Origin of the sequence: Pseudomonas sp. IT-P253, assembly GCF_949768125.1 — a bacterium.
Taxonomy (GTDB): Bacteria; Pseudomonadota; Gammaproteobacteria; order Pseudomonadales; family Pseudomonadaceae; genus Aquipseudomonas.
In genome coordinates this window covers 1-57168 of the sequence record NZ_CATKPT010000025.1, presented here as the reverse complement: position 1 = coordinate 57168, position 57168 = coordinate 1, and the positions used below count along the sequence as shown (strand labels likewise).

Below are 57168 nucleotides of genomic sequence, written 5' to 3'. Positions count from 1 at the left end.
AGCCTCTACCCCGCTCTGCTCGGAACCGGCAATCGGGTGTCCAGGCACGAAACGCGACGGCATGCCGCCAAACGCTTCGGTGGCCGCACGCACCACATTGCCTTTGGCGCTGCCGACGTCGGTAAGAATGGCTTGCCCCAGGTCCATGCTGGCCAAGCGGCCGAGCATTTTTTCCATGGCGAGGATCGGGACGGCGAGCTGAATTACATCAGCCCCCTGGCAAGCAACGGCCAGGTCTTCTTCGCAGCGATCCACCACGCCCAACTCTACGGCGAGCTTGCGCGACTGTGGATCGAGATCAACCCCGACCACCTCACGGCACAGGCCACTTTCACGCAAGCCTTTGGCAAACGAACCGCCGATCAACCCCAGACCGACCACCACGAGGCGGCCGATCCCAGGCTCAGCAGAAGGTACAGTCACATCAACCACGAGCCAGAACCTTGGTCAGTGCCTCAAGGAAGCGGCTGTTTTCAGCCGGCAAACCGATGGTGATGCGCAGGTGGTTCGGCAGGCCGTAGTTGGCCACCGGACGCACGATTACGCCTTCACGCAGCAAGCCCTGGAAAACCGGAGCCGCAACGCGCTCCACATCCACACAGATGAAGTTGCCCTTGGACGGAATCCAGCCCAACCCCAGCTCGCGCAAACCCGCTTCCAGTTGCTGCATGCCGGATTCGTTCAGCCGACGACTTTCAGCCAGGTACTCGGCGTCTTGCAATGCCGCGCACGCGGCCGCCAGGGCCAGGCTGTTAACGTTGAACGGCTGACGCACACGGTTCAGAACATCCGCAACCACCGGAGTGGACAAGGCATAGCCGACGCGCAATGCCGCCAGCCCGTAAGCCTTGGAAAAGGTACGCGAGACCAGCAGGTTCGGGTACGCCGCCAGGAAATCCAGACCATCGGGCAGGTCACTGCCTTCGGCGTACTCGATGTACGCTTCATCCAGCACCACCAGCACATGTTCCGGCACGTCCTGCAGGAATTCGTCCAGCGCTTCGGCGCCAAACCAGGTCCCGGTCGGATTGTTCGGGTTGGCGATGAACACCACACGCGTGTCGGCATCGATCGCGGCCAGCATGGCCGGCAGGTCATGGCCCCAGTCTTTGGCCGGGATCACTTTGGCCTGGGCGCCAACGGCCTGGGTCGCGATCGGGTAGACCGCGAACGCGTGCTCGCTGAACACGGCGTTCAGGCCTGGCGCCAGATAGGCGCGCGCGACCAGCTCCAGGATGTCGTTGGAACCGTTGCCCAATGTCACCTGATTCAGCTCGACACGGCACTGTTCGGCCAGCAGGGTTTTGAGTGCAAAACCGTTGCCGTCTGGATAACGGGTCAATTCGGCCAACGCCTCATGAATGGCCGCCAATGCCTTGGGGCTCGCGCCCAACGGGTTTTCGTTGCTCGCCAGTTTGACGATGCTGGCCGGATCGATGTTCAGCTCGCGAGCCAGTTCATCCACGGGTTTGCCCGGAACGTAAGGCGAAAGTTGTTGCACGCCCGGCTGTGCCAGAGCGAGGAAGTTGCCACTCATTTGCTACCGCCCTTAGAGAACTGCTTTCGGGTAGGAGCCCAGCACTTTGAGTGCTACCGCTTCCTGACTGATCTTTTCCAACACACCTTTGACCAATGGGTCGCGGTGATGACCGACGAAGTCGATGAAGAACACGTAGGTCCACTTACCGCTACGCGAAGGACGCGTCTCGATGCGCGTCAGATCAATACCGTTGTCGTGGAACGGCACCAGCAACTCATGCAGCGCGCCGGGTTTGTTGCTCATCGAGACAATGATCGACGTTTTATCATCACCGGTCGGCGGCACTTCCTGGCTGCCGATCATCAGGAATCGCGTGGAGTTGTCCGGACGGTCCTCGATTTTCTCGGCCAGACGGGTCAGCCCATACAAACCTGCCGCCATGTCGCCGGCAATCGCCGCCGAGTTCCACTCACCCTTGACCCGCTTCGCCGCTTCGGCGTTGCTGGACACCGCCACGCGCTCGACATTCGGGTAATGGGCGTCCAGCCACTTGCGGCACTGGGCCAGGGACTGGGCATGGGAATAAATGCGGCTGATGCTGTCGGTCTTGGTGTTTTCACCCACCAACAAGTGGTGGTGAATCCGCAACTCGACTTCGCCACAGATGACCATGTCGTGTTCGAGAAAGCTGTCGAGGGTGTGGTTGACCGCGCCCTCGGTGGAGTTTTCCACCGGGACCACGCCAAAGTTCACCGCACCGGCAGCCACTTCACGGAACACTTCATCGATCGCCGCCATTGGCTTGCTGATCACGGCGTGGCCGAAGTGTTTCATGGCCGCCGCCTGGGTGAAGGTGCCTTCAGGGCCGAGGTAAGCCACTTTCAACGGCTGCTCGAGGGCCAGACACGAAGACATGATTTCGCGGAACAACCGCGCCATTTCTTCGTTGCCCAGCGGCCCCTGGTTTCGCTCCATCACGCGCTTGAGCACCTGAGCTTCACGCTCAGGACGATAGAACACCGGCACTTCGCCTTCGGCCAGCGAGGCCATTTTTACTCGCGCAACTTCCTGGGCGCAGCGTGCGCGCTCACTGATCAGCTCCAGGACTTTTTCGTCCAGGGCATCAATGCGCAGGCGCAGTGCCTTGAGTTCTTGCTCAGACATTAGCCGTGTTCCTTCTCGAACTCTGCCATGTACGAAATCAGTGCGTTGACCGCAACGATGTCGACGGCGTTATAGATGGAGGCGCGCATGCCGCCCACGGAACGGTGACCCTTGAGATTCAACAGGCCACGCTCGTCGGCACCGACCAGGAATGGCTTGTCCAGACGATCGTCCGCCAGGCGGAACGGCACGTTCATCCACGAGCGATCCGACTTGTTGATCGGATTGCTGTAGAGGCCACTGGCGTCGATGAAGTCATACAGCGTGCGCTGTTTCACTTCATTGAGTTTGCCGATGGCTGCAACACCACCCTGCTCTTTCAGCCACTCGAATACCAGACCCGACAGGTACCAGGCCAGGGTTGGCGGTGTGTTGTACATCGAGCCGTTATCGGCCGCGATCTTGTAGTTGAGCATGGTCGGGCACAGCGAACGGGCTTTGCCCAACAAGTCTTCGCGAACAATGTTCACAACGATGCCGCTCGGGCCGATGTTTTTCTGGGCACCGGCGTAGATCATGCCGAAGCGCGAAACATCGATAGGACGCGACAGGATGTCCGAAGACATGTCGGCGACCAGCGGAACGTCACCGGTTTCCGGAATCCACTGGAATTCCAGACCGCCAATGGTTTCGTTCGGCGCGTAGTGAACGTAGGCCGCATCTTTCGACAGCTTCCATTCGTTCTGGCCGGGAATAGCGAAATAATCGTAAGGCTTGGCAGTCGCGGCAACATTGACGTGACCGTAGCGCGAAGCTTCTTCGATGGCTTTCTGCGACCAGATACCGGTGTCGATATAGTCCGCGGTGCCGCTTTCCGGCAACAGGTTCAGAGGAATCTGAGCAAATTGCTGGCTGGCGCCACCTTGCAGAAACAGCACTTTATAGTTCGAAGGGATATTCAGCAGATCACGCAGATCCTGCTCGGCCTTGGTGGCGATGGACACGAACTCATCACTGCGATGGCTCATTTCCATGACCGAGAGGCCCTTGCCGTGCCAATCAAGGAGTTCACCCTGGGCGCGCTGCAGGACAGCTTCGGGAAGTGCCGCAGGACCGGCACAGAAGTTATAGGCTCTCTTGCTCACATCCAATCTCGCTCTGATTTGGTGGTATCACGCAATAAATCGCATTATCTGTCGACACAGGGTTCCTGCTGAAGCAAAACATGTGTGGGAGCGAGCCTGCTCGCGAAAGCGGTGTAACAGGCGACATCTTTGCCGAATGTCAGTCCGCCTTCGCGAGCAGGCTCGCTCCCACAAGGAATCGCCATAGGTGTCGATTTTTCCGTAGGGACAAACAACAAGGGGGCGAATTTTCATCCGCCCCCTGCTTGCCCGCTTATTCCTGTGGTTCTTCGTCAGCGGCGGCGTCGAGTTGCTGATCTTCAACAACGTCGTCGATCACGACTTCGCCGTCGAACACTGCACCCTCTTCACCTTCCAGCTCTTCGCCTTCGCCTTCGACTTCCGACGGCTCCTGAACCCGCTCCAGACCTACCAGCGTTTCGTCACTGGCCAGCTTGATCAGGGTCACACCCTGGGTGTTACGACCCAGGCTGGAGACTTCGTCGACACGGGTACGAACCAACGTGCCCTGGTCAGAAATCAGCATGATCTCCTCGCCGTCGAGCACCTGGACCGCGCCGACCAGTCGGCCGTTACGGTCGTTGCTGACCATGGCGATAACGCCCTGACCGCCACGCTTGTACTCAGGGAACTCGGTGATCGCCGTGCGCTTGCCGAAACCACGCGCCGAAGCGGTAAGGATCTGGCTGCCTTCTTCCGGGATCAGCATGGAAATCAGCTTCTGGCCTTCCGGCAGACGCATGCCGCGGACACCACGAGCGGTACGGCCCATGGCGCGAACGTCGGTTTCCTTGAAGCGAGTGACCTTGCCACCGTCGGAGAACAGCATGACTTCGCGCCCGCCATCGGTAATGGCGGCAGAGATCAGTACGTCGCCTTCATCCAGCTCCAGCGCGATCAGGCCGACGCTGCGTTGACGGCTGAAGGATTCCAGCGGGGTCTTCTTCACGGTGCCTTTGGCAGTGGCCATGAAGATGAAGTGACCTTCGGTGTATTCATCGACCGGCAGCATAGTGGTGATGTATTCATCACTGTCCAGCGGCAGCAGGTTGACCAACGGACGACCACGGGCGGCGCGGGACGCTTCCGGGATTTCGTAGGTTTTCAGCCAGTACACTTTGCCTTTGCTGGAGAACAGCAGCAGCGTGGTGTGGCTGTTGGCGACCAGCAGGTGAGCGATGTAGTCCTCATCCTTGACGCCAGTAGCCGATTTGCCTTTACCGCCACGACGCTGAGCCTGGTACGCAGCCAAAGGCTGGGTCTTGGCGTAGCCACCGTGGGAAATGGTCACGACGCGCTCTTCTTCCGGGATCATGTCACCCAGGGTCAGGTCGAGACGGGCATCGAGAATCTCGGTGCGACGCACGTCGCCGTATTCGGCGCGGATTACTTCCAGTTCTTCGCGGATCACTTCCATCAGGCGCGTAGCGCTGTTGAGGATGCGGATCAGTTCGCCGATCTGGTTGAGGATCTCTTGATACTCGGCCAGCAGCTTTTCGTGCTCCAGACCGGTCAGACGGTGCAGGCGCAGTTCCAGAATGGCTTGCGCCTGTTCCGGCGACAGGAAGTACTTGCCTTCGCGCAGACCGTATTGCGGGTCCAGGGTCTCTGGACGGCAAGAGTCGGCACCGGCACGTTCGACCATCGCGACCACGGCGGAGGATTCCCAGGCCGTGCTGATCAGCGCTTCCTTGGCTTCCGACGGCGTTGGCGAAGCCTTGATCAGGGCGATGACCGGGTCGATGTTCGACAGGGCAACCGCTTGACCTTCAAGGATGTGGCCACGCTCGCGGGCTTTACGCAGCTCGAACACGGTACGACGGGTTACCACTTCGCGACGGTGACGAACGAATGCTTCCAGCAGGTCCTTGAGGTTCAGGATCCGCGGACGGCCGTCGATCAGCGCGACGATGTTGATACCGAATACGGCTTGCAGCTGGGTCTGGGCGTAGAGGTTGTTGAGGATCACCTCTGGCACTTCGCCGCGACGCAGCTCGATCACAACGCGCATACCGTCCTTGTCGGACTCGTCGCGCAGTTCGGTGATGCCTTCGAGCTTCTTCTCTTTAACCAGCTCGGCGATCTTCTCGATCAGACGGGCCTTGTTCAGCTGGTAAGGGAGTTCGGTGATGACGATCTGCTGACGACCACCTACCTTGTCGATGTCTTCGATGATCGAGCGGGCGCGCATGTAAATGCGGCCGCGACCGGTGCGGTAGGCTTCGATGATGCCGGCGCGACCGTTGATGATCGCCGCGGTCGGGAAGTCCGGGCCGGGGATGTACTGCATCAACTCATCGATGGTCAACTCAGGGTTGTCGATGAGTGCCAGGCAACCGTCGATGACTTCACCGAGGTTGTGTGGCGGGATGTTGGTCGCCATGCCCACGGCGATACCGCTGGAGCCGTTGACCAGCAGGTTGGGAATACGGGTCGGCATGACCGCCGGGATCATTTCGGTGCCGTCGTAGTTCGGCACCCAGTCCACGGTTTCTTTGTGCAGGTCAGCCAGCAGCTCGTGCGCCAGCTTGGTCATGCGCACTTCGGTGTATCGCATGGCCGCGGCGTTGTCGCCGTCCACCGAACCGAAGTTGCCCTGACCGTCTACCAGCAGGTAGCGCAGCGAAAATGGCTGCGCCATTCGAACGATGGTGTCGTACACCGCGGTATCACCGTGCGGGTGATACTTACCGATCACGTCACCGACAACACGGGCAGATTTCTTGTACGGCTTGTTGAAGTCGTTACCCAGCTCGCTCATCGCGAACAGCACACGCCGGTGCACGGGCTTCAAGCCATCGCGCGCATCCGGCAGTGCCCGCCCGACAATTACGCTCATCGCGTAGTCGAGGTAGGACTGCTTCAGCTCGTCTTCGATATTGACCGGGAGGATTTCTTTGGCCAGTTCGCCCATGAGAAGCCTGATTCCTTTTTCTGGTGAAACTTCGTCACATCCATATGGGACGAACGAAGCTCGCCGCTGCAGGCTGAGTGCCATGCACCGACTTACGACAAATCAACGAGTTATGCCATGGATCTGCGCAGTAAAGGTAGCCACATCGGGCTACCTTGGAAACCGCCGGATGTTATCACAAGAGCCGCCACGCACCTATCCCCCTGATGCGCATGGAGCATAGTTAGTTGACCGGTGACAGGCTGATAGGCGACGAGAGAGGCTTAGAGCCGAGTTGAATGGAGAATTCGGGCTTGATTCAGGTTGCTTTGTTGAATTCCAGGGCCTCATCGCGAGCAAGCTCGCTCCCACATTGTTCTGCGGCGTTCACAAAACCTGTGGGAGCGAGCTTGCTCGCGATGGCGATCTAACAGGCGCCGGAGATGCTTAATGCAGACGCTTACGGCACATCAACTGCGTCATTTTCGCCGTATCCGGCCGCTCGACAATCCCTTTTTCGGTGACGATCGCGTCTATCAAGTCCGCCGGGGTCACATCGAACACCGGGTTGAACGCATCGACATCCGCCCCGACCCGCTTGCCGCCAACCTCCAGCAACTCGCGACCATCACGCTCTTCAATGGGGATGTCGTCACCGCTGGCCAGGTCCATGTCGATGGTCGAACTGGGCGCCACCACCATGAAACGCACACCATGGTGCATGGCGTTCACCGCCAGTTGATAGGTACCGATCTTGTTGGCCACATCGCCATTGGCGGTGATCCGGTCGGCGCCGACGATCACCCAGGTAATGCCTTTGGTTTTCATGATATGGGCAGCGGCGGAGTCGGCATTGAGGGTGACGGGAATGCCTTCGTTGGCCAATTCCCACGCTGTCAATCGAGAACCCTGAAGCCACGGACGGGTTTCGTCGGCATAGACACGCTCGACCATCCCCTCAATGAACGCCCCGCGAATAACACCCAGCGCCGTTCCGAAGCCGCCAGTGGCCAGGGCGCCGGTATTGCAGTGGGTCAGGATCGCCTGGGCGTTGCCCTGGTGTTTGCGGATCAGGTCCACACCAAGTTGCGCCATGGTCAGGTTGGCTTCACGATCACTCTCATGAATGGCAATGGCCTCAGCTTCCAGCACCGCCAGCGGGTCGGTGTGTTTTTTCAGTCGCTCGAGCCGTTCGCGCATACGCCCCAGGGCCCAGAAAAGATTGACGGCGGTCGGGCGGGAGTCGGCGAGCAACGCGAAATCCTCTTCAAGCGCCGCATGCCAGTCGCCCCCTTCGGCAAACCGGGCGCGTGCCGCCAGCACAACGCCATAGGCGGCACTGATGCCAATGGCCGGCGCGCCGCGCACCACCATCGAACGAATGGCCTCGGCCACGCCAGCTGCACTGGTGTAGGCGATCCACGTTTCCTCGAACGGCAAAATACGCTGATCCAGCAGGTACAGGGCGCCATCACGCCAATCGATGGCCTTCACTTTCTCCGCAGCCAACAGTCGATCGCGCATCCTATACCCCGCACTCATGAACAAAAGCCGCCGATTATAGCGATCCCTCCGCGAAGACGCTCGGGTATACTTCGCCATCCTTTACAAAAGCACTGGAACCGATCCTCGATGCCGAACACTGCCGCTGCGCTCGACCTGTTATTGCTGCCGACCTGGCTGGTACCCGTCGAACCCGCTGGTGTTGTCCTCAAGGAACATGCGCTGGGTATCCGCGACGGGCGTATCGTCTTCATCGGCCCACGTTCCGCCGCGCTGAAGCTTAAAGCAACTGACGTTCGTGAACTGCCGGACGTACTGCTCAGCCCGGGCCTGATCAATGCCCATGGCCATGCGGCGATGACACTGTTCCGCGGTCTTGCCGACGACCTGCCCCTGATGACCTGGCTGGAGAACCATATCTGGCCGGCCGAAGCCAAATGGGTCGACGAGGCCTTTGTACGCGATGGCACCGATTTGGCGATCGCCGAACAGATCAAAGGTGGCATCACCTGCTACTCAGACATGTATTTCTTCCCGAAGGTTGCCGCCGAGCGCGTCCATAACAGCGGCATTCGTGCACAAATCGCCATTCCGATCCTCGATTTCCCGATCCCGGGCGCCAGCACGGCGGACGACGCCATTCGTCAGGGCGTCGAATTGTTCAACGATCTGAAGCACCACGAGCGCATCAAAGTCACCTTCGGACCTCACGCCCCCTACACCGTGGGCGACGAAAACCTGGAGAAAATCCGGGTGATCGCCGAGGAACTGGACGCTTCGATTCACATGCACGTCCACGAGACCGCCTTCGAAGTGCAGCAGTCGGTCGAGCAGCGCGGCGAACGCCCCTTGGCACGACTCGGTCGCCTGGGTCTGCTGGGGCCGCGCTTCCAGGCCGTTCACATGACCCAGATCAGCGATGAAGACCTGGCGCTGCTGGTAGAAAGCAACACCAGCGTGATTCATTGCCCGGAGTCGAACTTGAAGCTGGCCAGCGGTTTCTGCCCGGTCGAGCGTTTGTGGCAAGCCGGCGTCAATGTGGCCGTCGGCACCGATGGCGCGGCCAGCAATAATGACCTGGACCTGCTCGGCGAAACCCGCACCGCCGCGTTGCTGGCCAAAGCCGTTGCCGGTTCGGCCACCGCACTCGACGCCCATCGGGCGCTGCGCATGGCCACGCTCAACGGCGCCCGCGCGCTGGGGCTCGAGGCTGAAGTCGGCTCGCTGGAAGTGGGCAAAGCCGCGGACATCGTGGCGTTCGACCTCTCGGGGCTGGCGCAGCAACCGGTCTATGACCCGGTTTCGCAGCTTATATATGCCACCGGCCGGGACTGCGTGAAACACCTTTGGGTCGCCGGCAAGCAACTGCTCGACGACCGCCGCCTGACCCGTCTGGACGAAGAGCAGCTCTGCGCCACCGCCAAGACCTGGGGCCAGCGCATCAGCGGCCATAACGAATCGTAAGCTCCCCGGTCCAATCACCGGGGCGACAGAATTTTCAAGTTTTAGAGGACTTAACCATGAGCAACGTCGACTACGCCGAAATCGCCAAATTCGAAGCCCTGGCCCATCGCTGGTGGGATCGGGAAAGCGAATTCAAACCGCTTCACGACATCAACCCGCTGCGGGTCAACTGGATTGACGAACGCGTCAACCTGGCCGGCAAGAAAGTCCTCGACGTCGGTTGCGGCGGCGGCATCCTCAGCGAAGCCATGGCCCAACGTGGTGCGACCGTCACGGGCATCGACATGGGCGAAGCGCCTCTGGCGGTCGCTCAACTGCATCAGCTGGAATCGGGCGTGAGCGTCGAGTACCGGCAGATCACCGCCGAAGCCCTGGCAGAAGAAATGCCCGAGCAATTCGATGTCGTCACCTGCCTGGAAATGCTCGAGCACGTGCCAGACCCCTCGTCGGTGATCCGCGCCTGCTTCCGCATGGTCAAGCCTGGTGGCCAAGTGTTCTTCTCCACCATCAACCGCAACCCGAAGGCGTATCTGTTCGCCATCGTCGGTGCCGAATACATCATGAAGCTGCTGCCGCGCGGCACCCATGACTTCAAGAAATTCATCCGCCCTTCCGAGCTGGGTGCCTGGAGCCGCATGGCGGGCCTGACCGTCAAGGACATCATCGGCCTGACGTACAACCCGCTGACCAAGCATTACAAACTGGCGGCCGACGTGGACGTCAACTACATGATCCAGACCCTGCGCGAGGAGTAAGCCGATGCGTATCAGAGCAGTCCTTTTTGACATGGACGGCACGCTGCTCGACACCGCGCCGGACTTCATTGCGATTTGTCAGGCGATGCGCGCCGATCGTGGCTTGCCGCCGATGAATCACAAACACATTCGCGACGAGATTTCCGGTGGTGCCAAGGCGATGGTCGCCGTGACCTTCTCCATGGACCCGGAATCGCCGGGTTTCGAGGAATTGCGCCTGGAGTTCCTGGAGCGTTACGTCAAAGGTTGCGCGGTTCATAGCACGCTATTCGACGGCATGGGCGAATTGCTGGCCGACATCGAAAAAGCCAACCTGATCTGGGGCGTGGTCACCAACAAGCCGCTGCGCTTCGCCGAACCGATCATGCAGCAACTGGGGCTGGCCGAGCGCTCGGCACTGTTGATCTGCCCGGATCATGTGACGAACAGCAAACCCGACCCGGAGCCGTTGATTCTGGCGTGCAAGATGCTCGACCTGGACCCTGCCAGCGTGCTGTTTGTGGGCGATGACTTGCGCGACATCGAGTCCGGTCGCGATGCCGGGACCAAGACTGCCGCTGTGACCTATGGCTACATTCATCCGGACGATAATCCGCGGCATTGGGGCGCGGATGTGGTGGTGGATCATCCATTGGAGTTGCGCAAAGTGCTCGATAGCGCTTTGTGTGGTTGCTGAGCCTGTATTTGTAGGAGCGAGCTTGCTCGCGATGGTCGTTAACGATAACGCGACAAGCCAGGCATCCCGCGGCGTTCTCGGGTTTTTCGCGAGCAAGCTCGCTCCTGCAAGGGTCGCCCGTATTTCGATTTGTTGAGGGTTTTTTATGTTTGATTATTCCGCTCGCCCAGAACTGCTCAAGGACCGGGTCATCCTGGTCACCGGCGCTGGCCGGGGCATCGGGGCTGCCGCTGCGAAAACCTTTGCCGCTCACGGTGCGACCGTGCTGTTGCTGGGCAAGACCGAAGCCAACCTGACCCAGGTATACGACGAAATCGAAGCGGCCGGCCATCCACAACCGGCCGTGATTCCGTTCAACCTGGAAACCGCCCTGCCCCATCAGTACGATGAGCTGGCAGCGATGATCGAAACCGAGTTCGGCCACCTCGATGGCCTGCTGCACAACGCGTCGATCATTGGTCCGCGCACGCCAATCGAGCAACTCTCCGGCGAAAACTTCATGCGCGTGATGCACGTCAACGTCAACGCCATGTTCATGCTCACCAGCACCCTGCTGCCACTGCTCAAGCTGTCTGAGGATGCCTCGGTGGTGTTCACTTCCAGCAGCGTCGGTCGCAAGGGTCGTGCATATTGGGGTGCTTACGGCGTCTCCAAGTTCGCCACCGAAGGCTTGATGCAAACCCTGGCCGACGAAGTCGATACCGTGGCTCCGGTGCGCTCCAACAGCATCAACCCCGGCGCCACCCGCACCAGCATGCGCGCCCAGGCCTACCCGGGCGAAAACCCGCTGAACAACCCGACGCCCGAGGAGATCATGCCGGTCTATCTGTACCTGATGGGACCGGACAGCAAGGGCATCAACGGTCAGGCGTTCAACGCTCAGTGACGCCAGGTGCTTGCGCCGCGCGTCGCATTTGTGCCGCGACGAATTCCTGTCGCGGCACTCAAAGAGCGTCGCAATTGCACCTGTTTAAGGTCAAACAAATGCCGCCGCACTCCACTGCATCTCTCCTGAAGCCATCAAGTTACTGATTTAAAATGATTTTTAATCGAATGAACCGAATGGCACGACTTTCGCTCTAAATTCCCTCAGACACGCCGTGTGAAAGCAGGTGGGGTTAGCGCTAGCGTCGACAGGTTACTAATCCCCGGAAAAGCGGATTAGACTTGTACGAATTGTCCTACGGGACTGACGGACCAGTACGACGCGCAGCCCAAAGCCGCTCTCACCCAGCTTGTAAGACAGCCTTACCGCTTAGGGGCGCACATCATATGAAATCACCTTCCCAGACCAACGCAATTGACTTTGATAGCGCCAAATTGCAACGCCTGGGCTTTGGTCAACAGCCGCCCCTTCTGACAAGGCCAGTCAGCCTTGCGCAATTGCGCCAGCAATTGAACCTGCAACTGCAAACCAGTCTTGAGCCACAACGCATTCTCGGGCTGTTTTTTCGTGAAATTCAGAAATTAGTACCGCTGAACGCCTTGAGCTATGAGCACAAGTCCAGTGACTTACGCCTGGAGTTCGGCCTGCGTGGCCATCACTCGATCAGTTACAGTCTCAGCCATGAAGGCGAGCACCTGGGTGAACTGGTGTTCCGCCGTAATCAACGCTTCAGCGATCAGGAACAGGGCAACCTCGAGTCTTCACTGTCCGCGCTGCTCTTTCCGATGCGCAACGCCCTGCTATATCGCGCCGCCACCCAAAGTGCGTTGCGCGATCCGCTCACAGGCACCGGAAACCGCATCGCCATGGATCAGACGCTACAGCGGGAAATCGAGATGTCGAGGCGCCACCAGCAGCCACTGTCACTGTTGATGCTGGATATCGATCACTTCAAGCACATCAACGACACCCACGGCCACAGTGCTGGAGACGACGTGCTCAAAGCGGTCGCTACCTCGATCAAAGAGCAGTTGCGCAACGTGGACATGGTGTTCCGGTTTGGTGGCGAAGAGTTCCTGATCCTGCTGTCCAACACCAGCCGGGAAGCCGCCGCCATGGTTGGCGAACGACTGCGGTTTGCAGTGCAGGCCCATGACTATACGGCCGATGGCAACATGATCGAGCTGACGGTCAGCCTTGGCTGCTCGACCCTGTTGCCTGGGGAATCTGTCGAAAGTCTGTTGCGACGAGCCGACAGTGCGCTGTATGTAGCCAAGCGCGAGGGACGTAACCGGTTAGCAATGGCGGGTTGAACCCCACTAACCTGTAGGAGCGAGCCTGCTCGCGATGGACTCAAGAGCGCCGCGTTTAGCCAGTAAACACGCGTTATTGTTAACGACCATCGCGAGCAAGCTCGCTCCTACAGGGTCCCGCCTCGGTTGGAGTCAGCGAACAGCGCCGCGCAACGCCCCTACCAAACCTTGCAATCTGGCCGGCTCTGCCACCTCAACAGCCACCGCAGGACCCGCCACCAGCGTCACCCGAGACCACAGGCGACGGAACAGGCCCTTGCCCGGATCGCGGCTGAAAAAACTCCCCCACAACCCCTGCAATGCCAACGGAATCACCGGCACTGGCGTCTCTTGGAGAATCCGCGTCAGCCCGCCCTTGAACTCGTTGATCTCGCCATCGGCAGTCAACTTGCCTTCAGGGAAGATGCACACCAGCTCACCCTCCTTCAGGTACTGGGCAATCCGGGTGAAGGCCTTTTCGTAAATCTGAATATCCTCCTGGCGCCCGGCGATCGGAATCGTCCCGGCGGTGCGAAAGATGAAGTTCAGTCCCGGCAGGTTGTAGATTTTGTAATACATCACAAAGCGAATCGGCCGACGCACCGCCCCGCCAATCAGCAAGGCATCAACAAACGACACGTGGTTGCAGACCAGCAAAGCCGCGCCTTCATCGGGAATCAGCTCCAGGTTGCGATGCTCCACGCGGTACATGGAATGGCTGAGCAGCCAGATCATGAAGCGCATGCTGAACTCGGGGACAATTTTGAAGATGTAGGCGTTAACACCAATGTTCAACAGCGAAACCACCAGGAACAGCTGCGGGATCGACAGTTTGACGATGCTCAGCAAAACGATCGAAACAATCGCCGACACTACCATGAACAACGCATTAAGAATGTTGTTGGCGGCGATCACCCGCGCCCGTTCCTTCTCCGGAGTACGCGACTGGATCAGTGCGTACAGCGGCACGATGTAGAAGCCACCGAAAACCCCCAACCCAAGGACGTCCATCAACACCAGCCAGGCGTGGCCAAAACCGAGGACGGCAATCCAGCCATGGCCCTCGACGCTGTCCGGGATTCCACCGGAATGCCACCACAACAGCAAACCAAACACCGTCAATCCGAAAGAGCCGAACGGCACCAGACCGATCTCGACTTTGCGCCCGGAGAGTTTCTCGCAGAGCATCGAACCCAGGGCGATACCGACCGAAAACACCGTCAAAATCAACGTCACCACGGTTTCGTCACCGTGCATCCACTCCTTGGCATACGCCGGGATCTGCGTCAGATAAATCGCCCCGACAAACCAGAACCACGAGTTGCCGACAATCGAGCGCGACACGGCCGGAGTCTGGCCCAGGCCCAGTTTCAACGTGGCCCAGGACTGGCTGAAAATATTCCAGTTCAGGCGCATTTCCGGCGATGCCGCTACGGCGCGAGGAATGCTGCGACTGGCCAGATAGCCAAGCACCGCGACGCCAATGATCGCTGTGGAGACGATGGGCGCGTAATGGGCGGACGACATCATGATCCCGGCGCCGATGGTCCCGGCGAGAATCGCCAGGAAGGTGCCCATTTCCACCAGCCCGTTGCCGCCTACCAGCTCGTCTTCATGCAAGGCCTGGGGCAGAATTGAGTATTTCACCGGCCCGAACAGCGCCGAGTGCGTGCCCATGGCGAACAACGCGACCAGCATCAGCGACAGGTGATCGAACAGGAAACCGACCGCGCCCACCGCCATGATGACGATTTCCCCGAGTTTGATCAGACGGATCAACGCATCCTTGGCGAACTTCTCGCCGAACTGACCGGCCAGCGCCGAGAACAGAAAGAACGGCAGGATAAACAGCAGCGCACACAGGTTGACCCAAATAGAGCGGTCACCCTCGATAGTCAATTTGTACAGAATGGCGAGGATCAACGACTGCTTGAAAATGTTGTCGTTGAACGCCCCGAGGGACTGTGTCACGAAAAACGGCAAGAAGCGCCGGGTGCGAAGCAAGGTGAACTGTGAGGGGTGGCTCATCTTCCGTGTGTCCCTGATGTTGGGTAAAGAGTGGCATGGAGACTGGCGTAGATTCTGTAATTGGAATGCCAAACATCGATCCAGGCCACACATTACCTAATCTTTAGGGGTTATTTCTTTAATCCTGCAATGCACGGCGAGACAAACAACTCGCCACGCCACGCGCCTTGCACGGTACGTCTGGCGACGATTACCCACATCACGGCCAGCAACGCCACCAGCACACAGCCCAAAGCACTGAAAAAGGTGAGGTTCAAGGTGCTGGCCAGTTTCAACGTCGCTAAAGAATAGACCCCCAACGGAAAGGTGAAGCCCCACCAGCCGAGGTTGAACGGGATGCCGGAGCGCAGGTAACGCGCCGTGATCAGCACCGCCACCAGCATCCACCACAAACCAAACCCCCACAGCGTAATGCCAGCCACCAGCCCCAGTCCGGCGGCAATTTCACCGATGCCCGCAAAGCCGTTGGCGGCGAAGATGGCCGGCGCGTCGGCGCCCAGCAGCAACATGCCGAGCGCCCCGGTACCAATCGGACCAAGCGCCAGCCAACTCGACGCCGCCATGTTTTCGTGGGGCAATTTATGCAACGCCATGCGCAGCAACAGGATGGTCAGGATGCTGAACGCTACCGGCAGGGAAAAGGCCCAAAGCACGTAACTGGTCACCAGTACAACGAGTTGCGAGTGGGCATCCACCAGATGCGGCGCCAACAGACCACCGCTGGCAGCTGCTACTTCCGCTGCCACCACCGGCAACAGCCAAACAGCGGTCATCTGGTCGATGCTGTGTTCCTGACGGGTAAACATCATGTAGGGAATCAGCACACCGCAGGCAACCGACATCGCCACATCCAGCCACCACAGCACCTCGGCGACATGAATCACGCCGTCCCCCCAGCGCGGCAGACCGAACACCAGAAAGCCGTTGATGATTGTCGCCAGGCCCATAGGGATGGTGCCGAAAAACATCGATACCGTGGAGTGGCCGAAAATCCGCCGCGCCTCGTCGAAAAACAGCGCCCAACGCGCGGTGTAAACCGCCGTGAACAAAACGAACAGGACGATATTGAACAGCCATAGGGCTTCGGCAAACACTCGCAAGCCAGGCATCGCGACGGGCAATTGCGCCAGCGCCAACGCCAGCACGCCGGTGCCCATGGTGGCCGCAAACCAGTTGGGGGTGAACTGGCGAATGACTTCACGCGGGTGCTGCAAGTGAGTGAACGGCTTGATACCGGGCTTGGCGCTATTGAGGCATGTCATGGCGATCTCCTGTCCCCTGGTGGGGTGGAGCTCATGGTAGATCCAAATCGAATATCGATATAACGGGTAATATCTCTAACTGTTATCTGCTTTATAGATAATAAAAAGCTTCGACCTTAACAACGCCTTCGCGAGCAGGCTCGCACACATTGGAGCGCGATCACCTGTGTGCGAGCCTGCTCGCGAAGGACGTTAACGATAACGCGTTCGTCCCGAATGAACGCATTGCTTTCAAGCCCTTCGCGAGCAAGCTCGCTCCTACGGGTGATCGCGCTCCACAAACATCTGATGCACACCCTGCGACACCCCGCCGCCCCGCGACCTTGGTCGACACTGACTAACCCCTGTCATCGTGCGAGACTGTCTAGACCGGGCGGGAGTCCCGGGAGTCTTTTGCCTGGAGTTATCATGTCGCTGTCCAGCGGGCTGATCGCAGCCGTCGCCCTTGCCTATATGGCTATCATGTTCGCCATCGCCTTCTACGGCGATCGTCGCAGCGCGCCATTGCCGCCGCGGGTGCGAGCCTGGGTGTACAGCCTGTCACTGGCGGTCTACTGCACCAGCTGGACTTTCTTTGGCGCGGTGGGCCAGGCCGCCGAGCAACTCTGGTCATTCCTGCCGATTTACCTCGGGCCGATCGTGCTGCTGGTCTGTGCGCCGTGGGTCCTGCAAAAAATGGTGATGATCAGCAAACAGGAGAACATCACCTCCATCGCCGACTTCATCGCCGCGCGCTACGGCAAATCGCAGTCACTGGCGGTGGTGGTGGCGCTGATCTGCCTGGTCGGCGTACTGCCCTACATTGCGTTGCAACTCAAAGGCATCGTGCTTGGGGTGAACCTGCTGATTGGCGCGGGTGCCGATGCCATGGGGGTTCGCGCGCAGGACACCGCGCTGATCGTGTCACTGGTGCTGGCGTTGTTCACCATCGTCTTCGGTACTCGTAACCTCGACGCCACGGAACACCACCGCGGCATGGTGCTGGCCATTGCGTTCGAGTCGCTGGTCAAGCTGTTCGCCTTTCTGGCGGTCGGCGCGTTCGTGACCTACGGCCTGTATGACGGTTTCGACGACCTGTTCGACCAGGCTATGCTCGCCCCACGCCTGGAAGAGTACTGGAAAGAAACTGTCAACTGGCCGTCGATGGTGGTGCAGACCGGCGTGGCGATGATGGCAATCATCTGCCTGCCCCGGCAGTTCCATGTGACGGTGGTGGAAAACATCGACCCGCAAGATCTGCGTCTGGCCAAGTGGGTGTTCCCGGCCTACCTCGCGCTGGCTGCATTGTTTGTAGTACCCATCGCGCTTGCGGGTCAGATGATGCTGCCGAGTTCGGTGTTGCCGGATTCGTTCGTCATCAGCCTGCCTCTGGCTCAGGCTCACCCTGCCTTGGCGCTGCTGGCATTTATCGGTGGCGCCTCGGCGGCGACCGGCATGGTGATCGTGGCCAGTGTGGCGCTGTCGACCATGGTCTCCAACGACATGTTGTTGCCGTGGTTGCTGCGCCGCAACAATGCCGAGCGGCCATTTGAAGTGTTCCGCCAGTGGATGCTCTCGGTGCGCCGCGTCAGCATCGTGGTGATTCTGCTGCTGGCCTACGTCAGTTATCGCCTGCTGGGGTCGACCGCGAGCCTGGCGACCATCGGCCAGATCGCCTTCGCTGCCGTGACTCAACTCGCGCCGGCCATGCTCGGTGCGCTGTACTGGAAACAGGCCAATCGCCGTGGTGTCTTTGCCGGCCTCGCCGCCGGGACATTCCTCTGGTTCTATACGCTGATCCTGCCGATTGCCGCCCGTAGCCTGGGTTGGTCGCTGAGCAGTTTCCCTGGCCTGGCCTGGCTGCATGGCAACCCGCTGAACCTGCCGCTCACCCCGCTGACCCAAGGCGTAGTGTTGTCGCTGGCGGCCAACTTCACCCTGTTCGCCTGGGTGTCGGTGCTGTCACGCACACGGGTTTCGGAACACTGGCAGGCCGGTCGTTTCATCGGTCAGGAAATCAGCGCCCGTCCCAGCGCCCGCTCGCTGCTGTCCGTACAAATCGACGATTTGCTACAACTGGCCGCCCGCTTCGTCGGTGAAGAACGCGCCCGGCAGAGTTTCATCCGTTTCGCCTACCGTCAGGGCAAAGGCTTCAACCCGAACCAGAATGCCGACGGCGAATGGATCGCCCACACCGAACGCTTGCTGGCCGGTGTTCTTGGTGCGTCTTCGACCCGGGCCGTGGTAAAAGCCGCCATCGAAGGTCGGGAGATGCAACTGGAGGATGTCGTGCGTATCGCCGACGAAGCCTCGGAAGTGCTGCAATTCAACCGCGCCTTGCTGCAAGGGGCGATCGAGAACATCACCCAGGGCATCAGCGTGGTCGACCAGTCGCTGAAACTGGTGGCCTGGAATCGCCGTTACCTGGAGCTGTTCAATTACCCGGAGGGTTTGATCAGCGTCGGCCGACCGATTGCCGACATCATTCGCTACAACGCCGAGCGCGGTCTGTGCGGTCCCGGTGAAGCCGAAGTGCACGTCGCCCGCCGTCTGCACTGGATGCGTCAGGGCCGGGCCCACACGTCCGAGCGTCTGTTCCCCAATGGGCGGGTGATCGAACTGATCGGCAACCCGATGCCGGGCGGCGGGTTCGTCATGAGTTTCACCGACATCACCGCGTTCCGCGAAGCCGAGCAAGCGCTGACCGAAGCCAACGAAGGCCTGGAACAGCGCGTCACCGAGCGAACCCACGAACTCTCGCAACTCAACATGGCCCTGACCGAAGCCAAGGGCACTGCCGAATCGGCGAACCAGTCGAAAACCCGTTTCCTGGCCGCTGTCAGCCATGACTTGATGCAACCGCTGAATGCGGCGCGGTTGTTCTCCGCGGCCCTGTCCCATCAAGACGATGGCCTGTCCAGCGAGGCGCAGAAACTGGTCCATCACCTGGACTCCTCACTGCGCTCGGCTGAGGATTTGATCAGCGATCTGCTGGACATTTCCCGTCTGGAGAACGGCAAGATCAACCCCGATCCCAAACCGTTCGTACTCAATGAGTTGTTCGACATTCTGGGTGCCGAATTCCAGGCACTGGCCCGAGACCAGGGACTGAAATTCCGCGTCCGGGGCAGCACGTTGCGGGTCGACAGTGACATCAAGCTGCTGCGCCGGATCTTGCAGAACTTCCTCACCAACGCCTTCCGTTATGCCCTGGGACCGGTGTTGTTGGGAGTTCGGCGGCGCAAGGGCGAGCTGTGTCTGGAGGTCTGGGACCGTGGACCGGGCATTCCGGAAGATAAACGGCAGGTCATTTTCGAGGAATTCAAACGCCTCGACAGCCACCAGACCCGAGCCGAGAAAGGCCTGGGGTTAGGCTTGGCGATTGCTGATGGCCTGTGTCGCGTACTGGGTCATTCATTGCAGGTTCGTTCCTGGCCGGGTCGCGGCAGCGTGTTCAGCGTCAGTGTGCCGTTGGCCCAGGCGCAGGCGCAAACCGCGATGCCGGCCAAGGTCGCGCCGCTCAACGGTAAAGTGCTGAGCGGCGCGCAGGTGCTGTGTATCGACAACGAAGACAGCATCCTGATTGGCATGAACAGCCTGCTCACCCGTTGGGGCTGCCAGGTCTGGACGGCGCGCAATCGCGATGAGTGCGCCACGCTGCTGAGCGATGGAGTTCGCCCGCAATTGGCACTGGTGGATTACCACCTCGACCATGGCGAGACGGGAACCGAGCTGATGGCATGGCTGCGCACGCGCTTGGGTGAACCGGTGCCGGGGGTGGTGATCAGCGCGGATGGACGACCGGAGACGGTGGCCCAGGTGCACGCAGCAGGACTGGATTACCTGGCTAAACCGGTGAAACCGGCCGCGTTGCGAGCGCTGTTGAGTCGGCATTTGCCGTTGTAGGCGCTAAAAGATCGCAGCCTTCTGCCTAATGCCAGTCAGTTAAGAAAATCTCAGACGAAACACGCTCCTGGTAGCAGCTGGCGAAGCCTGCGTTCGGCTCGGGCCGCGATCGGACGCAGCAGTCGTGAAATCAGGCGGTACGATGTTTCAGGAAGACCTTGCACTCAGGTTTCACGACTGCTGCGTCCGATCGCGGCCCGAGCCGAACGCAGGCTTCGCCAGCTGCTACAGATCGTGTTACGGCTTAACTGACTGGCATTAAGCCTTATGCCGCTGCGATGATCTTTATTCCGGCAACTCTGCCAACCCATCGACATCGGTCATCGCCCGCTCCAGCAAGTCCGCGGGCAAACTCTTGCTCGCCCGTGCGCCAAGCAGCTTGAGCTGCTCACTGCGGCTGACCAGGTTGCCTCGTCCTTCTGTCAGCTTGTTGCGCGCCGAGCTGTAGGCCTTGTCCAGTTGCTGCAAGCGATTGCCTACTTCATCCAGATCCTGAATGAACAACACGAACTTGTCGTACAGCCACCCGGCGCGCTCAGCGATTTCCCGGGCGTTCTGGCTCTGCCGTTCTTGTTTCCACAGGCTGTCGATGACCCGAAGTGTGGCCAGTAAAGTGGTCGGGCTGACGATCACGATGTTACGGTCGAAAGCCTCCTGGAACAGCGTCGGCTCAGCCTGCAACGCGGCGGAAAACGCCGCTTCGATCGGTACGAAGAGCAAAACGAAATCCAGGCTGTGCAAGCCGTCGAGACGCTTGTAATCCTTGCCGGCCAAGCCTTTGACATGACTACGCAGTGACAGCACGTGCTGCTTGATCGCGATTTGGCCAATGGCATCGTCTTCCGCTGCCACGTATTGCTGATAGGCCGTGAGGCTGACTTTGGAATCGACCACGACCTGCTTGTCGCCCGGCAGATAAATGATCACGTCCGGCTGAAACCGCTCACCGTCGGGCCCCTTGAGATTAACCTGGGTCTGGTACTCGCGGCCCTTCTCCAGCCCCGCATGCTCAAGCACTCGCTCTAGAATCAGCTCGCCCCAGTTACCTTGGGTTTTCTGACCTTTCAGCGCGCGGGTCAGGTTGGTGGCTTCGTCGCTCAGACGCAAGTTGAGCTGTTGCAGGCGCTCCAGTTCCTTGGCCAGGGAAAAGCGCTCACGGGCTTCAGCCTGATAGCTTTCTTCGACACGCTTTTCGAAAGACTGGATGCGTTCCTTCAAGGGATCGAGCAATTGCCCCAATCGTTGCTGACTGGTTTCGGCAAATCGCTGCTCACGTTCGTCGAAGATTTTCCCGGCGAGCTCGGCAAACTGCGCGCGCAACTCGTCTCGCGAGCCCTGCAGGTCGCTGAGGCGCTGCTGATGGCTTTCCTGCTGCTCGCGCAACTCTGCATTGAGCGAGGCCGCCTGAGCGTCCAGACGGCGCAACTCGGCGTCTTTACCGGCGCGCTCGAGATTCCAGGCGTGGGCGGCGTCGCGGGCATCGTCACGTTCGATCTGCAGCAGTTCGACTTCACGGCGCACGGCGGCCAGGTCTGCCTGTTTGGCGGCATTGGCCTGACCCAGATCGGCGATTTCGTCGCGACACGCTTCGAGTTGAGCGTTCAAACCATCCTGCGCCAGATGGGCCATGGCCAGACGCTCCTCCAGCAACGCTGCCGCTGACTGCGCGGTGCTCGCTCGGCGCTGAAATTGCCAGGCCAGTACCAGTAACGGCAATGCAGCGCCCGCCAGACCGAGCAAAATGCTGGTCAAGTCCATAGCCATAGCGACTCCTGCCGATAAGATAAAGCTTGAAGGTTAACCAAGGCGTCAGGTCTTGGACAGCTCAGTCTTCGATCAGGCCGAGTTCCTGCCGGGCGCGACGATCCCCTGCCCGCGCAGCCTGACGCAAAAGATCCTGACCAATCCGGCGGTCCCGGGCATTGCCGCATTCACGGCACATCAGCTGGCCCAGGCGACTTTGCGCAGCCACAACCCCTTCGCGGGCCGGCTGCTTGAGCAAACGTCCGGCAAAATGCTTCACGCTGGGGTTATCACCCAGTCGCGGGCTATCCAGAAGCCACTCGGCCACACGCATCGAAAAGCGCTTGGGTGGGATAACGACGGGAGGTGTAGGGGTGGTGGAGATTGATACTGAGCGAAACTTCATAAAGTACTGTGGGGCGGATCGGAAGGCGCGCAACTCTACTCTTTTTTTCTTACAGGTAAAGTCTAAAAAAACCCTGCACGTCCGTCCTAGAGCAAGCGCTCGGGACAATCCACAGAAGCTGTGGATAACTCAGTGGACAACCGCCCTTGAACTCTCGCAAAGCCCTATGGAATGGGGCTCGCAGTCAAACTGACGATTTTTTCACCAGTAAAAAAAAGCGATGTTTTTCATTGACTTAAATTTTGGTTACAGGCACCCACTGCAGTTGAAGGGAAGATGACAGCAGGGTGACAGGCTGCCCGACTTATGTGCACAAGTCCCTTCGAGGCGATTATATCGACGCACTTTTTCGGCGCATTTTTTACCTGAGCCTGGGGGTAAACCCTGCGCAAACCCTTGATTCAGGCAGGTCCTGGCAGGACGAAGGTCGACAACCAGCCGTCGGATTTTGTGCTATTACAGGGCGGGTTAAACAAATTCAGCTGCACCGCATACTCCGTAGCAGCTGGCGAAGCCTGCGTTCGGCTGCTGTAGGAGCGAGGCTTGCCCGCGAAGGCGTCAGTTCTGACACACCGCGTTATCGTTCTTCGCGAGCAAGCTTCGCTCCTACAGGCGAACGCAGGCTTCGCCAGCTGCTACAGATTGCGTTATCGCTTGAATGTACTTCAGGGATCTTTTTTGCTAACACACTTCCCTTTAGCAATTCAATCCGTTAGTATCCGCGGCGTTAGTACCAAGCTGAAAGTCAATTCTGGTCGAACAAATCCCCCGGACAGCCTTCCCAAAAGAAGCCTCAACCGAAAAAGCGGGATCGACCACCTCGATGGTTTCCAGGTAAACCTTGCACCAACACAGCCTTTGAATCGAAAGCAAAGGGTGTTGCCAAGCTCACTTACTCTGACCGAACCAACCTGCAAATTGATCAGGATCTTCACCCTGGGCCCAGAACCTTTGCCCTTGATGTGCTGCCTGCCCTCCTAAGTACCTACCTGCCAGCCCAGGCGCGCCAAACTCATTAGCGCTTCAAACTGGCTGCTTTGTTCCAGTCGGGTTCTTCGTTCGACCAATGGTGGTCGTCGTCACTGGAACGTTTTAACTTTGCACGGTTCTTATCCGTGTCGCTTGCAGGAACACCCAATGATGTCTACTCAAATCCATACCCAGGATGCCATTCGCACCCTAACCAACGCTTTTGCACCAATGAACTGCCTGATCATGGCCGCTCGCAAAGGCTGCTTCAGTTTCACGCTGGTCAATGAACACGGCATCGCTCGTCACAGCGAACGCTTGTACCCCGATCAGTACTCCAGCGCCGAACCGCTGCAGGCTGTGATTGAGCGTACCCGTCAGGCACTGGTTGCCTGATACGCCGCAAAGACTGAAAACCCCAAAAGCCCTGCTCAAAAAGCGGGGCTTTTTATTGCCCGATGTTTCTCTTTTGGTCGACAACGCCTAAGCACCAACCGATATAACGGTTATAACTCGAAGCTGGAAATATTTTAAAAACAGTCCTTTATAGCGCAAATATGACACTACACTTCAACTCAAGCGGCTTGTTCCGCTTCCGGCGAGCCTGAACCGATCACTGCTGCCAAGGCCCCTTCAGGTATCGCCGCCCACTTGAAGTTTCGAGGGTTTTATGGGTATCGCTGCCAGCGAACTGTGCCGCTATGTGATCCGTCCGACATTGATCTATCTGGGACGCCATAGCGCAACTGCCGAATCCCTGCTGCTGGGCATCGCCGCCAGCCAGTCTGCCCTTGGTACCGCCCTGCATGACCGCCGCGGACATGGCCTGTACCGAATCGCCGAACTCCGCCACCAGGCACTCTGGGACCGGTACCTGGCACTTGACCCGGAACGCGCCAGCCTGGTCCGCGGCCTGGCCAGCCAACATGCCTTCCTGAGTAGTCCGCACCTCGAATTGACCGTCAACCTGCGTTACGCCACCGCCATCGCCTGGCTGCTGGTAGAAGAACAGAACACCCCGCTCCCCGAAGCAGACGACCTGCTGGGAATGGCCCGAATCTGGCGCCAGACCTTCCAGCCTCAAGGACGCCTGAGAGACTTCACCTACGCCTGGCAGACCTGTGTTTCATCGCTGAATCAGGTTGCCTGCTGATCCGCTATTTCCACAAGATCGCATATCTGGTCGCGAATCTGGTCGGATTGTCCTACAAAACCGCTCTAAATCAAGTAATACAGCCTATGGCGCTGGGACGAAAATGTTGGTAATTTTCGCCTCGGTGATCACAAGGAGTTCTAATAATGAAAAAAGTAATGCTCAAAACCACCATTAGCCTCGCCGTTGCCTTGGCATCGTCCCAGATCTTTGCAAGTGGCTTTGCCCTTAACGAACAGAGCATCAGCGGAATGGGGACTGGTTTTGCGGGGCGCTCTTCATCTGCCGATGATGCCAGTACAGTTTTTGGTAACCCTGCCGGTATGGCCCGCCTCAAAGGCCAGCAAATCACCGGCGGTATCGCATCGATCGACGCCTCGACCGATATCAGCGATACCAGCGGCCGTTCAAGCGGAACCAACAAAGGCGATATGGTTCCGTTCACTACAGTACCGATGGGTTTCTATACAAATAAACTCAACGATGAATGGTCTGTTGGTTTTGGTGTCTACGCTCCGTTCGGGCTGATCACCAACTACGAAAACGGCTTTCAGGGCCGCGCTTTCGGCAGCAAGAGCGAAGTCAAAGTCGTCACTCTGCAGCCAACCGTCAGCTACGCTTTCAACGATAAAGTATCGATCGGTTTTGGCCCTACCTTCAACCGGATTTCCGGCACCCTGGAATCGGACATTGCTCTCCCTATCCCCCGGACTGGCGACAACAATGTGGAGGTCAAGGGCGACGATACGGCCTTGGGCTTTAACGCCGGCGTCCTGGTGCAAGCCACCGACACCACTCGCGTGGGCCTGACCTATCACTCGAAAGTGAACTACAAGCTCGACGGCCACACCGATGTGACTGCCGGCACTGGCGTGCCACCTCAGCTGCTCAAATCCAACCGTTACGATGCCTCGCTGAAGATCGAAACACCTGAGTCCTATGACCTTTCCGTGACTCAAGAGATGAATGAAGCCTGGAAGCTCTATGCCGGTGCTACCTGGACTCGCTGGAGCCGCCTGAAAGACATCACGATCAACAACGAAGGCGTAACGGCACAAAGCGGTGGTGCCCTCGCCCCAAGAATCGTTGGTACCATCACGGAAGAACAGAACTGGCATGACACCTGGGCCTACGCCGTGGGTACTTCCTACCAGTTGAACAAGCAGTGGGTACTGCGTACCGGTCTCACCTTTGACCAGTCGCCCACCAACAACACTAATCGTTCGCCACGCATTCCTACCGGCGACCGGACCATCTTCAGTGTCGGTGCGGGCTTCAACCCAACCGACGACTGGACCATTGATGTGGCTTACTCTTACCTCAAGGAACAATCTGTCACTGTCAACGACTCTAACGCTTTGGGTCAGTCCTACAACGCCAAGTACGAAAACAGTGCGAACGGTTTCGGTGTTGGCGCGACCTACCGCTTCTGATGATTCACGGCGAACCTGAACCCCTTGCCGCCTGAATTGAAAAAGCCCCGCTCTCTTGTACAGAGGCGGGGCTTTTTAGTGGGCATCGTTATTCGTTCTACATCCCGCTAGCAAACACCCATACCCAGTTGCATCAGTGCCAGCCCGCCCTGATGCCACCCCCACCACGCCAGGGCCAGCAGCAAGGCGCAGACGGCGCTTACAGCGATACGCGGCCAGAGTCTGTTCATGCCACACTCATTTGGGTTTGCAGTCGCGCCACCGGCCGCTCACGCACCGGCCAGTTCAGGACAGCGGCTACCAGGCTCAAGAGAATCGCCACCTGCCAGATCAAGTCGTAACTTCCGGTTCGGTCATACACCACCCCGCCCAACCACCCGCCGAGGAACGATCCAATTTGGTGGAACAGGAAAACAATCCCGCCGAGCATCGACAGATTTCGCACACCGAACAAGGTCGCCACAGTGCCGTTGGTCAAAGGCACCGTCGACAGCCACAAGAAGCCCATCGCCATGCCAAACAGATACGCGGAGGTTGTCGTGACCGGCGCCCACAGAAATAACCCGATCACCACCGCCCGCAGCACATACAGACCGGTGAGCAAACGCGGCTTGGACATCCGCCCACCGAGCCAGCCAGCCGTGTAAGTACCGAAGATATTAAACAGCCCGATCAGCGCCAGCACCGTGGTGCCCACGCTGGCCGGAAGATGTTGATCCACCAGATACGCCGGCAAATGCACGCCAATGAACACCACCTGGAAACCGCAGACAAAAAAGCCGAACGCCAGCAGCCAGAACCCCGAATGCGAGCACGCCTCGCGCAGGGCTTCGGACAAGGTTTGTTCATGGCCCAGCAGCGGCAATGGCGTGTCCTTGAGCATGCTCACCAGCGGCACGATTAGTGCCACCAACAGGCCCAACACCAGCAATGCCGCCGACCAGCCGAGCCAGCCGATCAGCCCCAGCGTCCCCGGCAACATGGCGAACTGGCCGAAAGAGCCGGCGGCACTGGCGATGCCCATGCCCATGCTGCGTTTCTCCGGTGGTACTGCGCGTCCGACCACGCCAAGAATCACCGAAAACGACGTGCCCGACAGGCCGATACCGATTAACAGACCCGCACTCAGGGACAACGTCACCGCCGAATCGGACAGGCCCATGAACATCAAGCCCAAGGCATACAGCACACCGCCAACCAGCACCACTTTCGCGGCGCCGAAACGGTCAGCCAACGCACCGGTGAATGGCTGTGCCAGCCCCCAGATCAGGTTTTGCAGGGCGATGGCAAAAGCAAACGTCTCACGCCCCCAGCCAAACTGCGCACTCATCGGCGCCAGAAACAGCCCGAAGCCGTGCCGCACACCCAGCGACAACGCAAGAATCAGCGCACTCCCCAATAGAACCCACCCGCAAGTACGCCACATCGATGTCATTCTTATTCTCCGGTAGCGGGTATATACCCGCTTAAGATCGTACAAACTGGCCTCAAGCCAGTTCGTCCAGCAGTCTCAGTAAGGTTTCGCGCTTCTCGGCACCCAGGCGATCAATCAATCGCTGCTGCGCCGCCTCCCACGCAGGCAATGCGGCAGCCAGCCGTTCAATACCGGCCTCGGTGAGCCTGACAATGCGATTGCGCATGTCCTCGCCCTCGACCAGCGTGAGCAACCCTTCGCCTTCCAGTACTCGCAAATTGCGCCCGAGCGTACTGCGATCCAGCCCCATCGCTTCGGCCAGGGTGGAAATACTCGGTTGGTCCAGACGCTGCAGATTGCACAACAGAGAATACTGGGCAACGTTGATCCCGAAGCCGTCAAGAGCGCCGTCGTAATGCCTGCTGACGCCACGGGCGGCGCGTCGCAGATTGATGCATAAACATTGAGAGTCGAGCATGGTGCGTGTATATACCCGCGGTTAAATGAAAGCAAATTTTTGATACAAAACCCCGTAGGAGCGAGGCTTGCCCGCGAAGAATACAACGCGGTTTTACAGAAAAACCGCGTTATCGTTCTTCGCGGGCAAGCCTCGCTCCTACAAAACCAAAGCAATCCCTACGATCAGGGCCATCTCCAGCAACTCCAGCATCGCCCCCGCCGTATCACCCGTCGTGCCACCCAATCGCCGGAGCATCGCTTGTCGCAGCCAGACAAACACCACCGCCGACAACGCAAGCGCCCACACGGCGCTGAGGCCAGCAATCAGAACACAGGCTAACGCACTGACCGCCAGCACCTGCTTGCCAGCCGAACGTGGAAGATGATCGGCCAGCGCCTGCCCCAATCCACCGGCACGCACATAAGGCGTGGTCAGGAATAATCCCAGCATTGCGCCACGCCCCATCAATGGAACGATGATCAGTACAGCGGCATGCTGCTGCTCGATCAGCGCCAGCAACGCGGCAAATTTGAGCAACAACACCAGCACCAGCGTCACGACCGCGATCGGCCCGCTACGCGGGTCCTTCATGATCGTCAGCGTGCGCTCACGGTCGCCGAACCCACCGAGCCACGCATCGGCACTGTCGGCCAGGCCGTCCAGGTGCAGCGCGCCGCTGAGCAACACCCACGCCGTCAGCAGCAACGCGGCATGGAGCAATAACGGTGCCCCCTGCAAAACCCGGTTCAGCGCCCACAAAATCACGCCAAACAGCAGACCGACCAGCGGATAAAACAGCAGCGACCGCCCCACCGCCTGTGGCGTCGGCATACCCGCCAGACGAATCGGCAGGCTGCTCAAGAATTGCAGGGCGATCCAGAACGGCAACATGATCAGAACGCTTCCTTTAGCTGGCCACCCGACTCGACCGACAGCGAGAACAACGCACCATGACCGACTTCAACGTTGAGCAACTGCTCACGGGGCAGTCCCCGCGCCCGCGCCAGCAACAAACGCATGACGCCGCCGTGACTGATCAGCAACACGCGCTCGCCGGCACAGGTGGCGTGCAACCGATCGATCGCCGCCGACACTCGCGTTGAAAAGTCCGCGACGGGCTCACCCTGAGGCGGGGTGAACGAATAAGGGTCGGCCCAGAACAGCCCCAACGCTTCGGCATCGGTTTCCATCAGCGCTGCAGCGCTCTGCCCTTCCCATGCACCGAAGTGCAGTTCTTGCAGGTCTTTCTCCAGTTGCACCGGCAATCCCAGTTGCGCCCCGAGTGCTTCGGCGAACCGCGCACAACGCTGCAACGGCGAGCTGACCAGACGATCCCAGGGCCCCTGCTCAACCACTGCCGCGCGCATCTGCGCCCAGCCCTTGTCGGTCAGTGCATCGTCGAGGCTGCCGCGCAAACCGCCGCCGAGTTCGGTTTCACCGTGGCGCAACAGATCGAGGCGCAAGGTCATGCCGGGCGATCCGCCACCGCAGCTTCGGCGAAGGTCGCCATTTGCCCGTGCAGGTCGCAGGCCAGACGCAGCAGCGGCACGGCCAATGCAGCGCCGCTGCCCTCGCCCAAACGCAGGCCGAGGTCCAGCAAAGGTTCGGCGTTCAGGGTTTCCAACACATGACGATGGCCCGGCTCGGCGCCGCGATGACCGAACAACAGCCACTGACGGCACGCAGGATTCAATCGCACCGCCACCAACGCGGCGACACTGCAGATGAACCCGTCTACCAGCACCGCGACGCCTTCCTGGGCACAAGCCAGGTACGCACCGACCAGCGCGGCAATTTCAAAACCGCCGAGGTTAAACAGGGTTTGCAGCGGATCGCCGCGCTGAGCCTGGTGCACTGCCAACGCGCGCTCGATGACCTGGGCTTTATGGCTGACACCCGCCGCGTTCAGCCCGGTGCCCGGCCCGGTCAAGTGCGCTACGGGACACTCCAGCAACGCACAGGCCAACGCGCTGGCCGCAGTGGTGTTGCCGATGCCCATCTCGCCGCCGATAAACAACTGTGCACCCGCTGCAATGGCGCGTAGCACACTGTCGCGACCCGCCTGCAAGGCGAGCTCACCCTGGACCGCCGTCATGGCGGGGCCGTCGACGAAATTCGCCGTGCCCGGGCCGAGATTCAGGTGACGCACGCCCGGCAGGTTCAACGACGGCGTCACGGTACCAAGATCAACCACCTCCAGAGCAGCCCCCAGCTGTCGCGCCAACACGCTGATCGCCGCACCACCGCTGACGAAGTTGTGCAGCATCTGCCCCGTGACCTCCTGGGGAAACGCCGACACGCCTTCGGCAACCACGCCATGATCACCGGCAAAAATGGCGATCCAGGGCTGATCCAGACTCGGTTTGACCCGCCCCTGCAGTCCCGCCAATTGCACCGCCACCGCCTCCAGCTGACCGAGGGAACCGGCAGGTTTGGTCAGTTGCTGTTGACGGGCCTCTGCCTGCTCGACCGCTTGGGCATCGATCGGCTTGCACGGGTTCAACCACCAGGATTGAGTCATAACGCGGTTCCTTTCAAAGTCAGGGGCAGGCCGGCGACGGTCAAGACAACGCGCTGACAGTGCTCGGCCAAAGCTTGATGCAGCCAACCGGCTTCATCGACGTAGCGGCGAGTCAACTCGCCCAGCGGTACGACACCCATTCCGGTCTCGTTGCTGACAAAAATGATTTCACCCGGCAATGACGCCAGGCAGTCCAGCAAGGCATCCCGTTCGGCCGTCAGGCGCTCGGCATTATCGAGCATCAGCAGATTGGTCATCCACAGCGTCAGGCAGTCCACCAGCAAGCAACGCTCTTCGCTGGCGGTTTCGCGCAGCACGCGGGCCAGTTCCAGCGGTTCTTCGATCAACGCCCATTCGAGCGGACGACGGGCGCGGTGATGGGCCACCCGCTCGTTCATTTCGCCGTCGAGAGCTTGGCTGGTCGCGATGTAGGTGACCGCCAGAGCGCTGTCGGACGCGAGTTTTTCAGCCAGGCGACTTTTGCCGGAACGGGCGCCGCCGAGGATCAGTTGCAGCATGTTCATAACCTTTTGTTGGCGGTGTTGCGACAGGCCCCTTCGCGAGCAGGCTCGCTCCCACAGAGGAATGCGCTCAATTGTGGGAGCGAGCCTGCTCGCGAAGGAATCACCCTAAATCCCACAGAGCTCACGCAGCAGTGAAGTATCCAGATGCTTCTCCACCAAATCCGCCAGTCGCTCGATATCGCGCTCGCGCAATGCGTGGTAATCGACTTCCTGCACCGCCTGCAAACCTGCCCAGCGCAACAGCGCACTGCACGCCGCCGGTGATTCGAAGAGCCCATGCAGATACGTACCGAAAATCTGCCCATCGACACTTTGTGCACCGTCGCAGCGACCATCGTCCAACTGCACGGCGGCGTTTTCCAGGGCCGGCCCGGTTGTCACGCCGGCATGAATTTCGTAGCCGCTGACGGCTGCATTTTCCAGAGCCAGACGCCCGCGCACGTTACGCAACTGCTTCTCTGCTTCGAGCTGCGTGTCGAACGCCAGCAAGCCCAAACCGGCACTGGAACCCGGTGCGCCCTCGAGCCCCAGCGGGTCGTGCACCTGTTCACCGAGCATTTGCAGACCGCCACAGATCCCCAACACTTTGCCGCCGTAGCGCAAGTGTCGGGCAATAGCGCGGTCCCAGCCGCCGGCCCGTAGATATTCAAGGTCGCTGCGCACGCTTTTCGAGCCGGGGAGAATAATCAGATCCGCGGGCGGAATCGTCTGGCCGGGACCTATAAATTGCAGATCCACTTGTGGATGCAGGCGCAGCGGATCGAAATCCGTGTGGTTGCTGATGCGCGGCAGCACCGGCACCAGTACTTTCAGCACCTGGTCAGCCTTGTCGGCCTGGCGCTGATCGATGCCGTCTTCCGCTTCGAGGTGTAGATCCATCACGTAAGGCAACACGCCGATCACCGGCTTGCCGGTGCGCGCTTCCAGCCAATCGAGGCCCGATTGCAGCAAGGCAATGTCGCCGCGAAAGCGGTTGATGATGAAACCTTTGACCCGCGCCTGTTCGCTTGGCGACAACAGTTCCAGGGTCCCCACCAGATGGGCGAAAACACCGCCGCGATTGATGTCGGCAATCAGCACAACCGGACAATCCACCGCCTCGGCAAAGCCCATGTTGGCGATGTCACCGGCGCGAAGATTGATCTCGGCCGGCGAGCCGGCACCTTCGACCATCACCACCGGATACGCTGCGCTCAACCGTGCATGGGAGGCCAGCACCGCTTGCATCGCGATGGCTTTGTAATCGTGATAGGCGACGGCGTTCATCGTCGTGACGGCACGGCCATGAATGATCACTTGGGCGCCGGTGTCACTGTTGGGTTTGAGCAGCACCGGGTTCATGTCGGTGTGCGGCTCAAGGTTGGCTGCCTGGGCCTGCACCGCTTGCGCGCGCCCGATCTCGCCACCGTCGGCGGTCACTGCGCTGTTGAGCGCCATGTTTTGCGGTTTGAATGGCACGACGCGTACGCCTTGACGCGTGACCCAACGACACAGCGCTGTCACCAGTGTGCTTTTGCCGGCGTCCGACGTCGTGCCCTGTACCATCAACGTGACGCTCGGAGCTATCAACCCAGTCATTGGTTTTCCTCAGCGTAGGCATCGAACGCTTGCGCGAGACGTGTCCAGTCGGCTTCATTACCGGGTAAACCAAAACGCAGGCTGCTGTTATGGGTGAACAACCGCAGCAGGATGCCGTGCCGGGCCATGAATTCATGCAGCTGTTCGGCGCGTTCGGTGATCAGCCATTGAAACAGCGCGCAACCACCCTGGGGCTTGAAGCCGTGCTGCTCAAGCAGCAGCGCCAGACGCTCGCTGGCCACTTCGGTGCGCGCCCGTTGCCTGACGTGCCCTTCGGTATCCAGCAGGCAGGCCTGGCCGACCACCCGGGTAGGCCCGCTGACCGCCCACGGCCCCACTTGCTCGGCCAGCAACTTGAGCAACTTGCGCTCGGCCAGGACAAAACCCAACCGCACACCGGCCAGGCCGAAAAACTTGCCGAAGGAGCGCAGCACGATCAAACCGACCTGATGGGCAAAAGGCGCCAGGCTCAAGGATGGCGTGTTGTCCATGAACGCTTCGTCGACCACCAGCCAGCCACCGCGCTGAGCCAGTCGTGCGTGCCAGTCGAGCAGCCTGCTCGGGGGCAGGCTCAGGCCAGTGGGATTGTTCGGATTGACCACCACCAGCACGTCAAAGCTGTCGAGATAGAAGTCGACTTCCTGCTCCATCACTTCACGCACAATGTAGCCATTGCGTCGCCATGCTTCGGCGTGTTCGGCGTAACACGGTGATAGCACGCCAACCTTGCCGGCCCGACGCAAACGTGGCAGCAACTGGATTGCCATTTGCGAACCGGCAACCGGCAACACCTGGGCGGCGCCGTAATAATCGCAAGCAGCCTGCTCCAGGCCATCATCGCTTTCCGGCAAACGCGCCCAGGCCTGCTGCGCAATCTCAGGAACTGCAAACGGCCAAGGCGCGAGGCCACTGGACAGGTCGAGCCAATCGGCTTCGGCAATGCCGTAATCGAGCGCCGCTTTACGTAACCGACCACCGTGTTCAAGCATAAAATTCGGCCCCCACGCAGAGAATCAGCAGCCATAACCAGACGCCGCGCTGGACCAATTGCCAGCCACGGTCAATGGCGTCGGCATCCGCTGGCACGCCTTCGCCCAATGATGGACGCTGATGCAGTTCACCGTGATAAATCGCCGCTCCGCCCAACTCGACGCCGAGAGCTCCCGCACCAGCGGCCATTACCGGACCGGCATTCGGGCTGTCCCAAGTCGGGCCCTGGGTGCGCCAGCATTTGAGCGCCAGTCGGGTTTTGCCCAGCAGCGCGTAGGTCAATGCCACCAGTCGCGCAGGAATGTAGTTGAGGATGTCGTCGATTTTGGCCGCGGCCCAACCGAAACGTTCGAAGCGTTCGTTGCGGTAGCCCCACATCGCATCCAGCGTATTGCTCAAACGGTAGAGCACCACGCCCGGCGCGCCGGCCACGGCAAACCAGAACAGCGCGGCAAACACCGCGTCGCTGCCATTCTCCAATACCGATTCGGTGGCCGCACGGGCGACTTCGGTTTTATCCAGTTCACTGGTCTGACGGCTGACCAGGTAACTCACGCGTTGGCGCGCCTCGTCCAGGTCGTCGCTGCGCAAAGCCTTGGCCACCGGCTCGATGTGCTCGCCGAGGCTGCGCAGGCCGAGGGCGCAATAGAGCGCGAGAATCTCGACGATCCAGCCGACATAAGGCGCCCAGGACAACGCCGTGGCCAGCAAGGTCAGCGGCACTACCGCGATCACCCACGCGGTGACGCCGTGACTGCGCCAGCCGCGACCGCCACCATTGAATCGTTGCTCGATGCGCTCGGCAAAACGGCCGAACGCCACCAGCGGATGCCAGCGTTTGGGTTCACCCAGCAGCGCATCCAGCGCCACGGCGGCGACACTCAACAACGCCACACTCATTGACTCTCTCCCCAATAATTCTCATACAGTAATTCGCTGAGCGGACGCGCCTGCGCCCAGCCTTCGAGCACCAGCATCGGCGCCGGATAGAACTCCTTGACCGGTCCGAGACAAAGCACCGCCATCGGCTTTGCGCCGACTGGCAACCCCAGCAGGTCCGCCAATGCTTGCGGTTCGAACAGCGAGACCCAGCCCATGCCCAGCCCTTCGGCGCGGGAGGCCAGCCAGAGGTTCTGGATCGCACACGATAACGAAGCCATGTCCATTTCCGGCAAGGTGCGACGGCCGAAAATATGCCGCTCGCGATCATCCATCAACGCGGCGACCAGCACTTCGGCGCAGTCGTTGATGCCTTCGACCTTGAGCTTCATGAATTCGTCGGTGCGCTCGCCGAGGGCTTCGGCGGTGCGGATACGCTCTTCTTCCACCAGCACCTGAATCTCGCCGCGCAGGGCCCGATCGCTGATGCGGATGAAACGCCAAGGCTGCATCAGGCCGACACTCGGCGCCTGATGCGCGGCTTCGAGCAGGCGCCTGAGCAACTCTGGCTCGACGCTGCCGCCGCTGAAGTGACGCATGTCGCGGCGTTCGCAGATGGCTCGGTAAACCGCTGCGCGTTCGGCTTCGGAGAATGCGTTGTCGGTCATGGCCGCTTCGCGAGCAGGCTCGCTCCCACAGGGGTTAGGTGATCAACTGTGGGAGCGAGCTTGCTCGCGAAGGCGGTGTCATGATCAGGCGCAAACAACGCGGCTACAGCGGTCGGATTGGAAGGAAAATAGAAGTGCACGTAGGAAGCGGTCATCCGCCCCTCACGATAAACCGCCTCCGCCCCGCGCCCACCGTTAGGGCTCAGCCCCCGAGCAATCGGCTCAAGCTCGGTGCTGGTCAACGAGTGATGATAGGTATGCCCGCGCAACACACCTTCGGGCAGTTCGACCGCTTGTAACGCTAACGCGGCCAGACGCTTCTGCATCACCGCATCACCGCTCAGCAGGCCAACCAGCTCAGCGCGTGCGCCTTCGACATCGGTCAACGAATCGAGCAGATAAAGCATGCCGCCACACTCGGCCAACAACGGTTTGCCCGCCACGTGGTGCGCACGGATCGCGCTCAGCATCGTGTCATTCTGTGCCAGCGCCACATGGTGCAATTCAGGATAGCCGCCGGGCAGGTAAAGGCTGTCTGCCTCCGGTAATCGGGCATCACGGATCGGCGAGAAAAACAGTAGCTCGGCGCCCATGGCTCGCAGCAAATCCAGGCTCGCGCCATAGGTGAATGCAAACGCTTCGTCGCGGGCGACCGCTATCCGCACGCCAGCCAGTAACGGCTCAGCCGCGATCACATCCGGGGCGGCGAATTCCACCGCCGGAGGCAGCGCGACCTCACAACTACTGGCCAAGGCATCCGCCGCCGCATCGAGGCGCACATCGAGATCGTTCAACTCACTGGCCTGAACCAACCCCAGGTGCCGACTCGGTAATTCGATCCCGGTTTCCCGCGACAAGGCGCCGTACCAGCGCAAACCTTCGGTCAGGCTGCCTTCGAGCAATTGTGCGTGACGCAGCGTGCCGACGCGGTTGGCCAACACACCGGCAAATGGCAAGTCCGGCTGATAACGCGCGAGCCCCAGGGCCAGTGCGCCAAATGTCTGCGCCATGGCCGTGCCGTCGATCACAGCGAGCACCGGCACACCGAAGTGCCGCGCCAGGTCAGCGCTGGAGGGCGTACCGTCGAACAACCCCATGACGCCTTCGATCAGGATCAAGTCGGCTTCGCCGGCAGCTTCCCACAACAGCCGGCGACTCTCCTGCTCGCCGACCATCCACATGTCCAATTGGTACACCGGCGCACCGCTGGCGCGCTCGAGAATCATCGGGTCGAGAAAGTCCGGGCCGCATTTGAACACGCGAACCTTGCGCCCCTGATTGCGATGCAAACGGGCCAGCGCGGCGGTGACGGTGGTCTTGCCCTGACCGGAAGCCGGCGCGGCAATCAGTACCGCCGGGCAATGACGTGGTTGACTCACAGTTCGACGCCTTTTTGCGCTTTGATCCCGGCCTGGAACGCGTGCTTGATTACGCCCATTTCGGTGACGGTATCGGCCAGTTCGATCATCTCCGGCTTGGCGCCGCGACCGGTGACGACCACGTGTTGCATCGGCGGACGGGCCTGCAAATCGCTGAGCACTAGATCGAGATCCAGATAGCCGTGCTTCAGTGCGATGTTCAACTCATCGAGCACCACCAGGCCAATCGACGGATCGCGCAGCAGTTGCTGCGACACGGCCCAGGCAGCTTCGGCGGCAGCGATATCGCGCTGGCGATCCTGGGTCTCCCACGTGAAGCCCTCGCCCATCACATGAAAACGCACCTGCTCCGGGAAGCGCCGGAAAAACAACTCTTCGCCAGTGCTGTTGCGCCCCTTGATGAACTGCACCACGCCGCATTGCATGCCGTGGCCCATGGACCGGGCCAGCATGCCGAAGGCCGAACTGCTTTTACCTTTACCGTTGCCGGTCAGCACCAACAGCAGGCCGCATTCATTCGGGGAGTTAGCGATGCGTTCGTCGATCACGGCTTTTTTGCGCTGCATGCGCGCCAGATGGCGTTCGTCACGATCAGGGGAATCAGTCATGGGGGAGCTCTCCGTTGAGGCTGGATAACGGCGGGCAGGCACAAGAATAGGCGGAAAAAAGCCTGGCATCGCCCACCGTGATGCCGCTGGATGAATCAGGCCGGTCTCCGGGCTCATGAGCAGCGATACGCCGGACTGCGCGCCTTCCCATGTCGACAGTCGACACAGTGGCTCAAGGCACAGTCTTCACTCATTTACCGTTGCGGGGGCAGCGCCGGGATCGTGATCCCCTTCGTTTGAAGGGGTGACTCACCGGCTTCCCTGTTTCACTCTGTCGACCAGGGTCACAGAGCACCTGAAACAAGCCGCGAAGGTTAGAGGGTTGGGGATGGAGCGTCAAATGAAGACAGAACGCCGGTGAACGATATACTGCCGCCGGTCAATCGGCTGACGCCAAGGTTGTGTCACAGCGCGAGCAATGATATCAAAGAGCCATAACCGCAATCAAAATAACAAGGGTGAGCAACATGCAAGGCATGATCATCAGCAATCCGAAGCTGGAATTCCTGCGCCCGGTGCTGGAGCGCTGGTTTATCTGTATCGACCGCTACAACGCTGTGCGCGGCGATAACGAAACCCCGTACTGGTTCGATGAAAAAGCCAACCTCGGGCTGCTTTCCACTGCAGCCTGGATGGCGGAAATGGTCACGCTGCAACAAACGTCGACCCGCAAGCAAACCGAAGAAGGCGAACGCAATGCGCGCGCCGATCTGTTTATCGCTACCCCCGAAGAACGCGCCTACCTCCAGGCGACGCAGCGCTGGCCTCGGGTCAATAGCCTGAACCTGACTCAAGCCCTGCTTGATATCACCAGCGACGCGAAGAAAATCAGCTACGCCAGCGACCTGAAACTCGGCTGCCTGTTTGTCGCGCCGCAAAAGGCCCAGCATGGCGCCACGCCGGAAGAACTCCAGGACATGGTCGACGACCTGCAGAAGGAACACAGCTGCGCCGTCGCCTGGTATTTCCCCTATGCGTACCGAAAACTGCGCAATGAAGCGGGCAACTATCACCCGGGCATCGCCGTGCTATTCAAGGAAGCACGCGGCTGATCGGTTGAACCTTCAATCCACTCGGCGTCTCTATGAATGGATAGGGCATTCATAGAGACATCCAGCATGCGCATCCCCCAACTCGTGTTCGTCATCGCGCTCGCCGGAGGGCTCGCCGCCTGTAGTGAAACCTCCAGCCTGCAAGTCTCCGACGGCACGGGTCCCTCGCCAAAACTGCCAGAACCCAACAAGACCCTGATCCCTACGGTGAACATCGCCCCGGCGATTGGCTGGCCGGCCGGCGCAAAACCCATTGCAGCCGCCGGAACTCAGGTCGCGGCCTTTGCGGAAGGCCTCGATCACCCGCGCTGGCTCTACGTGTTGCCCAACGGCGACGTGCTGGTGGCCGAAACCAACGCACCACCGAAACCCGATGATGGCAAAGGCATTCGCGGCTGGATCATGGGCAAAGTCATGGGCCGCGCCGGCGCGGCCGTACCGAGTCCGAACCGCATCACGCTGCTGCGAGACAAGGACCACGATGGCATCGCCGAAACCCGCACGGTATTCCTCGAACACCTGAACTCCCCCTTCGGCATGACGCTGGTCGGCAATGACCTCTACGTGGCCGACACCGACCGCTTGTTGCGTTTCCACTATGAAAACGGCAATACGGCGATCACCTCGCCGCCGATCACAGTAGTCGACTTGCCAGCCGGTCCGTTGAATCATCACTGGACCAAAAACGTCATCGCCAGCAAAGACGGTAGCAAGCTGTACGTCACGGTGGGCTCGAACAGTAACGTCGCCGAAAACGGTCTGGATAAGGAAGAAGGTCGCGCGGCGATCTGGGAAGTCGACCGAGCCACCGGCAATCACCGGATCTTCGCCTCGGGCCTGCGTAACCCCAACGGCATGGCGTGGGAGCCACACAGCGGCGCCTTGTGGACGGCGGTCAACGAGCGAGACGAAATCGGTAGCGACCTGGTGCCGGACTACATCACCTCGGTCAAGGACGGCGCGTTCTATGGCTGGCCGTTCAGCTATTACGGCCAGCATGTCGACATTCGCGTCGATCCGCAAAACCCGGACCTGGTCGCCAAGGCGATCCCTCCGGACTACGCAGTCGGCCCGCATACTGCGTCGCTGGGCCTGGCATTTGCTGAAGGCAACACACTTGCGGCGCCGTTCAAGGAAGGGGCATTCATCGGCCAGCACGGCTCGTGGAACCGTAATCCGCACAGTGGCTATAAAGTGATTTTCGTGCCGTTCAGCGCAGGCAAACCGACCGGGCAGCCGATTGACGTGCTCACCGGCTTCCTCAACGCCAAAGAAGAGGCCATGGGTCGTCCGGTGGGTGTGGTGATTGATCAGCAGGGGGATTTGCTGGTGGCGGATGATGTGGGGAACAAGGTGTGGCGCGTTTGGGCGGTTAAATAAGATACACAGCCCCTGTAGGAGCGAGCTTGTTCGCGATGGTGGGTCAGCTACATCAATGTCGCCTGATACACCATCGCGAGCAAGCTCGCTCCGCTCCTACAACAGGGAGGATCGGCGTTTAGCGCTTACGGCACAGCGTCAATCCATCGCCCAACGGCAACAACGACAGATCCACGCGCGAGTCATCCTTCAAGGCACGATTGAGCGCCTGGATAGCTCGGGTGTCTGCGCTCTCGGAATGCTCCTCGAGCACCCGCCCGCTCCACAGCGTGTTATCGAACACCGCCAGACCGCCCACGCGCAGCAAACGCAGGGCGTGCTCCAGATAGGCCGGATAGTTAGCTTTGTCGGCATCAATGAAAATCAAATCGAAGTAGCCTGGCTGATTGAGCTGGCTGAGCGTTTCCAGCGCGGGCGCCAAACGCAGATCGATCCGCTCGGTGAGCCCCGCCTCCTGCCAGTAGCGGCGCGCGATGGCGTTGTAGTCGCCGGGAATATCACAGCAGATCAGTGAACCGTCATCCGGCAATGCAGCCGCCATGCACAAGGCGCTGTAGCCCGTGAAGGTGCCCACTTCAAGCAAATGCCTGGCACCGGTGATCTTCACCAGTAACGCGAGAAATTGCCCCTGCTCCGGCGCCACCTGCCAGCGAGCCATTGGCAGCGCCTGGGTTTCGTCGCGCAAGCGCTTGAGCACCGACGTTTCCCTTAAGGAAACGTCGAGCAGGTATTGATACAGGGAATCGTCGAGATTAAGCGTGCGAGCGGTCATGACAACCTCCGCGAATTATGGGTTACGCGCCAGATGCTCAGGTTGCAGGACACGTTTGGCGCTCAGGTAGGCTTTCTGCCAATAAGCTTTGGACAAGCTGTCGAGCTTCACCGTGCCGCCGGTGGCTGGCGCATGGACGAATCGGCCTTCGCCGACATAAATGCCGGCGTGGCTGACCTGGGAGCCGCCGTTGGTGGCGAAGAAAATCAGGTCACCGGTTTGCAGGCCTTCCTTGCCCACATTGGCCGCCTGCATGCTGATCAGCTCGCGGGTGGTACGCGGCAGGGAAATACCCGCGACATCACGGTAGACGTAGCCGATCAAGCCGCTGCAATCAAATCCGGAGTCTGGCGTGTTGCCGCCCCAGCGATAAGGTGTGCCGACCAGGCCCAACGCGCGGAACAGTACGTCTTCTGCTTCGGGGGAGAAGGCTTGGGAGGAACCGAAAATGATCGGCGCGCGAACCACCGGAGCAGGAGGCGGTGGGCGGCTGGCGCAGGCGCTAAGCAGCGCTGCAAAGAACATGATTGCGAGGCGGGCCGACGTCGTCATGGCAGAACATCCTGATCTGGCTGCGGCTTTTTCTGCAGGGGACGCAGAAAAGAAAACCGCCTGCGCAGGACGCAGGCGGTTTGCCATCAATATTAGATCTGGATTCTAGCGGCTACACGGCAAACTTCAAGTAAGACTTTAAGTTCACCTTACAAATTGTCCGCTTACTGGCGCGCCGTGACGATCGTCGGGGCTGTGGTCGGGGCCATCGCGAGGGCGCGCTTGGCTTCGATGAAGGTTTTGTTCCAGTAACTATCGCCCAGGCTATCGATCCGGACACCACCGCTGCGGCGGCTGCTGGAATGGATGAACTGGTTGTCACCCAGGTAGATCCCGGCATGACTGACGCGACCGCGTCGGCCATTGGTGGCGAAAAACAGCAAGTCGCCCGGCTCCAGCTTGCTGCGAGAAACCAGTGGCGCGTCGACGTTGATCATTTCGCGAGTGGAGCGCGGCAGGTTCATGCCGGCCTGTTCACGGAACAGGTAACCGATGAAACCGCTGCAATCGAAACCGTCTTCAGAGGTGCCGCCGAAACGGTAACGAGTACCGATCAGGGACATGCCACGTTCGAGGATGCTGTCGGCCAGAACCGGAAGCTTGTACGACTTGCCACCAGCAAAGTCGGCCAGTTCTTTTTCGGTGACCATCTCTTCCTGGTAAAGAGCGGAAGACTGGGCAGTAACAGAATTTTTAACCTGCTGTTGTTGCTCTTGCTGGGACACTGGAGAGTGAGCAGCGCAACCGAACAACAGGGTGACGAGTGCGAGGGGCACGAGGGGTGCAAAGCGATTTAGCATGGGCACGACCGTGGCTGATAGTTGTAAAGAAGGCGAGACTATGCCCGCTATCAACCTCATTTGCAAATTCAATCGATCTTTATGTGACTTTTCTGTTTCGCCTTTACATCTAAGCGCTAATGCCCCATTTAGACACTTGCGCGTCCTACGCCCTGTAGGAAAGCGGACTTTTTGGCGCCTGAAATCCGCCAAAAACCTTGTAGGCCCCAGGTTTTACCAGCCCAGCGTCTCTTTTAGAAACGGGATGGTGAGCTTGCGTTGGGCTTGAAGTGAGGCCTGATCGAGACGCTCCAGCAACTCGAAAAGCGCACTCATGCTGCGGGTGCCGCGAGTCAAAATAAAATGCCCGACTTCATCGGTCAGGTGCAGGCCACGACGCGAAGCGCGTAGTTGCAAGGCACGTAACTTGTCTTCGTCGGAAAGCGGCCGCATCTGAAAGATCAGCGCCAGGGTCAAACGAGACTTGAGGTCCGCCAGCTTCACCGGCAGCTCACGCGGGGAGGTCGAAGCGGCAATCAGCAAACGCCGACCACTGTCACGCAGACGATTGAACAGATGGAACAGCGCCTCTTCCCAATCCGCCCGCCCGGCGACTGCCTGCAAATCATCCAGGCAGACCAGTTCGTATTGTTCGAGGTTATCGAGGATTTCGGTGCCGCGATCCAGCAGCTCAGCCAGCGGCAAATACACCGCCGGCTCCCCCAGTTGCTCGAAGCGCAGGCAAGCCGCCTGCAACAAGTGGGTACGCCCTACCCCGTCCTTGCCCCAAAGATAAATCAGGCTTTCGGTCCAGCCGGCGTCGGCTTCGCATAGCCGCTCGACATAGCCGAGTGCTGCGGCATTGGCGCCTGGGTAGTAATTGATAAAGGTAGCGTCATCACGCAGACGCACACCTAGGGGCAGCTGAATCGGTTTCATGCTGACTGAACAGTTCCAACGGAACCGTTAGTGGCCTCTGTGTAAAGTTTGCGAAGTTTATACCCGTGACGCGGGTCGCACAATGCGACAGACCACAAGCAAAATCAAAGGTTTGCGTTAACACACTGGTTTTATGGCAGTTTCTTTGGCGGTGCATGTGACAGCCGCAGGCAAGAGGTGGGCCCACCTGTTATCGAACCAGGCAGCCCGCCACGCACTCTCGACGCAGATTAGAGTTCCGGCTCGTCGACGCCACTGTACATATCAGAATCCTTATACAAATCATGCATATGACGAACCAGCACCATGATCACCGCCGCCACCGGCAGCGCCAGCAGAATTCCGGTAAACCCGAATAGCTCGCCACCCGCCAGAATCGCGAAAATCACTGCAACCGGGTGTAAACCGATGCGGTCACCCACCAGCAATGGGGTCAGCACCATGCCTTCCAGCGCCTGGCCGACCATGAACACCGCGACGATGCCGATCATTGGATACAGGTCCCCGCCGAACTGGAACAGGCCGGCAACCAATGCCGCGCCGATGCCGATGACGAACCCCATGTACGGCACAATTGCCGCCAGACCGGCAATCAGACCGATCAACAACCCCAACTCCAACCCCACCAGCATCAGGCCTGCCGCGTAAATCACGCCCAACGCCAACATCACCAGCAACTGCCCGCGAACGAACGCTCCCAGCACTTCATGGCACTCATCGGCCAGGGCAACCACACGCTCTTCGCGATTGCGCGGCAGCAGGCTGCGGATCTTGGTCATCATCACGTCCCAGTCCCGCAACAGGTAGAAACTGACCACTGGGATGAGCACGAGATTCGCCAGCCAGCCGATCAACGCAAGCCCCGAAGCCGTCGCCTGGCTCAGCACCACACCGACAATGTCCGTGGTCTCGCCCATGTGCTCGCTGATCGCCGCCTTGAGCTTGTCGAATTTCCAGAAGTTATTCGACAATCCCAACTTCGACTGCGCCCACGGCAACGCGGTGTGTTGCAACCAGTCAAGCATTTGCGGCGCCAGCTCGTACAAACGAAAGAGCTGCCTGGCGAGCATCGGCACCAACACCAGCAGCAGCGTCGTAAAGATAAGGGTGAACAGCGCAAACACCGCGATGACGCCCCAGGTGCGTGACAACCCGGCCTTTTCCAGCCGATCCACCAGTGGATCGAACAGATAGGCCAACAGCAGTGCGACCAGAAACGGTGTCAGGATCGGATGCAACAGCCAGACAAACGCGCAGAGCAGGACGACCCCACCCAACCAGAACCAACGCCGCGTATCGGCCATGAACCACTCCTGCTTCTGCACTTATATAAAGGAAGGAAAGAAAAAATCTACCAGCGGAAACGCAACTGTGGCGTCGGTGCAGGGGCTGGCGCGACAACAGGTGCCGCCCCACTGGCTACCGGTTGAACAGGAGCCGTCGGGGCCGGCGCCTGACCGGCCGGCACCTCTTGCAACTTCGCCAGCGACAACTGCGACCGCAATTGCTCGGCACTGCCGTTGACCCGGTAAAGAATGCGGTCGCCATCAACGCTTTGCAGGCGCGCACCAAACGGCTCCAGCAAACGCCCAAGCGCGGCATAGTGCTCCAGATTCATGCCCTGCACTTCCAGCAACTGTTCGCCCGAAACGCCTGCCTTGACCACAAATCGCGGCGCCAGGCGCTCGCTGACCGCCAACATCACCGCATCGGCCACAGCGGCCTGATCCGCACCCTGCACGCTTCCCGCTTCCTTCTGATCGCCCAGCCACAAATGCCATTTAGCCTGCCACTGGCCACCCTCTTCGCGGGCATGCACCGCCAGCAAGGCGTCAGCGTTGTAACGTTCCGAGGCGCCGCGCAGTGGCGCCGCGTCCGTGCCTTCCAGATTAGGTGCCGTGGCGACCAGTTGTTCACTCAGGTCCGCCAGTGGCAGACGCAATGGCAAACCACGGTGTTGCGCCGCTCGGCGCAGCGGCAAGGCGCTGGCCTGGGCATCGCCTACAAGGCTCGAGCCCTCGGTGGAATCGTTCAGCCACCAACCGAGTATCGACGGCCGATTAGCCCCCCACAGCGACAACCCGGCACGCCGCAACGCTTGCTCGGTGGTCGCCGGATCGAAATCGATTTTCAGCGCTTGTGGCGGACCGGCGTCAAAGCCGTACTGACTGATAATTTGCTGCGGATCTTTGCGTACAGTCGCCAGACCCGGGCTTTGCGCCGCCTTGGGATCGCCGGTCAGGCGCAGGACCAGCGTATCCAGCGCACGCTGTATCGCTTGATCGCGCTCCTCCTGCGATTGACTACTGACAGGCTCGCGAACCTGATAAAGACCTTTGACGGTTTCGGCATGGCTCGCCACGCTGAAAAATGACAAACAGCCCACAAACAAGAATTTACACAAGCGCATGGAGGATTCCTGACGACAAGAGCGGCTGGAACAGACCGCATGAAGATGATCGGGCAAGGCTGTGACCACATCCCTGCGCAAAACATTCACACGATCACTGGAAGTTTTCGCACTGTCATAACGATAGACGGTTAATGGCGATACCTTATACAGCCATGCACGACGTCATCCACACTGGCAATATCAATTTTTTTAATGCGATATGCCCCTGCCGTCGGTGTGAGGATGGCCGCTGCCCCTCAAGCCTGATAAAATCGCGCGCCTTCGCAGACCGGCAACAGCCGGGCACCCTCAAATATGCGCTCGGCACTCGTCCTCGTATATTTCGGCGGTCCCACTGGACTCGGTCGTTACCCCTGAATCCCCCCTAAAGGCCTGGATCATGAGCAAGCAACCCTCCCTGAGCTACAAGGACGCCGGTGTAGACATCGACGCCGGTGAAGCATTGGTCGAACGCATCAAGAGCGTCGCCAAGCGCACTGCGCGCCCGGAAGTCATGGGCGGCCTGGGCGGTTTCGGCGCCCTCTGCGAAATCCCGGCCGGCTACAAGCAGCCTGTGCTGGTTTCCGGCACTGACGGCGTCGGCACCAAGCTGCGTCTGGCGCTGAACCTGAACAAACACGACAGCATCGGCATCGATCTGGTTGCCATGTGCGTGAACGACCTGGTGGTTTGCGGCGCCGAGCCGCTGTTCTTCCTCGACTACTACGCCACCGGCAAACTGAACGTCGAAACCGCGACCCAGGTGGTCACCGGCATCGGCGCTGGCTGCGAACTGTCCGGCTGCTCCCTGGTCGGCGGCGAAACCGCTGAAATGCCTGGCATGTACGAAGGCGAAGACTACGACCTGGCCGGCTTCTGCGTCGGCGTCGTGGAAAAATCCGAAATCATCGACGGCTCCAAAGTCGCTGCCGGCGACGCACTGCTTGCCCTGCCGTCTTCGGGCCCGCACTCCAACGGCTACTCGCTGATCCGCAAGATCATCGAAGTCAGCGGTGCAGACATCGAAAACATCCAGCTCGAAGGCAAACCGCTGACTGACCTGCTGATGGCCCCAACCCGTATCTACGTGAAGCCGTTGCTCAAGCTGATCAAGGAAACCGGTGCCGTCAAAGCCATGGCCCACATCACCGGTGGCGGCCTGCTCGACAACATTCCGCGCGTTCTGCCAAAAGGCGCTCAAGCGGTGGTTGACGTGGCAAGCTGGACTCGCCCTGCCGTGTTCGACTGGCTGCAAGAGAAAGGCAACGTCGACGAAAACGAAATGCACCGCGTGCTGAACTGCGGCGTCGGCATGGTTATCTGCGTGGCTCAAGAGCACGTCGAAACCGCGTTGAACGTGCTGCGTGAAGCCGGCGAGCAACCGTGGGTCATCGGTCAGATTTCCACCGCGGCTGAAGGCGCGGCCCAGGTCGATCTGAAGAACCTTAAGGCGCACTAATGTCCGTCACCTGTGATGTCGTGGTGCTGCTGTCCGGCACCGGCAGTAATTTGCAGGCCTTGATCGACAGCACGCGGACCGGCGAAAGCCCGGTCCGCATCGCTGCGGTGATTTCCAACCGCGCCGACGCCTATGGCCTGCAACGCGCCAGGGACGCGGGTATCGCCACCCGCACCCTGGATCACAAGGCGTTCGAAGGCCGTGAAGCCTTCGATGCCGCGCTGATCGAACTGATCGACGCTTTCAATCCCAAACTCGTGGTGCTGGCCGGTTTCATGCGCATTCTCAGCGCTGACTTCGTGCGCCACTATCAGGGTCGCCTGCTCAATATCCATCCCTCGCTGCTACCCAAATACAAAGGGTTACACACGCATCAGCGCGCGCTGGACGCTGGCGATACTGAACACGGCTGCTCCGTGCATTTCGTCACCGAGGAACTCGATGGCGGACCACTGGTCGTACAGGCAGTAATACCGGTAGAGTTGCACGATTCGCCGCAGAGTCTGGCGCAGCGGGTCCACGCTCAGGAACACCTGATCTACCCGTTGGCCGTACTCTGGTTTGCCGAAGGTCGTTTATCACTCGGTGAACAAGGTGCTTTACTGGATGGTCAGTTACTTGCGGCCAGTGGTCACTTGATTCGAACCTAGGAGATTTTATGCGTCGCGCCCTGCTCTTCGCTTGCGCTCTGCTCGCCCTGCCCATTGCGCAGGCTGAGGACCTTCACCCCTTCTCCGCCAGCTATACCGCCGACTGGAAGCAACTTCCCATGAGCGGCACGGCTGAACGAAGCCTGACCAAAGAAGCCAACGGTGCCTGGAAACTCAGTTTCAAGGCGTCGATGATGATCGCCAGCCTGACTGAAGAAAGCACCCTGACCCTGGACAAGGACACCTTGCTGCCTCAGTCCTACCACTTTGAACGTAGCGGCCTGGGCAAAGCCAAGAAGTCGGATCTGGATTTCGACTGGACCACCAAGATGGTCACTGGCACGGATCGCGGCGACCCGGTCAAGGTCGCGCTAAACACTGGCATGGTCGACAAATCCACTTATCAACTGGCCTTGCAGCACGACGTCGCCGCCGGCAAAAAAAGCATGAGCTATCAGGTCGTTGACGGTAACGACGTCGATACCTACGATTTCCGCGTGCTGGGCTCGGAAAAGGTCGAGACCAAGGCCGGCAACATCGATGCGATCAAGGTCGAGCGTGTACGCGACCCGACACAAAACAAACGCATCACCGTCCTGTGGTTTGCCAAGGACTGGGATTACCTGCTGGTCCGTTTGCAACAGGTTGAGACTGACGGCAAGGAGTACAACATCATGCTCCTCGACGGTACGGTCAACGGCAAGGCTGTCAAAGGCAGCTGATCCGGATCGACACCAAAATCCGGAATCCGGTAAGGATTCCGGATTTTTTTATGCCTGTTGCATTCAAATCCGCGCCAGTGCCTGCGCCAGGTCGGCGCGCAGGTCTTCGACATCCTCGACCCCGACCGACAAACGCACCAGCGCATCGCCAATGCCGAGCTGCGCGCGGGTGTCTGCGGGAATCGTCGCATGCGTCATGATCGCCGGGTGTTCGATCAGGCTTTCCACCCCGCCCAGGCTCTCGGCCAAGGCAAAAATCTGCATGCTCTCGAGGAAACGCTTGGCGCCCGCCAGGTCGCTGTTCAGATCGAGGGAAATCATCCCGCCGAAACCGCGCATTTGCCGCCTCGCCAGTTCGTGCTGCGGGTGCGACGACAGGCCCGGATAATAAACGCGCGCCACCTGCGGCTGACGCTCCAGCCATTGCGCCAGCTCCAGCGCATTGCTGCAGTGGCGCTCCATGCGCAGCGCCAGTGTCTTCACCCCGCGCAGGGTGAGGAAGGCGTCGAACGGCCCGGCGATAGCGCCTACCGCGTTTTGCAGGAAGCCCAGGCGCTCGCCCAGCTCGACGTTCTGCCCGACCACTGCAATACCGCCGATCACGTCGGAATGGCCGTTCAGGTACTTGGTCGTCGAATGCACCACGATATCGAAGCCCAGTTCCAGCGGGCGCTGTATCCACGGGCTGGCAAAGGTGTTGTCGGCCACACAGAGGATGCCTCGATCTCGGCAGATGCGCGCGATGGCAGCGAGGTCTGTCAGGCGCAGCAAAGGATTGCTGGGCGTCTCGACACAGACCATCCGCGTATCGTCCTGTAGCGCCGCTTCGAAGGCCGACAGATCAGTCAGATCGACGAAACTGAAGCGATGCCCGGCGCTACGGCGCCGCACCTTGTCGAACAATCGGAAAGTACCGCCGTACAGGTCATTGCCAGAGACAATGTGCGCGCCAGAGTCGAGCAATTCGAGCACCGTGGAAATAGTCGCCAGCCCCGAAGCAAAGGCGAACGCCTGCGTGCCGCCCTCGAGGTCCGCCACGCAACGCTCCAGCGCAAAGCGCGTCGGATTGTGCGAGCGCCCGTAGTCGAAGCCCTTATGCACACCCGGGCTCTGCTGCATATAAGTGGAATTGGCGTAAATCGGCGGCATCAGCGCCCCGGTGGTAGGGTCCGGCGACTGTCCGGCATGGATCACTCGGGTGGCAAAGCCACGTGGCGCAGCGGTTTCATCGTGTTGACTCATGTCAGGGATCTCCGTAAGTGATTAAGCATGTCGACTCGAGTAATCAAGCCGTGGAAGCCCGAGGCATCGGCGATGATCGCCACCAGCCCACGGTCGAGCTCCGCCCGTAGTTCAGCCATACTGGCGCCGGGAGGCAGGGTTTGTAATGTGTCAGTCATCGCGCTGGCGACAGTCAGGCGAAAATGCGAAGGGTCTTCCTGCATGCCGAGCAGAATATCGGACTCGTCAATCACACCGACCAGCCGCTGCCCGCCCTCCAGCACCGGCAGTTGCGACACATCCGCCAGGCGCATGCGCTGGAAGGCGGTGAGCAGCGTGTCATCCGGGCCCACGCTGATCACCCGGCCATCCTCGAAGCGCCGCGCGATCACATCACGCAGATCGCCATAAGGCTTACGCGCCAGCAATCCCTGATCGTTCATCCACTGATCGTTGTAGACCTTCGACAGGTAGCGGGTGCCGGTGTCGCAGACAAAGCTGACCACCCGCTTCGGCTCGGTTTGCTCGCGGCAGTAGCGCAGCGCCGCCGCCAGCAAGGTGCCAGTCGAAGAACCGCCGAGAATGCCTTCGGCGCGCAACAGTTGACGGGCATGATCGAAGCTTTCCTCATCGCTGATCGAATACGCGTGGCGCACGCTGGACAGGTCGGCAATCGACGGAATGAAGTCTTCGCCGATGCCTTCGACCGCCCAGGAACCGGGCGTACCGAGGGTACCGCTGCGGCTGTACTCGGCCATCACCGAGCCGACCGGATCGGCCAGCACCATGACCAGGTCCGGCTGCACCCGGCGGAAGAAACGGGTCAGCCCGGTCAGCGTGCCGGCCGAACCGACGCCGACGACAATGGCATCCAGGTCGTGCTGGGTCTGCGCCCAGATCTCCGGCGCGGTGCTGCACTCGTGGGCCAGCGGGTTAGCCGGATTGTTGAATTGATCGGCGAAGAAGGCATCGGGAATTTCCTGCGCCAGCCGCGCAGCGACGTCCTGGTAATAATCAGGGTGGCCCTTGCCGACATCGGAGCGGGTGATGTGCACCTCGGCGCCCATCGCTTTCAGGTGCAAGACTTTCTCGGAGGACATCTTGTCCGGCACCACCAACACCACCCGGTAGCCCTTGGCGCGGCCGACCAGGGCCAGGCCAAGGCCGGTGTTGCCGGCGGTGGCTTCGACGATGGTGCCGCCGGGCCGCAGGCGGCCATCACGTTCGGCGGCATCGATCATCGCCAGGCCGATGCGATCCTTGATCGAACCGCCCGGGTTCTGCGATTCGAGCTTGAGAAAAAGGGTGCACGGGCCGGTATCGAATCGGCTGACGCGCACGAGTGGCGTATTGCCGATCAGTTCGAGTACGGCAGGGCGGGAGTCGTTCGGCATGTCGTCACCTCGCGGCAGGAATCCCACTGGATGGACAGCGACCGACGGCGAGTCATCGCGTGCCAGTCGCACCTGAGTGTCGCTTGGACCATAGGCCGGGATTGACCCTCTCGCAACCGTGCGCAGCCAGTCGGTCGCATCGTTGTAATGATTCAGTGTGATCACGACCGGGTTGCAAATAGTGGAACGCCCGTAGCGAGGAATGCTCTATAACTTCAAGGTCTTTTTTGATCGACTGACTTTTCCTACTGCCTGCGAGGTTTCCCATGTCCGTCACCGTCAATACCATCTCCAGCGAAGGTTTTCGTCACCGCGTGCAGATCGATGAACATGAACTCTTTGCCGATGTGCCTCAATCCTTGGGCGGCGAAGGCTCGGCACCGGAGCCACACGACTACTTCGACGCCGCCCTCGGCACCTGCAAAGCCCTGACCCTGAAGCTGTATGCCAAGAAGAAAAACATCCCGCTGACGGGCGTGACGGTCGAGGTCAAACGCGACAACAGCGAAGAACAAAAAGGCAAATATGCACTGCATGTCAAACTGACGCTCAAGGGTGTACTCACCGACGCCGAGCGCGAAGAACTGCACCGCGTAGCCGACCGCTGCCCGGTCCACAAGTTGATGACCACCACCGACGTCAGCATTGAAACCCACTTGTCCGAAGGTGCCTTCAGCCAATAGCGGCAAGGGCTGCACAAGCGGGTTATGCTCCATGCGTCACCCGCTTAGCCTGGAATGCACCATGAACACTCCGCTCGTGATCCGTCCCCGCACCGAAGATGTCGAAGGCCAGCCAATTCTTCGCCCGCTGCCATCCGCCAAATGCCGTAGCGTCGGACCTTTCGTGTTTTTCGACCACATGCTGGAAACCCGCTATCCGGCGGGCAAAGGCATGAACATCCGCCAACATCCGCACATCGGCCTCTCCACCCTCACCTACCTGTTCCAGGGGCAAATCCAGCACAAGGACAGCCTCGGGTCCGATCAGGTCGTGGAGGCCGGCGATGTCAGCTGGATGACCGCCGGCAGCGAGATTGCCCATGTCGAGCGCACGCCCGAGGCATTGAAGAACAACGGGTTCACCCTGCACGGCTTGCAGATCTGGCTGGCATCGCCCAAGGATCGTGAGCAGGGCCCGGGACACTACAGCCACCACCCTGCCGCCACATTGCCCGTGAGCGACAACCTGGGGGTCAAGATCCGGATGATTGCCGGGTCAGGCTTTTGCCTGGAATCACCCGTGCCGGTGCTTTCTCCTACGCTGTATGCGGAGTTGAACCTGCAAACGGCAACGACATTACTGATTCCCACCGAACATGAAGAGCGGGCGTTGTATGTGTTGAGCGGCGAGGTGCAGCTTGACGGTGAGCCACTGGAGCTGAATTCGCTGGTGGTGCTGCCTGCCGGCGAAGAGATGACCCTGTTCGCCGAGAGTGACAGTCATGCCGTGCTGTTTGGTGGGGCGCCGCTGGATGGGCCGCGACGGATCAACTGGAATTTTGTGGCGAGCGATCCGGCAGTGATCGATGAAGCCCGGCGACGTTGGGCGGCCGGGGATTGGCCGACGGTGCCGGGGGAAAGTGAGCGGATCGAACTGCCTTAGAATCTTCGGTGGTAGCTACACCGCCATCGCGAGCAAGCTCGCTCCCACATTGGAATGCATTTCCCTGTGGGAGATTCTATGTTGCCCCGCAACACTGAACTCTCAGGCTGATAGGTATTTGCTCTGATTTTTCATCAGGGCAGTTGCTCCTTCGGCACCAGTGGATCAGAGGCTCCGTGCAACACCAACACCGAGCCCTTGATGTTGTTGGCATCGGCCGGACGCGGTGAATCCAGGCTCCCGTGGAACGACACTGCTGCCTTCACTGGCGCCATAAACGTCCGCGATCAGCACCACATACCCCTTGGACGCCACAGACTTGGCGATTTCCTCGGCACCGGCGCTGATACCCATCCAGTTCGGCGCCATCAACAATCCCGGGCGCGGGCCTTTGTGGTCGGCCTCAAACACCAGACCACTTTCAAAGGTCTGGCCATCAAGCTGATAAGCAACCGAACGAACAGTGAGTTGACTCATGACTAACTCCCAGTAAAAGACCCCAGAATAAAAAAACCCGCCGAAGCGGGTTTTTTTACAACGACGTTAAACCGACAGTTCAACCAGCAGCTTGTTCAGACGACGTACATAAGCGGCCGGGTCCTTCAAGCTGTCGCCGGCGGCCAGGGCAGCCTGATCGAAGAGAATGTGCGACAGGTCGCCGAAGCGCTCGTCGCTCTGCTCGTTGTCGAGCTTCTCGATCAGCGGGTGAGCCGGGTTGAATTCGAAGATCGGCTTCGAATCCGGAACCTTCTGACCGCTGGCTTCGAGGATCTGACGCATTTGCATGCCCAGGTCTTGCTCGCCGATGGCCAAAATCGCCGGGGAATCGGTCAGGCGGTGAGAAACCCGCACTTCAGCAACAGAGTCGCCGAAGGCCGTTTTCAAACGCTCGACCAAACCTTCTTTGGACTTGGCGACTTCTTCCGCCGCTTTCTTGTCCTCTTCCGAGTCCAGGTTGCCCAGGTCCAGGTCACCGCGCGCCACGTCGACAAAGCTCTTGCCGTCGAAGTCGCTGAGGTAGCTCATCAGCCACTCGTCGATGCGGTCAGTCAGCAGCAGCACTTCGATGCCTTTCTTGCGGAAGACTTCCAGGTGCGGGCTGTTTTTGACTTGTGCGTAGGTTTCGCCGGTCAGGTAGTAAATCTTGTCCTGACCTTCCTTGGCGCGCGCCAGGTACTCGGCCAGACCCACAACCTGCTCGCCTTCTTCGCCCTGAGTGGACGCAAAACGCAGCAGGCCAGCAATTTTCTCTTTGTTGGCGAAGTCTTCTGCCGGGCCTTCTTTCATGACCTGACCGAAGTTTTTCCAGAAGCCTTTGTATTGCTCAGGCTCGTTCTTCGCCAGTTTTTCCAACATGTCCAGCACACGCTTGGTCAGCGCCGACTTCATGGAGTCGATGATCGGGTCTTTCTGCAGGATTTCCCGCGACACGTTCAGCGACAGGTCATTTGAATCAACCACGCCTTTGATAAAGCGCAGGTACAACGGCAGGAACGATTCGGCTTGGTCCATGACAAAAACGCGCTGCACATACAGCTTCAGGCCTTTCGGCGCTTCACGCTGGTACAGGTCGAACGGAGCGCGGGTCGGCACGTACAGCAGCGAGCTGTATTCGAGCTTGCCTTCGACCTTGTTGTGGCTCCAGCTCAGCGGATTTTCGAAGTCGTGGGCAATATGCTTGTAGAACTCCTGGTACTCCTCGTCCTTGATCTCGGTGCGAGGACGGGTCCACAGGGCGCTGGCGCGGTTGACGGTTTCCCATTCAACGGCCGGCTTCTCTTCTCCCTCGGCGGCGGCCACTTCTTTTGGCAACTCGATTGGCAGAGCGATGTGGTCGGAGTATTTCTTGACGATATTGCGCAGACGCCAGCCATCGGCGAACTCGTCTTCACCGGACTTCAGGTGCAGGACGATACGGGTGCCGCGGTCGGCTTTCTCAACGGTGGCAACTTCAAAATTGCCTTCACCTTTGGACGACCAGTGCACGCCTTCGCTGGCAGCAACACCGGCACGACGGCTGAACACATCGACTTTATCGGCGACGATGAAGGCCGAGTAGAAACCGACACCGAATTGACCAATCAGGTGGGAGTCTTTCTTCTGATCGCCAGAGAGGTGTTTCATGAAATCGGCGGTGCCGGATTTGGCGATAGTGCCCAGGTGGGTAATCGCGTCTTCACGGCTCATACCGATGCCGTTGTCTTCGAGGGTGACGGTTTTAGCGTCCTTGTCGAAGCTCACACGGATTTTCAGTTCCGCGCCGCCTTCCAGCAGTTCAGGCTTGGACAGGGCTTCGAAACGTAATTTGTCGACAGCGTCAGAGGCGTTCGAAATCAATTCGCGAAGGAAAATTTCCTTATTGGAATACAGCGAATGGATCATGAGGTGCAGCAGTTGCTTCACCTCGGTCTGGAAGCCCAGGGTTTCCTTTTGAGTTTCCACGCTCATAGTCATCAAACTCCAACTTGGATGGCATTGGCCGCGCCCGAAAGGGTTGGCGGCGGGATGTCATCAAGGTTGGGGCAGCGACTCGGATTTCAAGGGCTCTTCAATTTTGAAATGCGCCCGGGCCGTGGCAATGGGCTCGGCTTCGGTGGTTTGCCAGGCCGTAATCGCCACATTGGCGACCCGCCGCCCCTGACGGCAAACCTGGCATCGGGCCCAGGTATCGCGAAACTGTCCGGCGCGCAGGTAATCGAGGGAGAAGTCGATGATCTTCGGTACGCCCGGCGAGCCCGTGCAAATCAGCAGGTGCAGCGCGGCGGACAGTTCCATGAACCCGGCAATCACCCCCCCATGAATCGCCGGCAATAAAGGGTTACCAATGTTGTCCTTGTTGGCCGGCAGGCGAAACAGCAGCTCATCGCCTACGCGCGAACAGTCGACGCCTATCAGCTTGGCGTAGGGAATCAGGTGCAGCAGCGACGCGTAGTCGCCCTTTTCATGCGCCTGTTGCAGCTGAGCCTTGAAATCGGTCATTTCGCACCTCCGGCGATGACGCCACCAAAGCCTTTTGTGCCTTTGATGGCCGTGCCCATGCGCATGAAGGTACCCACCACGTGGGCGATGGGTTGCTCGGGATCATCCTGATAGGCAAAACCCCGGGCGAAAATCACGTCAGTCGTCACCCGGTAGCACTGGGCAAAACCGTAAACATCTTTATGGGGCTCGGCGGCATGCATGTAATCAATCCGCAGGTCGAGAGTCGGGCAGACTTCGAATGCCGGCAACACGCAGAGGGTGGACATGCCGCAGGCCGTGTCCATCAGCGTGGTCAGGGCGCCGCCGTGAATCACGCCGGTTTGCGGGTTGCCAACGATCTGCGGGCTGTACGGCAGAATGATGGTCAGGCCGTCGTTGCTCGCGCTGTGAACTCGCAGCCCCAGTACCTGACAATGTCGCAGCGCCGAAATAAATCGCATTGCGCGCTCAAAAACGGGGTTTTCCGCCATTTGATAAGAACTCTTCTTAGTATTGGGACACTGCATGAGGCATATTGGATAAAAGTTCCCGTGGGAATAATCTTATATATTTGAACGAATTGAGGAACTTAACGCTGTGGGCTGTGCTCGAAAGGCCAGTAGATACTTTCCATCAGGAGAAACACCCCATGCGTAAAACTTTAGCTATTGCCTTGATGTTGACCGCTTCCCTCGGTCTCGCCGCCTGCGGTAAAAAATCCGAGGACAAAGCTCAAGATGCTAACCAACATGCTGAACAAGCTCAGCAAGACATGAGCAAAGCTCAGGATAAAGTGAACGACGCAGCGAAAGAAAACGCCGAAGCTGCCAAAGCGCAGGCTGAATCGAACGAAGCAGCTACGAAAGAAGCACCTAAAAACTAAAATAGTTTTTAGCGTGATAAAGAAAACCCGCCAATGCGGGTTTTCTTTTGTCTGCAGTTTTCCCCGTTAGAGAAAAACAGTTCTAAAAGTCGGACTAATCATCAATAGCAACGAACAAACCAGGCCGATAAGCCACACCAGACTGCGCTGCCATGCAAGATCACTCCAATAACACAGCAAGTAGATGATCCGCGAAATCACAAAGATGATTGCCAGCGCGTCGATCAACCACCCCGCCGTCTGTGTGGTGTGAGCCATCAACACCCCCACTGCAAACAATATGAACGCCTCGAAACAATTCTGATGGGCCGCCAACGCCCTGGCACCCAAGCCCGTGAGTTGTGCCTGTTGCTGACGCGGCAAGTGATTGTTGTAACCGCCCTGTTCTTTCATGGCCTTGGCCACTGGTATACGAGCCACGTAAATCAATAAGGCACTGATAAACACACACCAGAACGGAATACTCATCAAGCCGCCTCTTTGCTCGCCTCAGGCAATGGCGCCTCCGTAGGGGTATAGACCATCACGTCGAGAACGTCGGAATGAAACTCCCGGCGATACAACACCAACACGACGCCGGCACTCATCAACATGAACAACCAGGGACTGACAAACCAGGCCAGCATGGTCATGCCGAAATAATAGGAGCGCAGGCCGAAGTTGAACTGGTTGGCGGCCATGGAGATGACACGCGCCGCACGGGACGCGAACGCTTTGCGCTCCTGCTCGGAGACATGGCGCTCACCGACCATCGGCGCCGAGCCAATCAGGATGGCAGCAAAGTTGTACTGACGCATGCACCAACTGAACGTAAAGAACGCGTAGACGAACACCAACGCCAGACACAGCAACTTGATCTCAGACATTCCCTGGGACGCCTGTTGCACCATTGGAATGTCCGCCAACAACGAGACGGCCCTTTCGGACGCACCGAGTACAGTGAGAATACCGGCCAGGATAATCAGCGTGCTTGAGGCGAAGAATGAGGCATTGCGCTCCAGATTGCCCACCACGCTGGCGTCGGCGATGCGGTTATCGCGCAGCAGCATGCGGCGCATCCAGTCTTCGCGGTACAAGTGCAGCACGCTGGCCAGGCACGCGGTGTCGCGGCCCTTCCACGAGGCATAGCGGGTGTACCCACCCCAGCAGATGACGAACCAGAGCGCGGCGAGGATGTGGATCAGGTTGGCGTGGATGAACGACATGCAGGTCCTTGTGAAGTATTTGCGATTTACTGAAATCTTGTGGGAGCGAGCCTGCTCGCGAAGAGGACATCACATTCAACATCATCGTTGAATGTCACACTGCC

The 57168-nt window shown here is 59.6% G+C and carries 53 protein-coding genes, 1 pseudogene and 1 riboswitch (1 of these 55 only partly in view); of the genes and pseudogenes, 17 read left to right on the top strand and 37 right to left on the bottom strand.

The genetic code is table 11. From position 1 onward, the window contains the following. From ACM6IR_RS15410 to mtnA, 6 genes are all read right to left on the bottom strand, one after another. Positions 1–432 carry the 5' portion of a bifunctional prephenate dehydrogenase/3-phosphoshikimate 1-carboxyvinyltransferase gene (locus tag ACM6IR_RS15410; protein WP_414908524.1) on the bottom strand. Its footprint begins 1809 nt before the window's first position, so only the first 432 of its 2241 coding nucleotides appear in the window; it begins with the start codon at positions 430–432; its stop codon lies beyond the left edge, outside the window. Next, the gene (gene hisC, locus ACM6IR_RS15405; RefSeq protein WP_414908523.1) at positions 425–1537 is read right to left on the bottom strand and encodes a histidinol-phosphate transaminase; all 1113 of its coding nucleotides are present in this window, start codon (positions 1535–1537) and stop codon (positions 425–427) included. Before hisC ends, ACM6IR_RS15410 begins: the two co-directional genes overlap by 8 nt. Before the next feature lie 12 nt (positions 1538–1549). Next, positions 1550–2644, bottom strand: coding sequence for a prephenate dehydratase (pheA, locus tag ACM6IR_RS15400; protein ID WP_007899727.1), 1095 nt, complete (start codon positions 2642–2644; stop codon positions 1550–1552). After that, complete coding sequence (gene serC / locus ACM6IR_RS15395; RefSeq protein ID WP_414908522.1) at positions 2644–3729, bottom strand: 3-phosphoserine/phosphohydroxythreonine transaminase; 1086 nt, start codon at positions 3727–3729, stop codon at positions 2644–2646. Before serC ends, pheA begins: the two co-directional genes overlap by 1 nt. A gap of 253 nt (positions 3730–3982) precedes the next feature. Then, the gene (gyrA, locus tag ACM6IR_RS15390) at positions 3983–6643 is read right to left on the bottom strand and encodes a DNA gyrase subunit A (protein ID WP_414908521.1); all 2661 of its coding nucleotides are present in this window, start codon (positions 6641–6643) and stop codon (positions 3983–3985) included. 426 nt (positions 6644–7069) lie between these two features. Then, positions 7070–8146: an S-methyl-5-thioribose-1-phosphate isomerase gene (mtnA, locus tag ACM6IR_RS15385; RefSeq protein ID WP_414908520.1), complete on the bottom strand. Its 1077-nt coding sequence runs from the start codon at positions 8144–8146 to the stop codon at positions 7070–7072. Between the two features lie 108 nt (positions 8147–8254). Here mtnA and ACM6IR_RS15380 point away from each other — a divergent pair, with 108 nt between their 5' ends. From ACM6IR_RS15380 to ACM6IR_RS15360, 5 genes are all read left to right on the top strand, one after another. After that, the gene (locus ACM6IR_RS15380; protein WP_414908519.1) at positions 8255–9589 is read left to right on the top strand and encodes a TRZ/ATZ family hydrolase; all 1335 of its coding nucleotides are present in this window, start codon (positions 8255–8257) and stop codon (positions 9587–9589) included. 56 nt (positions 9590–9645) lie between these two features. Then, positions 9646–10344: a bifunctional 2-polyprenyl-6-hydroxyphenol methylase/3-demethylubiquinol 3-O-methyltransferase UbiG gene (gene ubiG, locus ACM6IR_RS15375; RefSeq protein ID WP_218440148.1), complete on the top strand. Its 699-nt coding sequence runs from the start codon at positions 9646–9648 to the stop codon at positions 10342–10344. Positions 10345–10348: 4 nt separating this feature from the next. After that, a complete protein-coding gene (gene mupP, locus ACM6IR_RS15370) occupies positions 10349–11020 on the top strand; it encodes an N-acetylmuramic acid 6-phosphate phosphatase MupP (protein ID WP_414908518.1) in 672 nt (223 codons plus the stop codon). A gap of 145 nt (positions 11021–11165) precedes the next feature. Further along, entirely contained in the window at positions 11166–11906 is a 741-nt protein-coding gene (locus tag ACM6IR_RS15365) for a YciK family oxidoreductase (RefSeq protein ID WP_414908517.1), read from the top strand. 386 nt (positions 11907–12292) lie between these two features. Then, complete coding sequence (locus ACM6IR_RS15360) at positions 12293–13219, top strand: GGDEF domain-containing protein (protein ID WP_414908516.1); 927 nt, start codon at positions 12293–12295, stop codon at positions 13217–13219. Between the two features lie 132 nt (positions 13220–13351). Here the strand turns inward: ACM6IR_RS15360 and ACM6IR_RS15355 are convergent, their stop codons facing one another. After that, a complete protein-coding gene (locus ACM6IR_RS15355) occupies positions 13352–15226 on the bottom strand; it encodes an MFS transporter (protein ID WP_414908515.1) in 1875 nt (624 codons plus the stop codon). A gap of 110 nt (positions 15227–15336) precedes the next feature. Further along, a complete protein-coding gene (locus tag ACM6IR_RS15350) occupies positions 15337–16488 on the bottom strand; it encodes a TDT family transporter (protein WP_414908514.1) in 1152 nt (383 codons plus the stop codon). Positions 16489–16896: 408 nt separating this feature from the next. On the opposite strand from ACM6IR_RS15350, the gene ACM6IR_RS15345 reads away from it, so the two are divergent. Continuing rightward, a complete protein-coding gene (locus tag ACM6IR_RS15345) occupies positions 16897–20373 on the top strand; it encodes a NahK/ErcS family hybrid sensor histidine kinase/response regulator (protein WP_414908513.1) in 3477 nt (1158 codons plus the stop codon). A gap of 285 nt (positions 20374–20658) precedes the next feature. Here the strand turns inward: ACM6IR_RS15345 and rmuC are convergent, their stop codons facing one another. Continuing rightward, positions 20659–22023 carry a DNA recombination protein RmuC gene (rmuC, locus tag ACM6IR_RS15340; RefSeq protein WP_414908526.1) on the bottom strand — a complete coding sequence of 455 codons (1365 nt, stop codon included), beginning with the start codon at positions 22021–22023 and terminating at the stop codon, positions 20659–20661. A gap of 175 nt (positions 22024–22198) precedes the next feature. Further along, a complete protein-coding gene (locus tag ACM6IR_RS15335) occupies positions 22199–22522 on the bottom strand; it encodes a sel1 repeat family protein (RefSeq protein ID WP_414908512.1) in 324 nt (107 codons plus the stop codon). Positions 22523–23662: 1140 nt separating this feature from the next. Between ACM6IR_RS15335 and ACM6IR_RS15330 the strand changes: the two genes are divergently transcribed. The 3 genes from ACM6IR_RS15330 to ACM6IR_RS15320 all read left to right on the top strand — a co-directional run bounded on the left by ACM6IR_RS15330 (position 23663) and on the right by ACM6IR_RS15320 (position 26077). After that, positions 23663–23887 (top strand): hypothetical protein, encoded by a 225-nt coding sequence (locus tag ACM6IR_RS15330; protein ID WP_007898912.1) that lies wholly within the window; start codon positions 23663–23665, stop codon positions 23885–23887. Between the two features lie 274 nt (positions 23888–24161). Beyond that, positions 24162–24644 (top strand): hypothetical protein, encoded by a 483-nt coding sequence (locus tag ACM6IR_RS15325; protein ID WP_414908511.1) that lies wholly within the window; start codon positions 24162–24164, stop codon positions 24642–24644. A gap of 146 nt (positions 24645–24790) precedes the next feature. Beyond that, positions 24791–26077 carry an OmpP1/FadL family transporter gene (locus tag ACM6IR_RS15320; protein ID WP_414908510.1) on the top strand — a complete coding sequence of 429 codons (1287 nt, stop codon included), beginning with the start codon at positions 24791–24793 and terminating at the stop codon, positions 26075–26077. A gap of 107 nt (positions 26078–26184) precedes the next feature. Here ACM6IR_RS15320 and ACM6IR_RS15315 read toward each other — a convergent pair whose 3' ends face one another. From ACM6IR_RS15315 to cobO, 13 genes are all read right to left on the bottom strand, one after another. After that, positions 26185–26307, bottom strand: a complete 123-nt coding sequence (locus ACM6IR_RS15315) for a hypothetical protein (protein WP_414908509.1) — start codon at positions 26305–26307, stop codon at positions 26185–26187. Next, positions 26304–27512: an MFS transporter gene (locus ACM6IR_RS15310; protein ID WP_414908508.1), complete on the bottom strand. Its 1209-nt coding sequence runs from the start codon at positions 27510–27512 to the stop codon at positions 26304–26306. The genes ACM6IR_RS15315 and ACM6IR_RS15310 overlap by 4 nt, the downstream gene beginning before the upstream one ends. Positions 27513–27564: 52 nt before the next feature. Next, complete coding sequence (locus tag ACM6IR_RS15305) at positions 27565–27969, bottom strand: MarR family winged helix-turn-helix transcriptional regulator (protein WP_414908507.1); 405 nt, start codon at positions 27967–27969, stop codon at positions 27565–27567. 138 nt (positions 27970–28107) lie between these two features. Further along, positions 28108–28842: an adenosylcobinamide-GDP ribazoletransferase gene (locus tag ACM6IR_RS15300; RefSeq protein WP_414908506.1), complete on the bottom strand. Its 735-nt coding sequence runs from the start codon at positions 28840–28842 to the stop codon at positions 28108–28110. 2 nt (positions 28843–28844) lie between these two features. Continuing rightward, positions 28845–29420: an alpha-ribazole phosphatase family protein gene (cobC, locus tag ACM6IR_RS15295; protein WP_414908505.1), complete on the bottom strand. Its 576-nt coding sequence runs from the start codon at positions 29418–29420 to the stop codon at positions 28845–28847. Continuing rightward, positions 29417–30472: a nicotinate-nucleotide--dimethylbenzimidazole phosphoribosyltransferase gene (gene cobT, locus ACM6IR_RS15290; RefSeq protein ID WP_414908504.1), complete on the bottom strand. Its 1056-nt coding sequence runs from the start codon at positions 30470–30472 to the stop codon at positions 29417–29419. The genes cobC and cobT overlap by 4 nt, the downstream gene beginning before the upstream one ends. Then, positions 30469–30990, bottom strand: coding sequence for a bifunctional adenosylcobinamide kinase/adenosylcobinamide-phosphate guanylyltransferase (gene cobU, locus ACM6IR_RS15285; protein ID WP_414908503.1), 522 nt, complete (start codon positions 30988–30990; stop codon positions 30469–30471). The genes cobT and cobU overlap by 4 nt, the downstream gene beginning before the upstream one ends. 111 nt (positions 30991–31101) lie before the next feature. Beyond that, positions 31102–32574: a cobyric acid synthase gene (locus ACM6IR_RS15280; RefSeq protein WP_414908502.1), complete on the bottom strand. Its 1473-nt coding sequence runs from the start codon at positions 32572–32574 to the stop codon at positions 31102–31104. Beyond that, positions 32571–33563, bottom strand: coding sequence for a threonine-phosphate decarboxylase CobD (gene cobD, locus ACM6IR_RS15275; protein WP_414908501.1), 993 nt, complete (start codon positions 33561–33563; stop codon positions 32571–32573). The genes ACM6IR_RS15280 and cobD overlap by 4 nt, the downstream gene beginning before the upstream one ends. Continuing rightward, positions 33556–34464, bottom strand: a complete 909-nt coding sequence (gene cbiB / locus ACM6IR_RS15270; protein WP_414908500.1) for an adenosylcobinamide-phosphate synthase CbiB — start codon at positions 34462–34464, stop codon at positions 33556–33558. Before cbiB ends, cobD begins: the two co-directional genes overlap by 8 nt. Further along, a complete protein-coding gene (gene bluB, locus ACM6IR_RS15265; protein WP_414908499.1) occupies positions 34461–35111 on the bottom strand; it encodes a 5,6-dimethylbenzimidazole synthase in 651 nt (216 codons plus the stop codon). The genes cbiB and bluB overlap by 4 nt, the downstream gene beginning before the upstream one ends. Continuing rightward, positions 35108–36490: a cobyrinate a,c-diamide synthase gene (locus tag ACM6IR_RS15260; RefSeq protein WP_414908498.1), complete on the bottom strand. Its 1383-nt coding sequence runs from the start codon at positions 36488–36490 to the stop codon at positions 35108–35110. The genes bluB and ACM6IR_RS15260 overlap by 4 nt, the downstream gene beginning before the upstream one ends. Next, positions 36487–37098 (bottom strand): cob(I)yrinic acid a,c-diamide adenosyltransferase, encoded by a 612-nt coding sequence (cobO, locus tag ACM6IR_RS15255; protein WP_414908497.1) that lies wholly within the window; start codon positions 37096–37098, stop codon positions 36487–36489. The genes ACM6IR_RS15260 and cobO overlap by 4 nt, the downstream gene beginning before the upstream one ends. Before the next feature lie 80 nt (positions 37099–37178). After that, positions 37179–37412: riboswitch (cobalamin riboswitch) on the bottom strand. Between the two features lie 153 nt (positions 37413–37565). Between cobO and ACM6IR_RS15250 the strand changes: the two genes are divergently transcribed. Both ACM6IR_RS15250 and ACM6IR_RS15245 read left to right on the top strand, forming a co-directional pair. Further along, positions 37566–38150 (top strand): hypothetical protein, encoded by a 585-nt coding sequence (locus ACM6IR_RS15250; RefSeq protein ID WP_414908496.1) that lies wholly within the window; start codon positions 37566–37568, stop codon positions 38148–38150. A 66-nt stretch (positions 38151–38216) separates the two neighbouring features. Next, positions 38217–39530 (top strand): PQQ-dependent sugar dehydrogenase, encoded by a 1314-nt coding sequence (locus ACM6IR_RS15245; RefSeq protein WP_414908495.1) that lies wholly within the window; start codon positions 38217–38219, stop codon positions 39528–39530. Positions 39531–39648: 118 nt separating this feature from the next. Here ACM6IR_RS15245 and ACM6IR_RS15240 read toward each other — a convergent pair whose 3' ends face one another. The 6 genes from ACM6IR_RS15240 to ACM6IR_RS15215 all read right to left on the bottom strand — a co-directional run bounded on the left by ACM6IR_RS15240 (position 39649) and on the right by ACM6IR_RS15215 (position 44982). Further along, the gene (locus ACM6IR_RS15240) at positions 39649–40302 is read right to left on the bottom strand and encodes an O-methyltransferase (RefSeq protein ID WP_414908494.1); all 654 of its coding nucleotides are present in this window, start codon (positions 40300–40302) and stop codon (positions 39649–39651) included. A gap of 15 nt (positions 40303–40317) precedes the next feature. Continuing rightward, positions 40318–40854 carry a C40 family peptidase gene (locus tag ACM6IR_RS15235; protein WP_414908493.1) on the bottom strand — a complete coding sequence of 179 codons (537 nt, stop codon included), beginning with the start codon at positions 40852–40854 and terminating at the stop codon, positions 40318–40320. 164 nt (positions 40855–41018) lie between these two features. Next, positions 41019–41654, bottom strand: coding sequence for a C40 family peptidase (locus tag ACM6IR_RS15230; protein WP_414908492.1), 636 nt, complete (start codon positions 41652–41654; stop codon positions 41019–41021). Between the two features lie 213 nt (positions 41655–41867). Further along, positions 41868–42572 (bottom strand): DnaA regulatory inactivator Hda, encoded by a 705-nt coding sequence (gene hda / locus ACM6IR_RS15225; protein WP_157713295.1) that lies wholly within the window; start codon positions 42570–42572, stop codon positions 41868–41870. A gap of 230 nt (positions 42573–42802) precedes the next feature. Further along, positions 42803–43876, bottom strand: a complete 1074-nt coding sequence (locus ACM6IR_RS15220; RefSeq protein ID WP_414908491.1) for an AI-2E family transporter — start codon at positions 43874–43876, stop codon at positions 42803–42805. Positions 43877–43923: 47 nt separating this feature from the next. Continuing rightward, on the bottom strand, positions 43924–44982 hold the full coding sequence (locus tag ACM6IR_RS15215) for a DUF2066 domain-containing protein (RefSeq protein WP_414908490.1): 1059 nt from the start codon (positions 44980–44982) through the stop codon (positions 43924–43926). A 382-nt stretch (positions 44983–45364) separates the two neighbouring features. Here ACM6IR_RS15215 and purM point away from each other — a divergent pair, with 382 nt between their 5' ends. Genes purM through ACM6IR_RS15200 form a run of 3 tightly spaced genes read left to right on the top strand, consistent with a single transcriptional unit; the run spans position 45365 to position 47795 of the window. After that, entirely contained in the window at positions 45365–46423 is a 1059-nt protein-coding gene (purM, locus tag ACM6IR_RS15210; RefSeq protein WP_414908489.1) for a phosphoribosylformylglycinamidine cyclo-ligase, read from the top strand. After that, entirely contained in the window at positions 46423–47073 is a 651-nt protein-coding gene (gene purN, locus ACM6IR_RS15205; protein ID WP_414908488.1) for a phosphoribosylglycinamide formyltransferase, read from the top strand. Before purM ends, purN begins: the two co-directional genes overlap by 1 nt. Positions 47074–47081: 8 nt before the next feature. Beyond that, a complete protein-coding gene (locus ACM6IR_RS15200; RefSeq protein WP_414908487.1) occupies positions 47082–47795 on the top strand; it encodes a DUF3108 domain-containing protein in 714 nt (237 codons plus the stop codon). 63 nt (positions 47796–47858) lie between these two features. Here the strand turns inward: ACM6IR_RS15200 and ACM6IR_RS15195 are convergent, their stop codons facing one another. Together ACM6IR_RS15195 and ACM6IR_RS15190 are read right to left on the bottom strand one after the other, a co-directional pair. Next, positions 47859–49037, bottom strand: coding sequence for a cystathionine gamma-synthase (locus ACM6IR_RS15195; RefSeq protein ID WP_414908486.1), 1179 nt, complete (start codon positions 49035–49037; stop codon positions 47859–47861). Then, a complete protein-coding gene (locus ACM6IR_RS15190) occupies positions 49034–50410 on the bottom strand; it encodes a pyridoxal-phosphate dependent enzyme (RefSeq protein WP_414908485.1) in 1377 nt (458 codons plus the stop codon). Before ACM6IR_RS15190 ends, ACM6IR_RS15195 begins: the two co-directional genes overlap by 4 nt. Positions 50411–50676: 266 nt before the next feature. Here ACM6IR_RS15190 and ACM6IR_RS15185 point away from each other — a divergent pair, with 266 nt between their 5' ends. After that, on the top strand, positions 50677–51093 hold the full coding sequence (locus ACM6IR_RS15185) for an OsmC family protein (protein WP_414908484.1): 417 nt from the start codon (positions 50677–50679) through the stop codon (positions 51091–51093). Between the two features lie 61 nt (positions 51094–51154). Beyond that, complete coding sequence (locus ACM6IR_RS15180) at positions 51155–52015, top strand: pirin family protein (RefSeq protein ID WP_414908483.1); 861 nt, start codon at positions 51155–51157, stop codon at positions 52013–52015. Between the two features lie 137 nt (positions 52016–52152). Here ACM6IR_RS15180 and ACM6IR_RS15175 read toward each other — a convergent pair. From ACM6IR_RS15175 to ACM6IR_RS15160, 4 genes and pseudogenes are all read right to left on the bottom strand, one after another. Beyond that, positions 52153–52492: pseudogene (locus tag ACM6IR_RS15175) on the bottom strand (dienelactone hydrolase family protein); the annotation flags it as partial. Between the two features lie 66 nt (positions 52493–52558). Further along, the gene (htpG, locus tag ACM6IR_RS15170) at positions 52559–54463 is read right to left on the bottom strand and encodes a molecular chaperone HtpG (RefSeq protein ID WP_414908482.1); all 1905 of its coding nucleotides are present in this window, start codon (positions 54461–54463) and stop codon (positions 52559–52561) included. A gap of 63 nt (positions 54464–54526) precedes the next feature. Then, positions 54527–54994, bottom strand: coding sequence for a PaaI family thioesterase (locus tag ACM6IR_RS15165; RefSeq protein ID WP_414908481.1), 468 nt, complete (start codon positions 54992–54994; stop codon positions 54527–54529). Next, positions 54991–55467 (bottom strand): PaaI family thioesterase, encoded by a 477-nt coding sequence (locus tag ACM6IR_RS15160; protein ID WP_414908480.1) that lies wholly within the window; start codon positions 55465–55467, stop codon positions 54991–54993. The genes ACM6IR_RS15165 and ACM6IR_RS15160 overlap by 4 nt, the downstream gene beginning before the upstream one ends. A 158-nt stretch (positions 55468–55625) precedes the next feature. Here ACM6IR_RS15160 and ACM6IR_RS15155 point away from each other — a divergent pair, with 158 nt between their 5' ends. Then, a complete protein-coding gene (locus tag ACM6IR_RS15155; RefSeq protein WP_414908479.1) occupies positions 55626–55859 on the top strand; it encodes a hypothetical protein in 234 nt (77 codons plus the stop codon). A gap of 66 nt (positions 55860–55925) precedes the next feature. Here ACM6IR_RS15155 and ACM6IR_RS15150 read toward each other — a convergent pair whose 3' ends face one another. Together ACM6IR_RS15150 and ACM6IR_RS15145 are read right to left on the bottom strand one after the other, a co-directional pair. Beyond that, entirely contained in the window at positions 55926–56327 is a 402-nt protein-coding gene (locus ACM6IR_RS15150; RefSeq protein WP_414908478.1) for an MAPEG family protein, read from the bottom strand. Beyond that, a complete protein-coding gene (locus ACM6IR_RS15145) occupies positions 56327–57064 on the bottom strand; it encodes a DUF599 domain-containing protein (RefSeq protein ID WP_414908477.1) in 738 nt (245 codons plus the stop codon). Before ACM6IR_RS15145 ends, ACM6IR_RS15150 begins: the two co-directional genes overlap by 1 nt. Positions 57065–57168 lie beyond the last annotated feature (104 nt).

Coding starts and splice junctions, on each gene's coding strand:
- hisC (WP_414908523.1), bottom strand. CDS start 1,537: ATGAGTGGCAACTTCCTCGCTCTGGCACAGCCGGGCGTGCAACAACTT.
- pheA (WP_007899727.1), bottom strand. CDS start 2,644: ATGTCTGAGCAAGAACTCAAGGCACTGCGCCTGCGCATTGATGCCCTG.
- gyrA (WP_414908521.1), bottom strand. CDS start 6,643: ATGGGCGAACTGGCCAAAGAAATCCTCCCGGTCAATATCGAAGACGAG.
- mtnA (WP_414908520.1), bottom strand. CDS start 8,146: ATGCGCGATCGACTGTTGGCTGCGGAGAAAGTGAAGGCCATCGATTGG.
- ACM6IR_RS15380 (WP_414908519.1), top strand. CDS start 8,255: ATGCCGAACACTGCCGCTGCGCTCGACCTGTTATTGCTGCCGACCTGG.
- ubiG (WP_218440148.1), top strand. CDS start 9,646: ATGAGCAACGTCGACTACGCCGAAATCGCCAAATTCGAAGCCCTGGCC.
- mupP (WP_414908518.1), top strand. CDS start 10,349: ATGCGTATCAGAGCAGTCCTTTTTGACATGGACGGCACGCTGCTCGAC.
- ACM6IR_RS15365 (WP_414908517.1), top strand. CDS start 11,166: ATGTTTGATTATTCCGCTCGCCCAGAACTGCTCAAGGACCGGGTCATC.
- ACM6IR_RS15360 (WP_414908516.1), top strand. CDS start 12,293: ATGAAATCACCTTCCCAGACCAACGCAATTGACTTTGATAGCGCCAAA.
- ACM6IR_RS15355 (WP_414908515.1), bottom strand. CDS start 15,226: ATGAGCCACCCCTCACAGTTCACCTTGCTTCGCACCCGGCGCTTCTTG.
- ACM6IR_RS15350 (WP_414908514.1), bottom strand. CDS start 16,488: ATGACATGCCTCAATAGCGCCAAGCCCGGTATCAAGCCGTTCACTCAC.
- ACM6IR_RS15345 (WP_414908513.1), top strand. CDS start 16,897: ATGTCGCTGTCCAGCGGGCTGATCGCAGCCGTCGCCCTTGCCTATATG.
- ACM6IR_RS15335 (WP_414908512.1), bottom strand. CDS start 22,522: ATGAAGTTTCGCTCAGTATCAATCTCCACCACCCCTACACCTCCCGTC.
- ACM6IR_RS15330 (WP_007898912.1), top strand. CDS start 23,663: ATGTCTACTCAAATCCATACCCAGGATGCCATTCGCACCCTAACCAAC.
- ACM6IR_RS15325 (WP_414908511.1), top strand. CDS start 24,162: ATGGGTATCGCTGCCAGCGAACTGTGCCGCTATGTGATCCGTCCGACA.
- ACM6IR_RS15320 (WP_414908510.1), top strand. CDS start 24,791: ATGAAAAAAGTAATGCTCAAAACCACCATTAGCCTCGCCGTTGCCTTG.
- ACM6IR_RS15315 (WP_414908509.1), bottom strand. CDS start 26,307: ATGAACAGACTCTGGCCGCGTATCGCTGTAAGCGCCGTCTGCGCCTTG.
- ACM6IR_RS15310 (WP_414908508.1), bottom strand. CDS start 27,512: ATGACATCGATGTGGCGTACTTGCGGGTGGGTTCTATTGGGGAGTGCG.
- ACM6IR_RS15305 (WP_414908507.1), bottom strand. CDS start 27,969: ATGCTCGACTCTCAATGTTTATGCATCAATCTGCGACGCGCCGCCCGT.
- ACM6IR_RS15300 (WP_414908506.1), bottom strand. CDS start 28,842: ATGTTGCCGTTCTGGATCGCCCTGCAATTCTTGAGCAGCCTGCCGATT.
- cobC (WP_414908505.1), bottom strand. CDS start 29,420: ATGACCTTGCGCCTCGATCTGTTGCGCCACGGTGAAACCGAACTCGGC.
- cobT (WP_414908504.1), bottom strand. CDS start 30,472: ATGACTCAATCCTGGTGGTTGAACCCGTGCAAGCCGATCGATGCCCAA.
- cobU (WP_414908503.1), bottom strand. CDS start 30,990: ATGCTGCAACTGATCCTCGGCGGCGCCCGTTCCGGCAAAAGTCGCCTG.
- ACM6IR_RS15280 (WP_414908502.1), bottom strand. CDS start 32,574: ATGACTGGGTTGATAGCTCCGAGCGTCACGTTGATGGTACAGGGCACG.
- cobD (WP_414908501.1), bottom strand. CDS start 33,563: ATGCTTGAACACGGTGGTCGGTTACGTAAAGCGGCGCTCGATTACGGC.
- cbiB (WP_414908500.1), bottom strand. CDS start 34,464: ATGAGTGTGGCGTTGTTGAGTGTCGCCGCCGTGGCGCTGGATGCGCTG.
- bluB (WP_414908499.1), bottom strand. CDS start 35,111: ATGACCGACAACGCATTCTCCGAAGCCGAACGCGCAGCGGTTTACCGA.
- cobO (WP_414908497.1), bottom strand. CDS start 37,098: ATGACTGATTCCCCTGATCGTGACGAACGCCATCTGGCGCGCATGCAG.
- ACM6IR_RS15250 (WP_414908496.1), top strand. CDS start 37,566: ATGCAAGGCATGATCATCAGCAATCCGAAGCTGGAATTCCTGCGCCCG.
- ACM6IR_RS15245 (WP_414908495.1), top strand. CDS start 38,217: ATGCGCATCCCCCAACTCGTGTTCGTCATCGCGCTCGCCGGAGGGCTC.
- ACM6IR_RS15240 (WP_414908494.1), bottom strand. CDS start 40,302: ATGACCGCTCGCACGCTTAATCTCGACGATTCCCTGTATCAATACCTG.
- ACM6IR_RS15235 (WP_414908493.1), bottom strand. CDS start 40,854: ATGACGACGTCGGCCCGCCTCGCAATCATGTTCTTTGCAGCGCTGCTT.
- ACM6IR_RS15230 (WP_414908492.1), bottom strand. CDS start 41,654: ATGCTAAATCGCTTTGCACCCCTCGTGCCCCTCGCACTCGTCACCCTG.
- hda (WP_157713295.1), bottom strand. CDS start 42,572: ATGAAACCGATTCAGCTGCCCCTAGGTGTGCGTCTGCGTGATGACGCT.
- ACM6IR_RS15220 (WP_414908491.1), bottom strand. CDS start 43,876: ATGGCCGATACGCGGCGTTGGTTCTGGTTGGGTGGGGTCGTCCTGCTC.
- ACM6IR_RS15215 (WP_414908490.1), bottom strand. CDS start 44,982: ATGCGCTTGTGTAAATTCTTGTTTGTGGGCTGTTTGTCATTTTTCAGC.
- purM (WP_414908489.1), top strand. CDS start 45,365: ATGAGCAAGCAACCCTCCCTGAGCTACAAGGACGCCGGTGTAGACATC.
- purN (WP_414908488.1), top strand. CDS start 46,423: ATGTCCGTCACCTGTGATGTCGTGGTGCTGCTGTCCGGCACCGGCAGT.
- ACM6IR_RS15200 (WP_414908487.1), top strand. CDS start 47,082: ATGCGTCGCGCCCTGCTCTTCGCTTGCGCTCTGCTCGCCCTGCCCATT.
- ACM6IR_RS15195 (WP_414908486.1), bottom strand. CDS start 49,037: ATGAGTCAACACGATGAAACCGCTGCGCCACGTGGCTTTGCCACCCGA.
- ACM6IR_RS15190 (WP_414908485.1), bottom strand. CDS start 50,410: ATGCCGAACGACTCCCGCCCTGCCGTACTCGAACTGATCGGCAATACG.
- ACM6IR_RS15185 (WP_414908484.1), top strand. CDS start 50,677: ATGTCCGTCACCGTCAATACCATCTCCAGCGAAGGTTTTCGTCACCGC.
- ACM6IR_RS15180 (WP_414908483.1), top strand. CDS start 51,155: ATGAACACTCCGCTCGTGATCCGTCCCCGCACCGAAGATGTCGAAGGC.
- htpG (WP_414908482.1), bottom strand. CDS start 54,463: ATGAGCGTGGAAACTCAAAAGGAAACCCTGGGCTTCCAGACCGAGGTG.
- ACM6IR_RS15165 (WP_414908481.1), bottom strand. CDS start 54,994: ATGACCGATTTCAAGGCTCAGCTGCAACAGGCGCATGAAAAGGGCGAC.
- ACM6IR_RS15160 (WP_414908480.1), bottom strand. CDS start 55,467: ATGGCGGAAAACCCCGTTTTTGAGCGCGCAATGCGATTTATTTCGGCG.
- ACM6IR_RS15155 (WP_414908479.1), top strand. CDS start 55,626: ATGCGTAAAACTTTAGCTATTGCCTTGATGTTGACCGCTTCCCTCGGT.
- ACM6IR_RS15150 (WP_414908478.1), bottom strand. CDS start 56,327: ATGAGTATTCCGTTCTGGTGTGTGTTTATCAGTGCCTTATTGATTTAC.
- ACM6IR_RS15145 (WP_414908477.1), bottom strand. CDS start 57,064: ATGTCGTTCATCCACGCCAACCTGATCCACATCCTCGCCGCGCTCTGG.